The 54037-nt window shown below is 44.9% G+C and carries 63 protein-coding genes (1 of these 63 cut by a window edge); 37 read left to right on the forward strand and 26 right to left on the reverse strand.

What is annotated here, in order from left to right; genetic code table 11:
• The first annotated feature begins 123 nt into the window (after window positions 1–123).
• The 5 genes from H0Z19_RS04315 to H0Z19_RS04335 all read left to right on the forward strand — a co-directional run bounded on the left by H0Z19_RS04315 (window position 124) and on the right by H0Z19_RS04335 (window position 4054).
• Complete coding sequence (locus tag H0Z19_RS04315) at window positions 124–579, forward strand: MaoC family dehydratase (protein WP_290724180.1); 456 nt, start codon at window positions 124–126, stop codon at window positions 577–579.
• 46 nt (window positions 580–625) lie between these two features.
• A complete protein-coding gene (locus H0Z19_RS04320; RefSeq protein ID WP_290724182.1) occupies window positions 626–2029 on the forward strand; it encodes a radical SAM protein in 1404 nt (467 codons plus the stop codon).
• 21 nt (window positions 2030–2050) lie between these two features.
• Window positions 2051–2797 (forward strand): P-loop NTPase, encoded by a 747-nt coding sequence (locus H0Z19_RS04325; protein ID WP_290724183.1) that lies wholly within the window; start codon window positions 2051–2053, stop codon window positions 2795–2797.
• Window positions 2794–3453 carry a DUF166 family protein gene (locus tag H0Z19_RS04330; RefSeq protein ID WP_290724184.1) on the forward strand — a complete coding sequence of 220 codons (660 nt, stop codon included), beginning with the start codon at window positions 2794–2796 and terminating at the stop codon, window positions 3451–3453. Before H0Z19_RS04325 ends, H0Z19_RS04330 begins: the two co-directional genes overlap by 4 nt.
• Before the next feature lie 85 nt (window positions 3454–3538).
• Window positions 3539–4054: a hydrolase gene (locus H0Z19_RS04335; protein WP_290724187.1), complete on the forward strand. Its 516-nt coding sequence runs from the start codon at window positions 3539–3541 to the stop codon at window positions 4052–4054.
• A gap of 5 nt (window positions 4055–4059) precedes the next feature.
• Here H0Z19_RS04335 and H0Z19_RS04340 read toward each other — a convergent pair whose 3' ends face one another.
• The 3 genes from H0Z19_RS04340 to nth are packed head-to-tail and all read right to left on the reverse strand — an operon-like array spanning window position 4060 to window position 6338.
• Complete coding sequence (locus tag H0Z19_RS04340; RefSeq protein ID WP_290724189.1) at window positions 4060–4869, reverse strand: sulfite exporter TauE/SafE family protein; 810 nt, start codon at window positions 4867–4869, stop codon at window positions 4060–4062.
• A 39-nt stretch (window positions 4870–4908) separates the two neighbouring features.
• Complete coding sequence (locus H0Z19_RS04345; RefSeq protein WP_290724191.1) at window positions 4909–5712, reverse strand: DMT family transporter; 804 nt, start codon at window positions 5710–5712, stop codon at window positions 4909–4911.
• On the reverse strand, window positions 5709–6338 hold the full coding sequence (gene nth / locus H0Z19_RS04350; protein WP_290724193.1) for an endonuclease III: 630 nt from the start codon (window positions 6336–6338) through the stop codon (window positions 5709–5711). Before nth ends, H0Z19_RS04345 begins: the two co-directional genes overlap by 4 nt.
• 45 nt (window positions 6339–6383) lie before the next feature.
• Here nth and purM point away from each other — a divergent pair, with 45 nt between their 5' ends.
• Window positions 6384–7373, forward strand: coding sequence for a phosphoribosylformylglycinamidine cyclo-ligase (gene purM, locus H0Z19_RS04355; protein WP_290724195.1), 990 nt, complete (start codon window positions 6384–6386; stop codon window positions 7371–7373).
• Here the strand turns inward: purM and H0Z19_RS04360 are convergent.
• Window positions 7370–8632, reverse strand: a complete 1263-nt coding sequence (locus tag H0Z19_RS04360; RefSeq protein WP_290724197.1) for a tryptophan--tRNA ligase — start codon at window positions 8630–8632, stop codon at window positions 7370–7372. The genes purM and H0Z19_RS04360 overlap by 4 nt on opposite strands.
• Before the next feature lie 50 nt (window positions 8633–8682).
• On the opposite strand from H0Z19_RS04360, the gene H0Z19_RS04365 reads away from it, so the two are divergent.
• The 9 genes from H0Z19_RS04365 to H0Z19_RS04405 all read left to right on the forward strand — a co-directional run bounded on the left by H0Z19_RS04365 (window position 8683) and on the right by H0Z19_RS04405 (window position 14706).
• Window positions 8683–9558, forward strand: a complete 876-nt coding sequence (locus H0Z19_RS04365; protein WP_290724199.1) for a ketopantoate reductase family protein — start codon at window positions 8683–8685, stop codon at window positions 9556–9558.
• Entirely contained in the window at window positions 9548–10000 is a 453-nt protein-coding gene (locus H0Z19_RS04370; RefSeq protein ID WP_290724201.1) for a COG2426 family protein, read from the forward strand. Before H0Z19_RS04365 ends, H0Z19_RS04370 begins: the two co-directional genes overlap by 11 nt.
• A 49-nt stretch (window positions 10001–10049) precedes the next feature.
• Window positions 10050–10517 (forward strand): metalloregulator ArsR/SmtB family transcription factor, encoded by a 468-nt coding sequence (locus tag H0Z19_RS04375; RefSeq protein ID WP_290724202.1) that lies wholly within the window; start codon window positions 10050–10052, stop codon window positions 10515–10517.
• Window positions 10518–10587: 70 nt separating this feature from the next.
• On the forward strand, window positions 10588–11082 hold the full coding sequence (locus tag H0Z19_RS04380) for a YbhB/YbcL family Raf kinase inhibitor-like protein (RefSeq protein ID WP_290724203.1): 495 nt from the start codon (window positions 10588–10590) through the stop codon (window positions 11080–11082).
• 88 nt (window positions 11083–11170) lie between these two features.
• Window positions 11171–11743 (forward strand): pyruvate ferredoxin oxidoreductase subunit gamma, encoded by a 573-nt coding sequence (locus H0Z19_RS04385; RefSeq protein WP_365892374.1) that lies wholly within the window; start codon window positions 11171–11173, stop codon window positions 11741–11743.
• Window positions 11733–12017, forward strand: a complete 285-nt coding sequence (locus H0Z19_RS04390; protein WP_290724206.1) for a 4Fe-4S binding protein — start codon at window positions 11733–11735, stop codon at window positions 12015–12017. Before H0Z19_RS04385 ends, H0Z19_RS04390 begins: the two co-directional genes overlap by 11 nt.
• A gap of 9 nt (window positions 12018–12026) precedes the next feature.
• The gene (locus H0Z19_RS04395; protein WP_290724208.1) at window positions 12027–13202 is read left to right on the forward strand and encodes a transketolase C-terminal domain-containing protein; all 1176 of its coding nucleotides are present in this window, start codon (window positions 12027–12029) and stop codon (window positions 13200–13202) included.
• Window positions 13199–14083, forward strand: a complete 885-nt coding sequence (locus tag H0Z19_RS04400) for a thiamine pyrophosphate-dependent enzyme (RefSeq protein ID WP_290724211.1) — start codon at window positions 13199–13201, stop codon at window positions 14081–14083. The genes H0Z19_RS04395 and H0Z19_RS04400 overlap by 4 nt, the downstream gene beginning before the upstream one ends.
• Window positions 14080–14706, forward strand: a complete 627-nt coding sequence (locus tag H0Z19_RS04405) for a LysE family transporter (protein WP_290724213.1) — start codon at window positions 14080–14082, stop codon at window positions 14704–14706. The genes H0Z19_RS04400 and H0Z19_RS04405 overlap by 4 nt, the downstream gene beginning before the upstream one ends.
• Here H0Z19_RS04405 and H0Z19_RS04410 read toward each other — a convergent pair.
• Window positions 14703–15518 carry an MqnA/MqnD/SBP family protein gene (locus H0Z19_RS04410; RefSeq protein ID WP_290724214.1) on the reverse strand — a complete coding sequence of 272 codons (816 nt, stop codon included), beginning with the start codon at window positions 15516–15518 and terminating at the stop codon, window positions 14703–14705. The two genes, H0Z19_RS04405 and H0Z19_RS04410, sit on opposite strands and share 4 nt — an antisense overlap.
• Window positions 15519–15756: 238 nt before the next feature.
• Here H0Z19_RS04410 and H0Z19_RS04415 point away from each other — a divergent pair, with 238 nt between their 5' ends.
• The 9 genes from H0Z19_RS04415 to H0Z19_RS04455 all read left to right on the forward strand — a co-directional run bounded on the left by H0Z19_RS04415 (window position 15757) and on the right by H0Z19_RS04455 (window position 25222).
• Entirely contained in the window at window positions 15757–16221 is a 465-nt protein-coding gene (locus H0Z19_RS04415; protein ID WP_290724216.1) for a PUA domain-containing protein, read from the forward strand.
• Window positions 16222–16250: 29 nt separating this feature from the next.
• Window positions 16251–16484 (forward strand): Lrp/AsnC ligand binding domain-containing protein, encoded by a 234-nt coding sequence (locus H0Z19_RS04420; protein ID WP_290724217.1) that lies wholly within the window; start codon window positions 16251–16253, stop codon window positions 16482–16484.
• Entirely contained in the window at window positions 16484–17143 is a 660-nt protein-coding gene (locus H0Z19_RS04425) for a DUF5612 domain-containing protein (protein WP_290724220.1), read from the forward strand. Before H0Z19_RS04420 ends, H0Z19_RS04425 begins: the two co-directional genes overlap by 1 nt.
• A 40-nt stretch (window positions 17144–17183) precedes the next feature.
• The gene (locus H0Z19_RS04430) at window positions 17184–18152 is read left to right on the forward strand and encodes an iron chelate uptake ABC transporter family permease subunit (protein WP_290724222.1); all 969 of its coding nucleotides are present in this window, start codon (window positions 17184–17186) and stop codon (window positions 18150–18152) included.
• Entirely contained in the window at window positions 18149–19366 is a 1218-nt protein-coding gene (locus H0Z19_RS04435; RefSeq protein WP_290724223.1) for an ABC transporter ATP-binding protein, read from the forward strand. Before H0Z19_RS04430 ends, H0Z19_RS04435 begins: the two co-directional genes overlap by 4 nt.
• Window positions 19341–19907: an adenosylcobinamide amidohydrolase gene (locus H0Z19_RS04440; RefSeq protein ID WP_290724225.1), complete on the forward strand. Its 567-nt coding sequence runs from the start codon at window positions 19341–19343 to the stop codon at window positions 19905–19907. The genes H0Z19_RS04435 and H0Z19_RS04440 overlap by 26 nt, the downstream gene beginning before the upstream one ends.
• 85 nt (window positions 19908–19992) lie before the next feature.
• Window positions 19993–21837 (forward strand): PQQ-binding-like beta-propeller repeat protein, encoded by a 1845-nt coding sequence (locus H0Z19_RS04445; protein WP_290724227.1) that lies wholly within the window; start codon window positions 19993–19995, stop codon window positions 21835–21837.
• Window positions 21837–24266 (forward strand): PKD domain-containing protein, encoded by a 2430-nt coding sequence (locus H0Z19_RS04450; protein WP_290724228.1) that lies wholly within the window; start codon window positions 21837–21839, stop codon window positions 24264–24266. Before H0Z19_RS04445 ends, H0Z19_RS04450 begins: the two co-directional genes overlap by 1 nt.
• Window positions 24263–25222, forward strand: coding sequence for an ABC transporter substrate-binding protein (locus tag H0Z19_RS04455; RefSeq protein ID WP_290724230.1), 960 nt, complete (start codon window positions 24263–24265; stop codon window positions 25220–25222). Before H0Z19_RS04450 ends, H0Z19_RS04455 begins: the two co-directional genes overlap by 4 nt.
• 109 nt (window positions 25223–25331) lie before the next feature.
• On the opposite strand, the gene H0Z19_RS04460 is transcribed toward H0Z19_RS04455, so the two are convergent.
• From H0Z19_RS04460 to H0Z19_RS04490, 7 genes are all read right to left on the reverse strand, one after another.
• A complete protein-coding gene (locus H0Z19_RS04460) occupies window positions 25332–26243 on the reverse strand; it encodes a glycyl-radical enzyme activating protein (RefSeq protein WP_290724232.1) in 912 nt (303 codons plus the stop codon).
• On the reverse strand, window positions 26240–28567 hold the full coding sequence (locus H0Z19_RS04465; RefSeq protein WP_290724234.1) for a formate C-acetyltransferase/glycerol dehydratase family glycyl radical enzyme: 2328 nt from the start codon (window positions 28565–28567) through the stop codon (window positions 26240–26242). The genes H0Z19_RS04460 and H0Z19_RS04465 overlap by 4 nt, the downstream gene beginning before the upstream one ends.
• Window positions 28568–28706: 139 nt before the next feature.
• Entirely contained in the window at window positions 28707–29189 is a 483-nt protein-coding gene (locus H0Z19_RS04470; protein WP_290724236.1) for a chorismate pyruvate-lyase family protein, read from the reverse strand.
• Window positions 29186–30145 (reverse strand): AAA family ATPase, encoded by a 960-nt coding sequence (locus tag H0Z19_RS04475; protein WP_290724238.1) that lies wholly within the window; start codon window positions 30143–30145, stop codon window positions 29186–29188. The genes H0Z19_RS04470 and H0Z19_RS04475 overlap by 4 nt, the downstream gene beginning before the upstream one ends.
• A complete protein-coding gene (locus H0Z19_RS04480; protein ID WP_290724240.1) occupies window positions 30105–30500 on the reverse strand; it encodes a hypothetical protein in 396 nt (131 codons plus the stop codon). The genes H0Z19_RS04475 and H0Z19_RS04480 overlap by 41 nt, the downstream gene beginning before the upstream one ends.
• A complete protein-coding gene (locus H0Z19_RS04485) occupies window positions 30497–31528 on the reverse strand; it encodes a branched-chain amino acid ABC transporter permease (RefSeq protein WP_290724243.1) in 1032 nt (343 codons plus the stop codon). The genes H0Z19_RS04480 and H0Z19_RS04485 overlap by 4 nt, the downstream gene beginning before the upstream one ends.
• Window positions 31516–32454 (reverse strand): branched-chain amino acid ABC transporter permease, encoded by a 939-nt coding sequence (locus H0Z19_RS04490; RefSeq protein ID WP_290724246.1) that lies wholly within the window; start codon window positions 32452–32454, stop codon window positions 31516–31518. Before H0Z19_RS04490 ends, H0Z19_RS04485 begins: the two co-directional genes overlap by 13 nt.
• A gap of 51 nt (window positions 32455–32505) precedes the next feature.
• On the opposite strand from H0Z19_RS04490, the gene H0Z19_RS04495 reads away from it, so the two are divergent.
• Genes H0Z19_RS04495 through H0Z19_RS04505 form a run of 3 tightly spaced genes read left to right on the forward strand, consistent with a single transcriptional unit; the run spans window position 32506 to window position 35223 of the window.
• Window positions 32506–33777: an ABC transporter substrate-binding protein gene (locus H0Z19_RS04495; RefSeq protein WP_290724248.1), complete on the forward strand. Its 1272-nt coding sequence runs from the start codon at window positions 32506–32508 to the stop codon at window positions 33775–33777.
• A complete protein-coding gene (locus H0Z19_RS04500; protein WP_290724251.1) occupies window positions 33774–34547 on the forward strand; it encodes an ABC transporter ATP-binding protein in 774 nt (257 codons plus the stop codon). Before H0Z19_RS04495 ends, H0Z19_RS04500 begins: the two co-directional genes overlap by 4 nt.
• The gene (locus tag H0Z19_RS04505) at window positions 34513–35223 is read left to right on the forward strand and encodes an ABC transporter ATP-binding protein (protein WP_290724254.1); all 711 of its coding nucleotides are present in this window, start codon (window positions 34513–34515) and stop codon (window positions 35221–35223) included. Before H0Z19_RS04500 ends, H0Z19_RS04505 begins: the two co-directional genes overlap by 35 nt.
• Before the next feature lie 7 nt (window positions 35224–35230).
• Here H0Z19_RS04505 and H0Z19_RS04510 read toward each other — a convergent pair whose 3' ends face one another.
• The 3 genes from H0Z19_RS04510 to H0Z19_RS04520 form a co-directional block, all read right to left on the reverse strand.
• Window positions 35231–37177 carry an IGHMBP2 family helicase gene (locus H0Z19_RS04510; RefSeq protein ID WP_290724256.1) on the reverse strand — a complete coding sequence of 649 codons (1947 nt, stop codon included), beginning with the start codon at window positions 37175–37177 and terminating at the stop codon, window positions 35231–35233.
• 71 nt (window positions 37178–37248) lie between these two features.
• Window positions 37249–37620 carry a response regulator gene (locus tag H0Z19_RS04515; RefSeq protein ID WP_290724258.1) on the reverse strand — a complete coding sequence of 124 codons (372 nt, stop codon included), beginning with the start codon at window positions 37618–37620 and terminating at the stop codon, window positions 37249–37251.
• A 33-nt stretch (window positions 37621–37653) separates the two neighbouring features.
• Window positions 37654–38433 (reverse strand): alpha/beta fold hydrolase, encoded by a 780-nt coding sequence (locus H0Z19_RS04520; RefSeq protein WP_290724260.1) that lies wholly within the window; start codon window positions 38431–38433, stop codon window positions 37654–37656.
• Window positions 38434–38803: 370 nt separating this feature from the next.
• Between H0Z19_RS04520 and H0Z19_RS04525 the strand changes: the two genes are divergently transcribed.
• Window positions 38804–39898: a hypothetical protein gene (locus tag H0Z19_RS04525; RefSeq protein ID WP_290724262.1), complete on the forward strand. Its 1095-nt coding sequence runs from the start codon at window positions 38804–38806 to the stop codon at window positions 39896–39898.
• A gap of 220 nt (window positions 39899–40118) precedes the next feature.
• On the opposite strand, the gene H0Z19_RS12015 is transcribed toward H0Z19_RS04525, so the two are convergent.
• Window positions 40119–40283 (reverse strand): nucleotidyltransferase domain-containing protein, encoded by a 165-nt coding sequence (locus H0Z19_RS12015; RefSeq protein ID WP_365892364.1) that lies wholly within the window; start codon window positions 40281–40283, stop codon window positions 40119–40121.
• A 44-nt stretch (window positions 40284–40327) separates the two neighbouring features.
• Here H0Z19_RS12015 and H0Z19_RS04530 point away from each other — a divergent pair, with 44 nt between their 5' ends.
• Window positions 40328–40459, forward strand: a complete 132-nt coding sequence (locus H0Z19_RS04530; protein WP_290724265.1) for a hypothetical protein — start codon at window positions 40328–40330, stop codon at window positions 40457–40459.
• A gap of 122 nt (window positions 40460–40581) precedes the next feature.
• Here H0Z19_RS04530 and H0Z19_RS04535 read toward each other — a convergent pair whose 3' ends face one another.
• The 3 genes from H0Z19_RS04535 to H0Z19_RS04545 form a co-directional block, all read right to left on the reverse strand.
• Window positions 40582–40974, reverse strand: a complete 393-nt coding sequence (locus H0Z19_RS04535) for a HepT-like ribonuclease domain-containing protein (RefSeq protein WP_290724267.1) — start codon at window positions 40972–40974, stop codon at window positions 40582–40584.
• Entirely contained in the window at window positions 40971–41342 is a 372-nt protein-coding gene (locus H0Z19_RS04540) for a nucleotidyltransferase domain-containing protein (protein ID WP_290724269.1), read from the reverse strand. The genes H0Z19_RS04535 and H0Z19_RS04540 overlap by 4 nt, the downstream gene beginning before the upstream one ends.
• A 207-nt stretch (window positions 41343–41549) precedes the next feature.
• A complete protein-coding gene (locus tag H0Z19_RS04545) occupies window positions 41550–41987 on the reverse strand; it encodes an EVE domain-containing protein (RefSeq protein WP_290724271.1) in 438 nt (145 codons plus the stop codon).
• A 90-nt stretch (window positions 41988–42077) separates the two neighbouring features.
• Between H0Z19_RS04545 and H0Z19_RS04550 the strand changes: the two genes are divergently transcribed.
• Window positions 42078–42482, forward strand: coding sequence for a nucleotidyltransferase domain-containing protein (locus H0Z19_RS04550; RefSeq protein WP_290724272.1), 405 nt, complete (start codon window positions 42078–42080; stop codon window positions 42480–42482).
• Window positions 42472–42897 carry a DUF86 domain-containing protein gene (locus tag H0Z19_RS04555; RefSeq protein ID WP_290724274.1) on the forward strand — a complete coding sequence of 142 codons (426 nt, stop codon included), beginning with the start codon at window positions 42472–42474 and terminating at the stop codon, window positions 42895–42897. The genes H0Z19_RS04550 and H0Z19_RS04555 overlap by 11 nt, the downstream gene beginning before the upstream one ends.
• Before the next feature lie 184 nt (window positions 42898–43081).
• On the opposite strand, the gene H0Z19_RS04560 is transcribed toward H0Z19_RS04555, so the two are convergent.
• Window positions 43082–43441, reverse strand: coding sequence for a YgjP-like metallopeptidase domain-containing protein (locus tag H0Z19_RS04560; RefSeq protein ID WP_290724276.1), 360 nt, complete (start codon window positions 43439–43441; stop codon window positions 43082–43084).
• A 107-nt stretch (window positions 43442–43548) separates the two neighbouring features.
• On the opposite strand from H0Z19_RS04560, the gene H0Z19_RS04565 reads away from it, so the two are divergent.
• The 3 genes from H0Z19_RS04565 to H0Z19_RS04575 are packed head-to-tail and all read left to right on the forward strand — an operon-like array spanning window position 43549 to window position 45563.
• Window positions 43549–43857 (forward strand): restriction endonuclease, encoded by a 309-nt coding sequence (locus H0Z19_RS04565; RefSeq protein ID WP_290724278.1) that lies wholly within the window; start codon window positions 43549–43551, stop codon window positions 43855–43857.
• Between the two features lie 4 nt (window positions 43858–43861).
• Entirely contained in the window at window positions 43862–44335 is a 474-nt protein-coding gene (locus H0Z19_RS04570; RefSeq protein ID WP_290724280.1) for a hypothetical protein, read from the forward strand.
• Window positions 44336–44360: 25 nt separating this feature from the next.
• Window positions 44361–45563, forward strand: a complete 1203-nt coding sequence (locus H0Z19_RS04575) for a hypothetical protein (RefSeq protein ID WP_290724282.1) — start codon at window positions 44361–44363, stop codon at window positions 45561–45563.
• On the opposite strand, the gene H0Z19_RS04580 is transcribed toward H0Z19_RS04575, so the two are convergent.
• The 6 genes from H0Z19_RS04580 to hsdR all read right to left on the reverse strand — a co-directional run bounded on the left by H0Z19_RS04580 (window position 45547) and on the right by hsdR (window position 53064).
• Window positions 45547–46797, reverse strand: coding sequence for a restriction endonuclease subunit S (locus tag H0Z19_RS04580; protein WP_290724284.1), 1251 nt, complete (start codon window positions 46795–46797; stop codon window positions 45547–45549). The genes H0Z19_RS04575 and H0Z19_RS04580 overlap by 17 nt on opposite strands.
• 4 nt (window positions 46798–46801) lie before the next feature.
• Window positions 46802–47995, reverse strand: a complete 1194-nt coding sequence (locus H0Z19_RS04585) for a hypothetical protein (protein WP_290724286.1) — start codon at window positions 47993–47995, stop codon at window positions 46802–46804.
• Window positions 47992–48567: a hypothetical protein gene (locus H0Z19_RS04590; RefSeq protein WP_290724287.1), complete on the reverse strand. Its 576-nt coding sequence runs from the start codon at window positions 48565–48567 to the stop codon at window positions 47992–47994. Before H0Z19_RS04590 ends, H0Z19_RS04585 begins: the two co-directional genes overlap by 4 nt.
• The gene (locus tag H0Z19_RS04595; protein ID WP_290724289.1) at window positions 48564–48845 is read right to left on the reverse strand and encodes a hypothetical protein; all 282 of its coding nucleotides are present in this window, start codon (window positions 48843–48845) and stop codon (window positions 48564–48566) included. Before H0Z19_RS04595 ends, H0Z19_RS04590 begins: the two co-directional genes overlap by 4 nt.
• Before the next feature lie 191 nt (window positions 48846–49036).
• Window positions 49037–50563 carry a class I SAM-dependent DNA methyltransferase gene (locus H0Z19_RS04600; RefSeq protein WP_290724291.1) on the reverse strand — a complete coding sequence of 509 codons (1527 nt, stop codon included), beginning with the start codon at window positions 50561–50563 and terminating at the stop codon, window positions 49037–49039.
• Entirely contained in the window at window positions 50560–53064 is a 2505-nt protein-coding gene (gene hsdR / locus H0Z19_RS04605; RefSeq protein WP_290724292.1) for an EcoAI/FtnUII family type I restriction enzme subunit R, read from the reverse strand. Before hsdR ends, H0Z19_RS04600 begins: the two co-directional genes overlap by 4 nt.
• A gap of 392 nt (window positions 53065–53456) precedes the next feature.
• Here hsdR and H0Z19_RS04610 point away from each other — a divergent pair, with 392 nt between their 5' ends.
• The 3 genes in view from H0Z19_RS04610 to H0Z19_RS04620 are tightly spaced (at most 26 nt apart) and all read left to right on the forward strand, a layout consistent with a single transcriptional unit that may run on beyond the window.
• Window positions 53457–53597, forward strand: a complete 141-nt coding sequence (locus tag H0Z19_RS04610) for a hypothetical protein (protein ID WP_290724294.1) — start codon at window positions 53457–53459, stop codon at window positions 53595–53597.
• Entirely contained in the window at window positions 53594–53755 is a 162-nt protein-coding gene (locus tag H0Z19_RS04615; protein WP_290724295.1) for a hypothetical protein, read from the forward strand. Before H0Z19_RS04610 ends, H0Z19_RS04615 begins: the two co-directional genes overlap by 4 nt.
• 26 nt (window positions 53756–53781) lie before the next feature.
• Window positions 53782–54037 carry the 5' portion of a nucleotidyltransferase domain-containing protein gene (locus H0Z19_RS04620; RefSeq protein WP_290724296.1) on the forward strand. 143 nt of this gene lie beyond the right edge of the window, so 256 of the gene's 399 nt are visible here — the first part of the coding sequence; the start codon lies at window positions 53782–53784; the stop codon falls past the right edge of the window.

Raw genomic sequence — 54037 nt, forward strand, 5'->3', positions numbered from 1 at the left:
CTGGATTGAGAAGTTCTTGGGTGATAAGTTTAAGATGTTATGCACTTAACTATAATTTCTTCCTCTTTTTTCACTACCAACATCAACAGAAGCTATAAAATAGAGCAGGAAGAGGTCTGATTAATGACAATGCTGGAAGAGCTAAAGGGAATTTACTGCAAGAAGGGTGGAGAGCTAAAGCCCTTCGAGAAGTTTGAGGGTGAAGTTAGGAAGGGATACAGGATAGAATACGAGAAAAAGCTCAATGAAATTGATGTAGCGTTCTTCGGTCTTGCTTCCGGTGATTTGAACCCGGTGCATTTTGATGAGGATTTTGCGAGCAAAACGAAATTTGGTGGGAAAGTGGTGCATGGAATGCTCACCACAAGTCTTGTTTCTGCGGCAGTTGCGAGGATGCCAGGGACAATTGTTCTGCTTGAGCAGGGCTTTCGATACGTTTCTCCGGTGAGAATCGGAGATACGGTGAGGGTAGAGGGTGTTGTCACAGAGGTGGTCAAGAACCGGTGTAAAGTAGACGTGAAGTGTTTTGTTGACGACAAAGTTGTTGCAGAGGGGTGGGTGAGAGTTCTTATTTGGTGATTTTTAAGCCAGTAAAGACTACATACAGAAACCCCGATAGAGGGAAGTGGAGCACAACCCATTCGCCAAGCGTTACCGGAAGGGGATGAGAAGGGTTGCCCTAGTTTATCCGAACAGGTATGTGGGGGGGATAGCCAACACCGGCCTGCAGTACATCTACGCTAAAATCAATGAAAGCGATGCTATCTGCGAGCGTTTTTACGCTGACGTCTTCGATGGTTTGAGGAGTGTTGAATCAGCCACACCCCTTTCGGAATTCGATGTTGCATTTTTCAGCTTACAGTATGAGACAGATTACTTTAAGGCCGTTGAAATTTTGAAGAAAAGCGGGTTTAAGGGGCTTAAGATCGCAGGTGGACCATGTGCTATGGAAAACCCTTCGCCACTGATGGACTACTTTGACGCATTTTTCATTGGCGAGGCAGAAGGTTACGTGGAGGACTTGATAGCGGCAAAAACACCTGAGGAGCTATCTGGAATTCCAGGCATTTATACCGGGAAGGAGGAAAAAGTCAGGAGAGTTTATGCTGAACTAGGCAAGCACATGGACAGACAAATAATTGGGGAGGGAGCTTACGGAAGGTGCTTTCTGCTTGAAATCGGCAGAGGATGCATCAGAAGATGCAGATTCTGCATTGTCAGACAGATATACTTCCCTCCAAGGTGGAGGAGACGTGACCTCCTTCCTGAGGTGGGGGAGAAAAAGGTTGCAATCATCGCTCCCTCGCCCTCAGACCATCCCCAATTCAAGGAAATCGTGCAGCAGTACGTTGAGGAAGGTAAGGAAGTCTCTCCATCTTCTGTGAGAGCGGACACGCTTGACGAGGAGCTTGCGGATTTGCTGGAATTGGCTGGAGTTAGAACGCTCACAGTTGCCCCTGAAACCGCTTCCGAGGAGCTGCAGGAGGTAATAAACAAAGGGATTGAGGAGGAAGATGTGATTGGGGCTGCAGAGCTTGCTTCAACGCGATTCGAGAAAGTCAAGCTTTACTACATGGTCGGTTTGCCCGGAGAAGAAATGGAAGACGTTAAAGCAATTATGGAGCAGAGCCTGAAGGTTAGAAATCTTGTTAGAAGGGTGGAGATCTCAGTTAACCCGCTCGTTCCAAAGCCCCACACCCCGCTCCAGTGGATTGGATTCGGTGGAAAGGCGAATCTTAAGGAGGGGCTGAGGGAACTCAAGAAAAAGCTCGATTACCTGAGAAAGGAGACAAAAAAGGCCGGAATAGAAGCGGACATATCGGGCTTCAGGGAGTTTGCCGTTCAGACCATACTATCGAGAGGAGACAGAAAAGTTGCGGCAATGCTTGAAGGTGCCAGCTACAGAAAGTTTGAGGAATACCTGCGACCCATCGACCCAGAATTGGAATTACCATGGGATTTCATCGACCACGGATACAGGAAGAGCACGCTTTTGAAGGAGTACGACAAAATAAAGAAAATTCTTTAATCGCCATCTCTACTTCAGCCAATGAAGATTGCTATATCGGGCAAGGGAGGCGTTGGAAAGACAACTCTTGCAGCAGTCCTTGCTCACCTCTTTGCGAGGGACGGTTACAGAGTCACCGCAATAGACTGTGATGCGGACATCAACCTTCCTTCTGCGCTCGGCTTGAAGGAGAAACCAAAACCGCTCTCTGAACTGCATGAAATCATAGAGCAGAGAGTTGTGGGCCCAATGGGGATGTACAAACTCAATCCGAAGGTTGACGACGTTTTTGAGGAGTATTCCGTCTACAACGAGGATGGTGTTAGAGTTCTCGTTCTCGGAACGATTGAAAAGGGTGGAGAGGGTTGCTTCTGCCCCGAAAACGCCTTTTTGAGGGCGATACTTAGGCATGCTATATTTAAGAGAGAGGACGTGCTGATTCTGGACATGGAAGCCGGGATTGAGCACCTCGGAAGGGGAACGGCAAGAGGTGTGGATTTACTTATTGCAGTAATAGAGCCGGGAACGAGGGCCGTTGAGACGCTTGACAGAATCAGGAAGCTCGGAATGGACATCGGAATAGAAAGAATTGCAGTTGTGGTAAACAAGTTCATCGAATCGGAGAGGGCGAGAGAGCTGATTTCCGGTATAGATTATCCAATTCTGGGTGTCATTCCATACAACCAGTGCTTTGTGACGGCGGACCTTGAAAACGTTCCACCATATAAAGTATGTGATCTGAAGCCTTTTGAAGAGATAAAAAGAGAGATTGAGGAGCTCGTTCAATGAAGCTCGGTGTGGTGACGAGAAAGGGAAAAAGGTGGGAAGATATCAGGATGTTCTCCCAGTTCTTCGAAGTTAAAGTGTATGAAATACCCGAGAACCTTCCTGAGCTGATAGATGAACCCGATAAAGTTCTGAGGCTACCGGAAGACTTTGACGTGGACATGATTGTATCCTTTGCCGCACATCCCGATATAAACCTTGAGCTGATAAAGCAGGCTGCTGAGAGGGGAATTGGGCTCATCGTTGTGTCTGGAGGAGCAAAGAGCGGGGCTTACAAGCAGCTTAAGGAGGAGGGCAAGAAGAGAGGAGTCAGGGTAGTGTGGGAGGAGATCTGCTGCGCCACACCAAAGGTGGAGGATGAGAGGGTCAGGGAGTTCTTTGAGCACTTCGGCTCTCCAAAGATGGAAGTTTCGGTTGAGAATGGCAGGATAAAGGACGCGAGGGTTAAGAGGAGTGCCTTCTGCGGAGCCACGTACTTTGTGGCGGAGAAAATTAAAGGGTTGAATGTCGAAGAAGCGCCGACAAAGGCGGGATATTACACCCAGATTTTTCCCTGCTTGGCCCCAAGAGGGCATGAGGGTGGAATACACAAGGCCGCAAGGGCGCACAAGAGGGCGGTTGAGAAGGCAATTGAAAAGGCTTTGAAAGATGATTGTTGATTTTTACCTGTTCAAGTATATCTCATCCTTGCAATATCAACAAAGCAATCCATAAGCTAATTAAGGGGTTGTGAATCTTAAAAATATGGCTCTGGTGGTTGTTGACTTCCAGGAAAAACTCTCTCCACACATTGAAGGGATTGATTGCATACTGAAAAATGCAGTTAAGCTAATAAAAGCTTCTAAAGCACTAAAAATCCCCATTCTGGTCACAGAACAGATAAAACTTGGAAAAACTGTTGACGCGGTGGCAGATGTGGTAGATGGCAAGGCAATCAAGAAGACCACCTTCAGTTGCTTCAAAAACAAGGAGTTTAAAAAGAAACTGGAAGATACCAACGCCGACAGAGTAATTCTTATTGGAATAGAAGCGCACATATGCATTCTCCAGACGGCAATTGATTTGAAGAAAGCAGGATACAAGGTTTACGTTGCGGCAGATTGCACAGGATCGAGGAAAAGCTACGACAAGGAGATAGCTATTATGCGGATGCAGAGTGAAGGAATAAAGCTCACAACGTCTGAGAGCATGATATACGAGCTCATTGAGAGCGCCGAGCATCCAGCTTTCAAAGAAATCTTGGAGATTGTAAAAAGTTAAATTTCCTAACCGAAAGAAGCAAACTCCAGCAAGTATTTGGCAGAGATTCCGATAATCAGAACGGAAAGCAGAATTCTCAGCTTTCTTTCTTCGATTCTTCCCTGCAGCTTTGAACCTATAAATATCCCTAATGCCCCGCCAGCACCCATCGCAACCCCGTTCTCCAAGTTAGGAGGATAGCCGAGAGCTGTGTAGCTAGCTATCCCGAAAGCTGAGGCTGCAAATGTGCCAACGAGGTTCGCTCCTGCAATGGCCTTAATTGGCAGGCCGAAAAGCGAGACGAGGATCGGAGCCGTCAGTGCTCCCCCACCAACACCATAAGCTGAAGCCACAATCCCGATAAGGAATGAGATCAGAGCAACAGCAAGGGGATTGAAGGAAAACCGGCTATCGGCAAAGCTGAACTCAACTCTAAAGGGGGAAGCTTTCAGGACAGTTAGTTCCCCCTCTATGCGTCTGGATTTTGAAACAATCAGCCTGATGCCGAGGTAAAGCAGAACCAGTGCAACGAAAGCCTTGAAAACTCTCACATCCCCCAAGAAGTTAATCCTGACGAGGGATCCAAGGTACATTCCAGGCAGATAGCCGAGAACGAGGGCGATGGCAAGCTGATGTAAAAATCTCCGCTCCCTCCAGAAATTGTAGGCTCCACCCGGAATGGACAGAATGTTGTAAAGCAGGTTGGTCGAGTTCGCAACTGGAGAGGTTACTCCGAGAACGCTAAGCTGAAATGGCAGGAGAAGGAACGCTCCCGTCACTCCGGCTGGGGAGCAGATAAGGCCAATGATGAACGCTGCCAGGAATGGGAGGAGCATTGAAATTCTCCGGAATGCATCCTTTTAAGGATTTTGATTTCAGGCGTAGTAAATGTAAATCCCGGCCAGGATTAGCATCGTCCCGGCTATTGACCTTGCCGTGAATATCTCGCTTTCTCTCAGAAAAACAGCTGATAGAAGTAAGGTGAAAAGCGGGTATGAGCTTGTAATTGGCTCGACAACGGTGACCGGAACCTCTTTCAGCGCCACGTATCTTATGAGGTGCGCCACGCCCACAACCACTCCAGCGGCAAAGTACCACTTGGTGTTGTGCAAGTCTCTCCTTATGGCTATAGGAGTCATCAGAATCGATGATAGGGCAAATCCGAGGAATATTGCGAAAAGGGGGTTGTAGTCGATAGTGTTGCCAAACTTAACGAAATACGAGGAGATTGCAGAGAAGAATCCAGTTAGAATGCCTAAGGTTACGCCGAGAGTATCTGCCTTTCCCTTCGGCCTCGAAATCAGCAGTATTCCGGTGAATATGAGCAGAGACATTATCACAATCTTGATCGTCAGATACTCTCCAACAAAGATTCCGATTAATGCGGCAAAGAATACTCTGGTTGCGGATAAGGGGGCGGATAGATTCGCTCCTATTCTGCTGATGGCGTGGTAGAAGCAGATTCTTGCAATAAAGAAGTGCAAAACTCCAGCGGTGGACATCAGGATTATGAAGTCTCTGTCGAGGGTTGGATGCTGTACTGAGGGAATGAAGATTAGCGTTGAAGCAATGAGACTCACGTATATTCCGCTTATGGTTTCCGCTTCGCTGCTCCCTTTCCTCACGAGAATCTGATGGATGCTGAAAAGTATCGGAATCAGCAGAACCAAGTAGTTCATTTTACCCCGATTTTTGGACAGTCCCTGATGGGGCACTCGTCACACAAAGGCTTTTGGGGCTTGCAAACTGTCTGTCCAAATCCAACCATCGCCCTGTTGACTTTTCCCCAGAGCTCAACCGGAAAGAGCTTCTTCAGCTCCTCCTCTGTCTCTTCTGGCTTGGACGTTTTAACCCACCCCAGTCTGTTGGCTATCCTGTGAACGTGGGTGTCGACGGGAATTGCCGGAATTCCTGAATAAGCTAATACAACGTTTGCGGACTTCCTGCCTATGCCGGGAAGCTTCACAAGCTCCTCGAACTTGAGTGGAACTTCCGAGTTGTACTCTTTCACCAGCTTTTCGGCAAGCTCTTTCAGCCTCTTTGCCTTAACTCTGTAAAAGCCAACGCCCTTTATCAGCTCCGCTATCTCGTCCTCGCTCATCTGCAGCAAATCTTCGGGGCCTTTAACCCTCGAAAACAGATTCTGCGCTGCCCTGACTGTAGCCTCATCTCTCGTCCTTGAGCTGAGGAGTGCTGCAACAAGGTGCTGGAACGGAGTTTTTATTTCCGCCTTAAGGTGGTAAACGGGAGCTTTCCTTTTCTTCGCCTCCTTTTCCATGAGTTCCACAACCCTGACAGGATCCACAGTTCAGATGGGCAACCTTTTAAAAAGACTTTTCCGACATGAATCATGCCAAAGTTCGACTACGCAAAGGCGGGAGTTGACATCAGGCAGGAGGAGAGGGCGATAAAATCTCTTGCAAGTGTGATAAAGCACGTCAGGAGCGGTTTTGGGAAGCCTATTTTGACCTCACACTATGCAGGGGTTATAGATTGTGGTGATTTCGGCATAACAATTACCACTGATGGAGTTGGGAGCAAAATTCTGGTTGCTGATGCCATAAAGAAGTTCGACACGGTCGGCATTGATTGTGTTGCAATGAACGTAAACGATTTGCTGGCTATCGGCTCTGAACCGCTGGCGATGGTTGACTACATAGCCATAGAAAAGCCAGATGAGTGGGTTATGGCTGAGATAGCAAAGGGCTTAGAGGAGGGGTGCAGGATTGCCAACATAACACTTCTCGGCGGTGAGACTGCCACACTGCCGGAAATTGTGAGGGGCTTTGATCTGGCAGGCACAGCCATCGGATGGGTTAAGAAAGATGGCATAATCACCGGAGATAAAATAGAGGACGGAGATGTCATATTTGCCATTCCGAGCAGCGGAATCCACAGCAATGGCCTGACTTTAGCCAGAAAAGTTGTTGAGGCCGCAGGGCTGAGTTACCACGACAAGTTTGGGGATAAAACAATCGGAGAGGAGCTGCTAACTCCAACAAGGATTTACATGGAAATTCTTGATGTGGTGAAAGAATGTGAGGTTCACGGACTTGCCCACATTACGGGAAGCGGAGTGATGAAGCTCAAGAGGCTGAAGAACATGAAGTATGTCATTGACAAACCGCTCAAACCGCAGGAGATTTTCAGGTTCATTCAGAAGCTAGGAGAGGTGGATGAGGCGGAGATGTACAGAACCTTCAACATGGGGATGGGGTTCATGGTCATTCTCCCGGAGAGCGAGGTTGAAAAGCTGAAAAGGCTTTGTGAAGGTAGAGTTGTTGGTCACGTGGAAGAGGGAGAGGGCGTTTACGTTAAAGATTTGAGAATCGACGCTTAGCCGATGATGGTGTACTTGCTCAAATCTACTGCCTCCATTTTTTCCTGGTGCTCCTTCAGGAAGTTTCTGATCAGTTCAGCAGCCATTTTCTTGCATTTCCCGCAGAGCATCCTCCCCTCCCTGCAGTCTGCCTCAATCTGCCTCAACTCTTCATCTTTTTCAATTAAGTGGTAGCTGTAAAGCTCGAACACGACGCATTTCTCAGGCTCTCCTCCAAGTCTTCTCTGCTCCTCGGCAGTGGCCCTTCCTCCCGTAAAAGCTCTCATGACCTTCTTCGCTCCCTCTTCTGGAGAGTCGAGCAGGGAGATATAGCTCTCAGGCTTGCTTGAGCTCATCTTCCCTCCTGTAAGGCCGGTGGTGAATCTGTGGTATGTTGACGATGGAGGAATGAAGGCAAAGCCTCCAATATTAACCTCAATTTCTCTCACAGCCCTCTCAATCTCCTCCACATCGCCAAAAATGTCGATGTGTTCCTCGTAAACTTTCTTTTCAAAATCAAGCTTTTTGATGTTGTCTAAATAATCACCCCCCTTTCTGCTCCTGATCCTCAAACCTTTCTCTATCGGTTCGAAGCTGAAAATGCTCACTCTCGCTGCGAGGTCTCTGGTCAACCGCATGTGAGGATCCTGATCCGCCCCGACGGGCACAACGACTGGCTTTGGCCCCCCAAAATCCGAAAGCTGGGGATGGAGGATGTCAGCAGCCTGAACAGCGGTAACGAACATCTTTGCAAGGCTTGTGTCCGAGTTAAAGCCGTATATAGCTCTCAACTCGCTGAAGTTTACCTCTGCTGAAAGTTCGAAGGCGAGATCCTTTACGTGGGGACTTTTTGACTGGAAGTAAATTACAGCATCCTCGTTCAGGCCAAGGGCTATGATGGATTTGATGTAGAACAAACCGAGCTCCCTTGTCTTCTCCCAGCTCAGCCCCCTTACCGAGTGTGCCTCCATGTCTGCTATCGCAACGAATGCCGTACCACCAGACCTCTGATGCCAGACGATTTCATCCATCGTCATTTTGTGACCGAAATGCGGTAAGCCGGAGGGCATGAAGCCCGACATCACCGCCCACGGTTCTCCGCGCTTCATCGCTTTAACAATTCTCCAATAGTCCCTGTGACCGAAAATTGCCCCTCTCCTCATCAGGATGTGCGGATTCTCAATTTCAGGAAGCACTTCGCTGAATGGCTGCATCCCGAACTCCTCGATGAGCTTGCTGTAGTCAATGACTCCCTCGACCTCCCATGGTGTGACGTTCATGCCAACCAGTAAACGGCAGGTTAATATTCTTTGTGCAGAAATTCTTCTGAATGAGGGTTCAGATAATGGGTGCAGGAGCACTCGGATCTCTAATAGGAGCATTGATTCAGCTTGCAGGCTATGAGGTAATTTTCGTTGCGAGGGGGAAGCAGCTTTCTGCTTTGAAAAATGGATTGAGGGTTTCAGGGCTGAAGGAGTTCGAGTTAAAGGTTTACTGCACCGCAGAACCTGAGGATGCGGACATAACCTTCGTGACTGTAAAGGCCTACGACACCGAAAATGCGGCGAAAAAATTGGCTGAAGTTGATGCAGGGGTTGTTTGCAGCCTTCAGAACGGTGTTGGGAATGAGGAGATTCTTGCCAAATACTGCAGGAGGGTTTTGGGGGGTGTAACCACATACGGCGCGAATCTGAAGGATTACGGACATGTCGTTTATGCGGGTGAGGGCTATACATACATAGGGGAGATGGATGGGAGTATTAGCAAAGAGGCTGAGATGGTTGTAGATGTTTTGAGGAGTTCAGGGATAAGGGCTGATGTGGTGGAGGATATCGAGTTCAGGATATGGGTGAAGGCAGTCATCAACGCGGCAATAAACCCCATCACGGCCATCTGCAGGGTCAGGAATGGCGAGGTTGTGAGGAATCCCTACCTTTGGGAGGTGGCGAAGACCATTGCCGAGGAGGGCAGAGAGGTGATGGCGAAAATGGGCTACGAATTCGATGCGGTGGCAGAAGTCAGAAGGGTGGCAGAGATGACGGCTGAAAACAGGTCATCGATGCTGCAGGATCTGGAGAGGGGAAAAAGGACGGAGGTTGAGTTCATCAATGGTGCAATAGTGAAAAAGGGGGAGGAGTTTGGAATTGATTGTGCGACCAACAGAACACTTCTGAATCTTGTGAGGGGTGTGGAGATTGGACGTTAGCATGCTTAGCGTGCTCATTCTCTCTGCCATGCCATTTTCCGAGCTGAGAGGGGCGATTCCCCTTGCCCTCTACCTCGGCTTCAGCCCAGTAGAGTCCTATATCATCTCCGTTGCGGGGAATATTTTGCCAGTCCCCTTTCTACTTCTGTTCCTCGACTATCTCGTGAGAATTGCCACAAAAGTCGATTTGCTTGCCAGACTCTACGGAAAAATAGTAAGGAGGGTGGAGAGAAGGAAAGAGATTGTTGAGAAGTACGGCTATCTCGGCCTCACACTCTTTGTGGCCATTCCTCTTCCAGTCACAGGAGCATGGACGGGGACGCTTTTGGCCTTCCTTCTCCAGCTCAACCGCTTGAAAGCTTTACTTTTCATCTCCGCTGGAGTTTGCATTGCAGGCATAGTTGTTCTTTTAGCATCTCTTGGGATAATAAGACTTCTATAATTTATTACAAAACCAAAACTTTATTGGGGAAAATGTGCTATCTTAGAGTGTGATTGACTTATTCACCTCAACGAGGGTTCGGATTCTCTCAAAGCTGATTAAGAGGCCCTACACAGCATCAGAAATAGCAAAAATTACGGGTTACTCCAAGACAACAGTCAGCTACCACCTCAGCAAGCTGAGCGAGGCTGGCCTTGTTGAGAGGCTTGAGAGGGGCAAGTGGGTTTACTACAGGATAACGCCTAAGGGGGAGATGAGGGTGAAGGTTGAAGCTGCAGTCTCTCTCGCGTCTCTTGCCGGAGCGGTGATTTCTACAGTGGTTTTTGCAGCATTGAAGTTGTGGAGTGCAGCTGAGAAGCCACTTATGGTTGCGGATAAATCCATTACTCCCCACGCCATTACTCCCTACGCTCCAACTACAGAAGCGGCTGGAGGTGCTTTTGACCTGCAACTTCTCTTTCTGATTGTAGCAGTTGTGCTGGCGGGTGTTTTTGTTTACCTGAGGTTCGGAAAATAGTTAATATTTTTGTGTTCGACTAATATTATGAAACTTGACAAAATGTTGATCCTCTTGATCCATTTTTGCAGTGTCCTTCTCTGCCTGTTCTGAGGAGAGGAAAACTGGAGAAACGCAGAGTCTGACAGTTAAATCGGTTTTTGAAGAAGGAGGTAGAATTCCCGAGAAATACACATGTGATGGTGCAGATATTTCGCCACCTCTCTACATCGAGGGTTTGAAGGAAGGCGTAAAAAGTCTTGTTATAATCTGCGAAGACCCTGATGCGCCAAAAGGTGTTTTCACACACTGGATTGCGTGGAACGTTGAACCAGCTTCAGAGATTCCTAAAAACGTGCCCAAAACCAGAGTTGTTGATCATCCAAAAATGATTCAGGGAATAAACGATTTTGGCAAAATCGGTTACAACGGACCCTGCCCTCCAGGTGGTGAGCACAGATATTACTTCAAGGTTTATGCCCTTGACACTCTTCTGCAGGGGGATTACAACAGGCAGGATTTACTTCGTTCCATTGAAGGGCACGTTTTGCAGTACGGCGAAATTTACGGCGTTTACAGCAGATAGGGGCGGTAAGACCTCCGTTGAGGCTAAAAATCATTCCGTTAATTTTTTATTCTTTTGAGGATGGCGAGTAAGAGAGGTGGTCAAAATTCTGATTGAGGTGAGATTTCACGGTAGAGGAGGACAGGGAGCGGTAACAGCAGCTGATCTGCTTGCCGTTGCAGGATTTAAGGAGGGATACTACACCCTCTCCTTCCCAATGTTTGGAGCGGAGAAAAGAGGCACTCCAGTTGTTTCATTTCTCAGGATTTCCGATGAACCAATAGTTGCAAGGGATGAAGTTTACAATCCAGATTACGTCGTTGTCCTCGATCCAACCGTGATGGAGACTGTAAACGTCGTTTCTGGGTTAAAGAAGGGTGGAATGCTGATCGCAAATTATCCAAAGAGTTCTGAGGATCTTAAGAAGAAAGTCAAGGCTGATGAGATGGGAATAAAGGTCGCAACAATCAACGCAACGAAGATGGCGATGGAAGTTCTTGGAAGGCCGATAACCAACACCGCTATGGTTGGGGCTTTTGGCGGAGCTACACGGCTCATATCTCTCGAAACGCTTGTAGAGGTAGTAAAAGAGTGGTTCAAAGGGGAGCTGGCGGAGAAAAACGCAAAGCTGGTTGAGGAGGCTTATCGTTACATGATGGAGGTGTGCAGGAATGAAGATTAAGCTCAATCTCGGAGCAATTTCGGAACCTTTGCAGTCAGAGAAGCTCAAAACGGGTGACTGGGGAACGCATTATCCGGTCGTTGATAAAGAGAAGTGTAATGGCTGTAAAACCTGCGAGCAGTATTGCCCCGATTTATGCATTGAGGTTAAAGAGGTTGGAGAGGAGAAGTATGCTGTCGTTGACTACAACTACTGCAAGGGATGCGGCATTTGTGCTTCAGTCTGCCCGTTCGAGGCAATTAAGATGGAACTTAAGGATATATTCAAGGTTTGAGGTGGTATAATGAAGAAAGTCGTGAGAGGTTTTTACTCGGTTGCATATTCAGTAAAACTATGCCGTCCTAACGTCATTTGCGCTTATCCCATCACCCCCCAAACCGAAATTGTAGAAAATCTCGCTGCAATGTATGCCAACGGAGAACTGGGAGAAGCTGAGTACATCACTGCCGAGTCAGAGTTTGGGGCTGCAAGTATGCTTGTAGGAGCATCAGCTGCTGGTGCGAGGGTTTTCACAGCAACATGCAGCCAGGGTTTGATTTTAATGAGTGAAGTGCTGTTTAATGCAGCAGGAATGAGGTTGCCAATAGTACTTGTAAACACCAACAGAGCTCTGTCAGCCCCGCTAAGCATCTGGAACGACCATCAGGACAGCATGGCAATGAGGGATGCAGGAATCATGCAGGTTTACGTTGAGAACAATCAGGAAGCTCACGACATGATTCCGCAGGCCTACAAAGTTGCGGAGAACAAGAAAGTTCTCCTTCCGTTCATGGTCTGTATGGATGGCTACAAGCTCACCCATGCCTACGAGCCAGTAGATTTGCTCGAACAGGAGATGGTTGACAGCTTTCTCCCTCCATACGAGCCCGCTGCCTACATGACGACAAAGAAGCCGCTTGCCTTCGGCTGCTATGCTCCACCGCACATCTACATGGAGTTCAGGGTTGCGATGCAGCAGGCGATGGAGAGGGCAAAAGACGTTATGCTTGATGTCTTCAAGGAATGGGCAGAGGTCAGTGGAAGGGACTGGGGAGGACACATCACTGTGGATTTCCCGGATTCAAAGATTTTCGTTGTTGCGATGGGATCCGTTGTGGGCTTGCTCAGAAAGGTGGTTGAGGAACTGAGAAATGAAGGCTTGAGTGTTGGATTGATCAAAATCAGAACTTTCAGACCATTTCCGGTTGAAGAGCTAAGGGAAGCTTTGAAAGATGCTGAGAAAGTTATAGTGCTCGACCGCTCGGTTAGCTTTGGCTACGAGGGGCCGGTTTCAATTGAACTGAAATCTGCAATCTACGGTTACAGCAGTGCTGAAATCTACTCCTTCGCTGTGGGACTTGGTGGGAGAGATATGCCTAAGGACTTCCTTGCGAAGATTATCAGGGATGTTGCTGAGGGTAAGGAGAGGCCGGGATTTGCCTTTAAAGGCTACCAGGAGTTCGAGGAGGTGATACCATGAAGTACTTCGGCAGTGGTCATGGAGCATGTCCGGGATGCGGATTGCCGATAGCAGTTAAAACCGTCCTGAACGCTCTTGATGGGAAAGTATTTGCCGTCAACTCCACAGGCTGTCTTGAAATCATAAGCTCCCAGTACGGTAAGAACGCCTGGGGCGTTCCTTACATACACTCACTCTTCGAGAACGCTGCAGGAGTTGCTGCAGGAGTTGAGGCTGCTCTCAGAGCAATGAAGAGGAAAGATGAAGGATACGTTGTGGTCTTTGCGGGAGACGGAGCTACTGCAGACATAGGAATCGGAACGCTCAGCGGGGCATTTGACAGAAACCACGACATACTGTACATCTGCCTCGATAACGAGGCTTACCAGAACACCGGACACCAGCAGAGCGGCTTAACTCCTCCGGGAGAGTCGACAACAACAACACCGGCAGGAAAAGTCCTCCCCGGCAAGGTCGGGAGGAAGAAGGACATGATTTCAATTGCCGTAGCTCATGGCGTTCCCTATGTGGCCTCTTCATCTGTTGGATACGTCTCAGACATCAGGAGAAAGGTTAAGAAGGCGGTAAAGTTCGAGGGGGCAAAGTACATCCAGATTCACTCCCCCTGCGTTACGGGCTGGGGCATTGATGGCAGCATAGCCATAAAGGTTGCAAGACTTGCAGTAGAGACAGGCCTATATCCGCTCGTCGAGTTTGAACACGGAAAACTGACATCTGTGAGAAAGATAAAGGACAGAAAGCCTGTTGAGGAGTACCTGAAGCTGCAGAGGAGGTTCAGACACCTCTTTACCCACGAAAAAGGCAAGGAGATGATTAAGCTTCTCCAGAGGTTTGCTGACGAGAATGCCGAGAGGTATGGGCTTGACTTGAAGAAGGAATGATTCTTCCCTTCATTTTTAAAGTTGTCGTAATAAGCAGCTCCGGCGCTCTTGCTCCTGGCCCTTTAACGGCAGCAACTGCTGCAATAGGCCTGAAGCGTGGGTGGAAGGGCGGTTTCTGGGTGAGTGTTGGACACGCTACGGTTGAGTTACCTCTTGTTCTTCTGATTGCAACAGGTGTGGCAGTAGCTTTAACTCAACCTGCTGCAGTATCTTTCCTAAGCATAGCAGGAGGAGCGATGCTGATTTTCTTCGCATTTATGACAGCAAAAAGTGCATTTTCCAAGGCAGAGGAGAGGTCTGAAAGCTCCGCCAATCCCTTTTCAACGGGTGTTGCTCTCTCGGCATTGAATCCGTTCTTCATTGCGTGGTGGGCAGGAGTAGGAGCTATACTTGTAAGCGAGGCCATATCGCTCTGGGGCTATGCCGGAATAGCCGTGCTCTACCTGAGCCACGTCTGGCTTGACTTTGTGTGGCTGATTCTGCTTGCTCACATCACTTCACTTGCCATTTTCAGCACAAGAGCCTACAGAATTCTGCTTATCTCTCTGTCAGCGCTCGTTTTCCTCTTCGGAGTTGATTTCATCAGCTTTGGGGTATCAGGCAGGCACGTCTTGCCTATCTAAAGCCTCAGAATGTCCAGCTTCGGCATCCTTACTATGCCTTTTTCCTCTGCCATCTCGTAGAGCTTTTTCAGAGCAGCCTCAACACTTTCCGGCATGTTGTAGGTGTAGTCGTTGACGTACATCATTGCAAACCTCTTGGCCCTCTCCTTGTCCAGCCCTCTCGAGTACTTCATCGCGTACTCTATTGCCTCATCCGGATTCTGGAGAGCAAAGGCTATGCTCTCCCTCATGGCTCTGAGAAACTCTTTCTGCACTTCCTCGCTCAAATCCCTCCTGATGGCATTTAGACCCAGGGGAAGGGGGAGTTTTACACGCTGGCTCCACCAGTCCCAAAGGTCGAGAACGCATTTGAGTCCGTATTCAGAGTATGTGATTTGCCCCTCGTGAATAAGCAGACCCGCATCGCATTCATCATTCAGCACAGCATCGATAATTCGATCGAAGGGCATTTCAACTGGTTCAAAATCATCTACAGCAAGCTTCAGCAAAAGGTTGGCCGTCGTATATCTTCCAGGAACGGCTATCCTCTTACCTTCAAGCTCGACCTCTTCTTTGGAAACAACAACCGGGCCGTAACCGTCACCCACACTCGCCCCTGAAGAGAGGATGCGGTATTGGTCTTCGAGGAGGGCATAGGCGTGAGCTGAGATTGCAGTCACCTCATATTCTGCGTTGAAAGCCTTCCTGTTGAGCGTCTCTATGTCCTCAATAACGTGCTCAATCTCAAGCCATGTATCAATCTTGCCGTGGGTCATTGCGTAGAACATGAACGCATCATCGGCATCCGGAGTGTGAGCTACCTTTATTTTCATGGTTTTTTGCTTTTTACTGGTTTTAAATGGGTTTTGGCTTGGATATGAGGAATGCAAATAAAATGTAGAGCAAAATTCAGCAAATTGCCAGGATCTTTAAAGTCCAGCTTCGCATCAATTCTTCAATGCTGCGGTTTCGATATCCCCGGCGAAACAGTCTTTCAACTTTTGCGATTGTTGGTTTCAGTGTTGATTGCAGGTGGAGGTATTATTTATAACTTTGTACAGTTAATGAAGCATGCGACGGAAAAGGCTGAGGAAAAAGGAAGCAAAGAAAGTCAGTGCGGAGGTTAAAGAAACTGCAGGTGTAGATGTTGAGGGAAATATGGATGAAGTTGATTTTGGCAATATTAAGGTAATTTTAGTTGACAACGAGCCTCTGCTGATTAACTACGAGGGAAGATACTACCTCTCAGTCTATGGCGTGATGAGGCTCAGGCCCGAGAAGTACAGGGTCACGGTTGACGAGGGGGCGCTGAAGTTTATTATGAACGGTGCAGATGTGATGAAACCCGGCATCGTTTATGCGGATGAGAGGATAAAGGAAGGAGATTTTGTATTCGTCACCGTTGAGGGCAAAGACAGCCCGATTGCGGTTGGTTTAGCTCTTTGCGATGGAAGTGAAATGATTGGGGAAAAAGGAAAGGCTGTGAAAAACATTCATCATCTGAAGGATAAAATCTGGAAGCAGTTCTTTGGATAAAGTTAAAATTGTCAGAGGTTACTCAATTTATGGCCCTTGGGTTCGTGCTGATAAAGGTCTCACCCGGCAAGGAGAGGAAAGTTTACGATACTCTTGCATCCCTTGAGGAAGTTGAGGAACTCTATCCCCTCTTCGGAGAATACGACCTGATCGCCAAGGTTGTTGTGAGAAACTTCGAGGAGCTTAGCGATGTTGTTGTCAACAAGATAAGGGCAATCGATGGTGTGATCGAGACTAAAACGCTGACAGGGGCGAAGTTCTGATGCTGAAGGGTCTCAGAATTATTGCGGAAAACAAGATAGGAGTGCTGAGAGATCTGACGACGATAATAGCGGAGGAAGGAGGAAACATCACCTTCGCCCAGACCTTTCTGATAAAACACGGGGAGCATGAGGGAAAAGCTCTGATATACTTTGAGATTGAAGGGGGAGACTTCCAGAAAATCCTTGAAAGGGTTAAAGCATTTGATTATATAACAGAAGTTGAGGAAGAAGAGCCCTTTGAGAGGGTCTTCGGGAAGAGGGTGATAATTCTGGGCGGTGGAGCTTTAGTTTCGCAGGTTGCCATTGGCGCGATAAGCGAGGCAGACAGGCACAATTTGAGGGGAGAGAGGATAAGCGTTGACACCATGCCCGTTGTGGGTGAAGAGGAGATTGCCGAGGCTGTTAAGGCCGTCTCAAGGCTTCACAGGGCGGAGGTTCTTGTGCTTGCGGGAGGTATAATGGGAGGGAAGATAACGGAGGAGGTAAAGAAGCTGAGGAAGAGCGGTATAAGGGTTATCTCGCTCAGCATGTTTGGCAGCGTGCCCGATGTTGCTGATGTCGTGATAAGCGATCCTGTCATGGCTGGAACTCTTGCCGTGATGCATGTCAGCGAGAAGGCAAAGTTCGACATTGACAGGGTGAGGGGAAGAAGGATTTAGTTCGGAAAAAGTTTATCAAATGACCAATTAATTTGACTTCGTGAGGTTTGGTACTGCTGTAACAGCCCTGCTCGCGCTCAACATTCTGGCCTTGATGCTATCTCTAGGAGTTGGTAGCGGAGGCTACGGATATCTTTTTCAGGTTATTTCCGGAAATGCTGATGATACTGCTATGAAAATCGTTCTCGACTACAGGCTGCCGAGATACCTGATGGCGATAATCGCAGGGGCCTCGCTTTCAGCGTCAGGCTGTGCCATGCAGGCTTTGTTCAGAAATCCTCTTGCCGAACCATACGTTCTCGGCGTGGCGAGCGGGGCGAGTGTAGGTGCTGCATTGTCAGTAGCTCTCTCCATGGAGACTATTTATTCGAGAATCGGACTTGCCTTCTTCTCCGCCCTCCTTACTGCTTATGTTGTTTATCTGATAGGTTCATCATCCAAGTTTCGCGACCAGACGTATGCGATCCTTCTGGCTGGAGTTGCCATAGCGAGCTTCTTTTCCGGCCTGACCTCCGTTCTGATTTACTTCTCAGCTCAGAGCATGCACAAGGTTGTTTTCTGGTTGATGGGAAGCTTCTCAAACCCCTTCATCGAGGAAGTTCTGTTCGCATTGCCCATAACCATCGCTGGGCTTGCTTACCTTCTTTTTACCTCCTGGAACCTCAACGCTCTGCTGCTGGGTGATGAGCATGCTGCGGCTGTGGGCATAAACGTTGAGAGGTTCAGGAAGTCTTTGATAGCCGTTGTGGCCCTCCTAACATCAACAACTGTGGCAATCAGCGGTGTGATAGGCTTTGTGGGGATAATTGTCCCACACACGATGAGGATTCTGGTTGGGGAGGAGCATCAGAAGTTGCTCCCATCCACGATACTCCTCTCCACAGCGTTCATGCCGGTCATAGATGTGGTGGCGAGGATTTCAACGAGCGGGGAGTTGCCGGTTGGAGCGATAACGGCAATGCTCGGTGGGCCATTCTTCCTTTACCTGCTGATGAGGAGGTCGGTATGAGGCTTGTGGTTAAAGGGATAACGGTAACTCTCGGAAGCAGGGATGTGCTGAAGGATGTCACCTTCGAGGTTGAAGAAGGGGAACTGCTGGCTCTGCTTGGCCCGAATGGAAGCGGTAAGACAACGATGCTTAGAACGATATTCGGAATGCTGAAACCTCTGAGAGGAGTGGTTTTGCTCGACGGCAAAGAAATCGGAAATGCCGAAGAGGCTGCAAGAAAGCTCGGTTTTCTTCCTCAGGACACGCCGTTAACGAACCTCAGGGTTATTGATATCGTCATGCTCGGCAGAACTCCATACTTGAGCGGGCTGAAGAGGCCGGGGGATGAGGACTATAGAGCAGCTATGGAGGCGTTGAGAGAGGTCGGGATGGAGGACATGGCCGACAGAATTTTCTCGGAGCTGAGCGGTGGGGAGAGGCAGAAAGTTATGCTTGCGAGGGTATTTGCACAGCAGCCAGAGGTCATGCTCCTCGACGAGCCCACAGCGCACCTCGACATTGCCGCGCAGATTGAGATTATGGAGATTATACAAAACAAAGTTGAAGAGGGGAGGGCAGCATTAGTTGCTATTCACGACATAAACCTCGCATCCTCATTCGCCACCCGCATTTTGATGGTTAAGGATGGAAAGGTCGCTTATGCTGGCAGGCCGGAGGATGTCATAAACGAGGAGAGTATAAGGAACGTTTTTGGGGCTGATGTGGTTGTCAGAAGGTATGGAAGGGGTGTCTACATTGCTCCAAAGCCGAAAGTTCCAAATGGTTTGAAAAGAGTTCACGTCATCTGCGGTGGGGGGAGTGGTAGGGAGATTCTCCACATGCTCAGGGATGCTGGCTACAAAGTCTCAGCAGGTGTTGTCAACGTCCTGGATTCTGACTGGGAGGTTGCTGCTGAGCTCGGTGAAGTTGTTGACGAGGCTCCTTTCTCTCCGATAAGCGATTCATCCCACAGGAAAAACATTGAGACTATCGAGAATAGCGATGCTGTTGTTCTCGCAAACCTCAGCTTTGGAAGAGGGAATTTCAAAAATTTGCAGGCGGCGATGTATGCCGCGAACCTCAACAAGCTGGTTGTGATGGATAAAACCCCCTTCAAAGAAAGGAACTTCGTGGGGAAGGAAGCCGAGGAACTTTACAGGGAAATTCTGGAAAGAGCCGTGGTTGTGAAAAGGGAAGAGGAGGTTCTGGATGCAGTACGAAAACTACTGGGTTGATGACAATACTTTGGTTGTTTCAGGAGACTTTTTCGGTGTAAGCACAGGCCTGCTGGGAGGGTGGGGGAGAGTCAAGTATGCCTTCAACCATACCGTTTCAGACGAGTTTTACTCAATGGAGCCTGCTGAATACCTCAGGAAGGTCGCGAGATCCTATGGCTTGAGGTCGTATTTTGGCCTGCTAACCTCCGTGCCGATGGACAAGCTGAGCGTGAGAAGCTGGGGAGAGGTGACGGTATTTACCACAGCAGGTGTGCTGAACCCCAACGAGAAAGTGGGGACGATAAATACCATAGCGATTTTTGAATGCAGGATGAGCAGGGCAGCAATGCTCAACGCAATCATAACCGCAACTGAAGCAAAGGCTAAAGCCCTGCTCGAATCTGGACACAACTTCACCGGCACGAACACCGATGCCGTTATTGTGCTCTGCACTCAGAAAGGCAAATACCACCGATACTCCGGTCCTGCGAGTGAAGTAGGGCGGAAGCTGTGGAAATGTGTCGGAGAAGCTGTTAAAGAGAGTCTGGCAAAGTGGTAGGCGGTATGGTAGCAAATCAAATACGTTTTACATTACATCAAATAATCTGGAAAACTTTATAAACTGAAATTCGGATTGCTGGAGTATGAGGAAAGTTGTTTTGATTTCCTTCCTGCTGGTCATGGTTACTGCAACAGCTAACGCCACCACGTTTCACGGAGATGAGCAGAGAACGGGGAATTTCAGTGTAAGCAGCGAAATTTTGCCGATTCTGGCATGGAAGAAGGAACTGACAGGACTGGTAGGTGCTTCACCCGTTTACAGTGACGGACATATCTTCGTCACCAACTGGTACGGGTGGGGAAGCTGGAGTCCCGGTTTATACTCGCTGAATGCTGACACTGGAGAGGTGGAGTGGAGGAACGACAGGATTACTGGAGCTTCAAGTGTGGCAGTTTATGGGGATACGGTTATTGTTGGAAACATCTCAGGACATCTCCACTATGTAAACGCCACCACCGGGGCAATAGAGAAATCAGTTCTGCTCGAATCCTCTCCATCGTGGTGGGGAATTGCATCTTCGCCTTTAATCTACAACGGCTCGGTCTATGTCACAACATTCTCCAACGGAACGCTTTGGAGTCTGGATCTCAGCGGAAATGTTCGGTGGAGGTTCACCACTGGAGGAGAGATTGCCCACTACACCTCACCCACTGCCTACAACGGTCTTATCTTCTTTGCTGGCAACGAGAGTGGAAGTAACGCGCTGTTTGCTGTTGATGAGACCGGAAATCTGGTGTGGAGGTTCCCCGTTGAGGGGAAGATAACAAACACTCCATCCGTGGGTTATGGCAAAGTCTTCGTTGCTACCGACGAAAAGCTCTATGCCGTCAATTTAGACGGTAGCGAAGCTTGGAGCGTGAACTTCAACGGAACCATGTCAACTGCAGCTATTGCCTACGATAAAATCTATGTGGGCTCCTCTGAGGGCAAGCTCTACTGTTTCAATGCAACTACTGGGGAGAAGCTGTGGGAGTTCACCGCTAACGGAAAAATAGATTCTTCACCTGCAGTAGCCGGCAACGTCGTTTACTTCGCAACCAACACACCTCAGGGAACGATTTATGCGGTTAACGCCGATACTGGCAAACTTTTGTGGTATTACAGGCTCATTCCACCCTCAGGAAGCTATTACAACATCATGTCCTCCCCCTTTATAGCCAACGACAGGCTGTATATTGGGGCAGACAGCGGCTTTGTATACTGCTTTAACGTTTCAGGCAGCTTGGCGTATGACGTTTCTTTAATTCCCGGCAAGTTTGATGTTGAAGTAAATGGAAAAACTTACAGTGTAAACAGGGCAACAGCAATGGGTGCACTTTATGCTGCCCAGCAACATGCGGAGGTCTTCTTTGAGATAACTCTGGACGATAGCCGGTATGATGAACAAACGGGAACGGGTCTCTTCATATCCTCTATAATGGGCCTTGAAACTAGACAGGTTAACGGAAATTCAATAAACTGGTCAATATGGAACGAGAGCAAGGAATTGATTTCCGTTACTGCCGACGCTTACCGGATTTCGGGATGTGAAACCATTTACTACTGCTACGGTGATGGGAGCAGCCTCGACACCTGTTCAGTGCTTCTCATGATAAACTCGGAGGTAAAGCCGGTAGGTATCTCATCTCTGACGGTCTCGGATGGAAGGAGGGGAGGAAATGCAACAGCATGGGTAAACGTCACCTCTGCCGAAAACGGGTGGTATGTCGTGGTCGTGAGTGGTGTAAATGGCGAGGGTGAAGCGATAGCAGGAATTTCAACCTTCCACCTCAACGCTGGAGATGAGTTGAGAGTTCCGGTGCTGGTTCATATTCCGCAGCTCGCCGATACTGGAAGATATAACCTCTACGCAGGAGTTTACAGGTTTAGCGATTATCCCGGGAATCTCATCCACATCTATGGCCCTGAAACCTGTGAGGTGAGCTGATGCTTCGCGGCGTATTTGCAGTTCTTACTTTAATTTTCCTGCTTCCCTTGGCATCAGCCTTAACCCTCTCGGTCAGCGGGGAATGTGTTGGGGAGAAAGTCACTGTGACTACAGACGAGAAAGCAGTGGTAATCTTTAGAATGAACTTTGGAACTCCGATTTTTTCCGAATCTTCGCCATCCTCTCCTGCATACTTCAAGCCGAGAGTTGAGGGAGAGCTTCTCATAACTGCCATTGCTGATGATGAAGAGGTTAGCAAAACCATCCAGATCAAAACATGCAGCAGTGGTGGAGGAGGTGGCGGTGGAGGGAGCAATCAGCAATATCTTCCCTACGGAACCTTCGAAGTTCTCGGCAGAGAGGTGGAGTGGAGAACAGCATACGGAGCGCTGAAGAAGGCTGGCGATATACTGCACTTCACAGTCACTCCCGAACTCACGGACTGGGGGATTTTCGTCAAATGTGTGAAGGATTTGTGCAAAGGTGATATTGGCGATACTTCGGGCTGGATGTACTGGGTCAACTATCCAGATGAACCTATGCCAGGAGTTGCAGCAACCGATTACAGAGTAAGTCCCGGAGACAGGATAGTCTGGTACTTTTCCCGCAGCATGAGCGACACTCCCGAAAATTCGCCTTACAAAATATACATAAGCATAAGAGATGATTACAAAATCTCCGTTAGCATGGTCTGGCCGTCGAAAGTTCCGCCTGTTGCCGACTTCACGTTCTCTCCGAGCAATCCAACTGCTGGAGAAGAGATTGTGTTCAACGCGTCCAAATCGGTCGATGATGGACAGATAACCGACTACATCTGGAACTTCGGAGACGGAAAAAGCGGAAGGGGTATGACTGTAACCCACACTTACACATCTCCGGGCACATATGAGGTCTCTCTCACAGTCTTCGACAATGACGGGCTGTCTGATACCGTTACAAAGACTGTAAACGTCAGTGAGGCTGGGATTAAGCTGAACTCCACAGAGCAGGTTATACCAATCCATCCCGGGGAGACCAAGGTAATACCATCCGAAGAGATTGTGGCGAACCTTTCTATCACCGCTTTAACCTTTCAATCGGAAAAACCTGCGGAGGTTGTCATTTCCAAGTGTAATATACCTCCAGGGGTGGTTTACGGAACTTTTTACAGGTGGTTCGAGATTACAGCAAATGATTCGGTAAGGGCAAAGATAGATTTCAGAGTCCCGAAGGGTATTGCAGAGGGCAAAGAAGTAGTCCTGATGAAGTACAACGGGAGCTGGTTTGAGCTTCCAGCTGAGAAAACGGGAGAGGACGAGAATTACCTGTACTTCTCCGCCGAGATTAATTCATTCAGCGTTTTTGCCATCACCATCAAGTGGGACGACTTCCCTCTCAATGCGACGGATGAGAGAATACAGAGAGCCCTTGAATGGCTCAAAACCATTCAAAATGGGGATGGGGGATTTGCAAATCCGGGGGAGAACAGCAGCATTTCCGCTACGGCATGGGCAATCATGGCCATAGTTGCTGCAGGTGAAGACCCTCACGGGTGGGTTAAGGACGGTAAAAGCCCAATTGACTTCATAAAGGAGAGGCTGAGAGATGAGATGGACACGATGGGGGCTGAAGATTACGCGAGAATTATACTGGCTCTGGTTTACGCAGGTGAAAATCCTAAGAACTTTGCGGGTGTTGATCTCGTTAGCAGGCTGAAGTCCTACGTAAAAGAGAACGGCCAGATCGGTGACTTCACGTACAAGACCATCTGGGGGATTATCGCCTTGGCATCTGTAGGTGAAAATGTGTCCATGTCGGCGGAATGGTTAAAATCGCACCAAAATGCTGACGGGGGATTTTCGTGGAGCGTGGGGGAGGAGAGTGACTTTGACGACACTGCCGCTGCGATACAGGCATTGATAGCTGCCGGAGAACCAAAAGACTCGGCTGTAATCAAAAAAGCACTGGATTACCTCAAAACAGGCCAGAACGATGATGGGGGAATGAGGTACTTTGGAAATTCAGCAAGCAATGCTGGCAGCGATTCCTGGACCATACAGGCCCTCGTTGCAGCGGGCATAACTCCCACTGAATGGATGAGAAACAATACGAGTGTTGTCGACCACCTCCTAAGCCTACAGGCAGAAGAGGGATACTTCAAGTATACAAAGTTTCAGACTTCCAATCCGGGCTACATGACAGTTTCCGCCATCATGGCACTGCTCGGAAAGCCGCATCCCATCAAGGTGAACGCCTCTCTCGCTACAGTTAGCGTTACTCCATCTGCAACTGCAACCACAACCGTTACAGCAAGCACAACTGTTACAGCAACTACCTCCATAGCAAACGTAACGACTGTAACCGAAAGCACAACCACTCCGGGATTTTCCACGATCGCAGTTATTGTAGCATTAGCTTTAACTGCAGCTCTTTTAAGAGGGAGAGTATGAAGAAGCTTGTTATATTTCTTTTAATCGCTATCCTTCTACCCCTCTGCGCATCCAAGACTGCAGAGGAAGAAGTATCATTTAATATGACAGAAATCTTCAACGCTACACCCATCGACGACACCGGCTACAATATTTCAGAAGGGAATCCCCAGAGAATAGTCTCTCTCGCTCCCAGCAACACGGAGATACTCTTTGCAATAGGTGTGGGAGACAGGGTTGTGGGAGTGACGGATTACTGCAATTACCCTCCAGAAGTCGTCGAGAAGAGGGAGAGAGGGGAGCTTGTAAGTATTGGCGGTTACACCACAATAAACATAGAGAAGATAGTTTCCCTTAACCCGGACCTCGTCGTGGCATCCTATGGAAACGGTATTGAGAATATAGAAACCCTCAGAAGGATGGGGTTGAATGTTATAGCCTTTGACCCAAAAACGGTTGAAGAGGTGATGAGAGACATTGTCCTGATTGGAATAGCAACCGGAGAAAAGGAGAATGCCACGAAGCTTGTTAACTGGATGGTTGAGAAGATTGAAGGAGTCAGGGAGAAGGTGAGGGATAAAGCGAGGGTGAGTGTTGCTCACATCCTGTGGTACGATCCGATATGGGTTAGCGGCAAAAATACGTTCATTGATGAGGTCATAAGGCTTGCAGGAGGTGAAAATGTCTTTAAATTTGAGGGATGGAGAACTGTGAGCGTTGAAGATTTGATTGCAGCAAATCCTGACGTGATACTGGTCAGCAGCGGATCCGGGATGGGTGGAGGCAGAGATGTGGTTTACGAATGGATCATGAGTGACGAAAGACTGAGCGGAATTAAGGCTGTTAAAGGGGGCAGGGTTTACGTTGTCGATGCGGACATCATAAGCCGTCCGTCATACAGGCTTGCTGAGGCCGTCGAAATAGTTGCCGAGTATTTGCATCCTGAGGTTGGGTCAAAATCGAAAATTGGCGAGTAACCGAATGTGTATCCTCTTTTTCAACCACCTTTTTCATATTTTGCTGATTGCAAAGCAGGAGAGTAGCTACGAGGTCGTTTAAGGATAATACAAAAAATGTTAATCTAAACTAAAAATATCCTCCAACAGATACTTTCATACCACTCTTTTCGAGGAAAGCAGCGAATTCGGTGGCAATCTTCCTAGCGTTCTCGACCATTTCTGTCGTTTCCAGGATGTATTCTCTACCCAGCAGCCTGTATTTGTCTCTCGCTAAGGAATGGTATGGCAGGACATCAACCCTTTCGACTCCAACACTCTCCAGCACTCCCAAATATCCCTCAAAATCCTCATGTTCAAAGTTGTAACCGGGAATCACGGGGATTCTGACTATAACCTCCGCTCCACTGTCAACAAGCTTCCTGAGGTTCAAAAGGATGGTCTCATTTCCAGCTCCACACGTTCTTCTGTGCCTGTCATCTCTGTAATCCTTCAAATCGTAAAGGAAGAAATCAACAAAAGGCAAGGTTCTCTCAATAACCTCCCATCTCGCATAACCGGAGGTGTCAACTGCCGTGTTTATCCTCCTGCTCTTACAGGCTCTCAGCAGTGCAAGGAGAAACTCAGGCTGAAAGTAAGGCTCACCACCTGAAAACGTCACTCCCCCACCGGAGTTTTCGTAGAACACTCTGTCCTTTTCAACAATAGCGATAACTTCCTCAACCGAAACGTCCTTTCCAAAAATCTCCAGAGCCCTACCGCTACACACCTCGACGCATTTACCACATCTGTCGCACATCTCTCTGTTTATTTCTATCCCTTTCTCTGCTGCAACAATTGCACCTTTATCGCAGACTTCAGCGCATTTATAGCATGACAGACATTTCTCAGCTTTATATCCGACCTCTGGCTCGAAACTCTGCGACTCTGGATTATGGCACCAAACGCAATGGAGGGGGCACCCTTTCAGAAATACTGTCGTCCTTATTCCGTAACCGTCGTGGATCGAGAACCTCTGTATCCTGAATATTCTGCCCTTCATAGCTTGCATGAAACCCTGCGAATTATCTCATCCTGCACGGGTTTTGAGAGTTCCACAAAGTAAGCACTCCACCCGGCAACTCTCACAAGGAGCCATCTGTACTTTTCTGGCTCTTCCTGAGCCTTTTTCAGAACGTCTGCCTTTAAAATGTTGAACTGAGCGTGCATGCAGCCCAAATCCAACGCACTTTTGATCAGGGCTTTTATGATCTCGACACCTTTTGACCCAAGCACATCTTCGCTCAGATTCAAGGTCAGTGATGCTCCGTTAGGTATCTTTGCGTAGTTTATCTTTGAAGCGGACTTGATTACACCAGTAGTACCCTCCCTGTCCATCCCGGTTGATGGGCTGACACCCGGATTTAGGGGCTCACCACTTCTTCTACCAGATGGCAGTGCTGAGGTAAGGAACCCGAATCCGACATTTGTGGTCATGGGATAGCAGCCAGCAGCAAAATATCCTCCCCTGAAGTTTCTATGCCTGTTGACTTCATCGCAGTAGAATTCAAGAACCATCCTTGTGTATTTGTCCGCCCTATCATCATCGTTGCCATACTTCGGGCTCTCAATCAGGATTCTGTGGAGCTCTTCATTGTCAACAAAGTTTGTCTTGCATGCTTCAATTATCTCATCCATCGTGTATCCTGCCTCTAAAGCTCTTTCAATAGCTGCAAGTGAATCCCCAACGTCAGCAACACCAACAGCCTGTATTCCTGTGAAGTTGTATCTCGCACCACCCCTTGTCACATCTCTGCCCTCTTCAAAGCAGTCTTCAATGCAGAGCGACAAAAGCGGTGTTGGTTTGATTTCAGCATTTGCATATCCGAGAATATTGCATCCTTTTACAACGAGCTTTATTATGTGTGCAAGCTGCTTTCTGAAGTTTTCAATCAGTTCTTCCAGCGTTTTTGGCTTTTCCGTCTTTACACCAAATTCATGACCAAACTGAACGTCTTTTCCTTCGTTCATTGCGTATTCCAGAGCTTTGGCAACATTTATCAGGGCAGCATCGCTGGAGGTGAAGCTGTTACCAAAAGGTGCAATTTCTACACAGCCGACAGTGGTGTAATTCCAAGCATCCTCGTCTCTCACACCCATAGCCCTTAGAGCTTCAACCGCAACCTCGTCATTAAACAAAGCTATGGCATTACAGCCTGAAGCTATAACTTCGGCTAGTTTAACCAGAAAATCCTCAGGAGTTCCTTTGCTCACTCTCACATGGACGTTCGGCTGCCTAAGCCTTAGCCTGTTCGTAACTTCAAGCATGAGATACGTCAGCTCATTCGTAGCGTCTCTTCCGTAGATGTCGCATCCTCCAATTGTTAGAGCCTGATTTGTTGTCTGACCGCTGAAGAACTGTTCAAGCAGTGAGTCAAATGGGGGAACTATCTCGTTTGTCTTAATCCACAGATTCGCGAGAATTTCAAACGCTTTATGCTTGTCAATTCTACCCTCCTTCAAGTCTCTGTAGTAGTAGGGATAGAGATACTGGTCAATTCTTCCCATCGAAATGGCTTGCTCGTAATTCTCCTGATGAAGAGCGGATTGAACAAGCCATAGAAACTGAACAGCTTCCCAGAAGCTCTCTGGCTTCTCTGCTGGAACTTTTCTGCAGATTTCTGCGATTTTCAAGAGCTCATCTTTCCTCGTTTCATTCTCAGTCTCTTCTGCAATCCTCTCTGCGAGTTCAGCGTATCTCAGACCGTAATTTATTATTGCCTCAGAAACTATTCTTGCTGCATGATAAAATACATACTCCTCTCCCTCATAAACGCCGTTCTCCTCAAGCTCTTTAATCCTCCTTTCACTCTCCTCCAGAAACCATCTGAAACCTCTTCTCATCAGATATGGATAATTTATTGCTACATGAGATATTCCAGCAAGCTCGGTCAGAACGAAGACCGAGCCAGTGTAAAGAACGCTCATGATATCGGGCATTAATGGAAACGAAAAGGCCTCAATAGTTCTTTTCTGCCAGTAAGGAGCTATTTCTTCTCTGAGAACTCCTGCATCTTCTTCGTCAACAAGCAACCTGTTTGTCTCTCTTTTGGGCAAGGTGTCAAGCTCATTTATCAATCTGAGACCCACACCCTCTGGAAAAAGAATTGCTCCCGGAGGATTGGGGAGCATGGTTCCAACAATTAATTCGTCGTCAAGTATCTGAATAGGTATGTTCTCAAGAATATTCTTCAGGGCTTTTGCCTGCCTTAATATCATTGGTTCTCCTTCACTATTCCTCATTGAATCTGTATACAGCTTTGCCCTCTCGATACTGAGTCTTGGAGGTTTTGCCAGATTTCTAACAAGAGTTTCAATCCTGTCCATGAAAATGGTTTTAATGATAAATTATTAAAACTATCGCCTGTACGAGTTTAGAAAGTTTCATTCTGTCTTATTAAAAATCTTAGAACTTACCACTATCCGAAATCAAATTATTGGCGTTTAATCTAAAAATAACTACACTTTAAAACCTTTCCATCGGAAAGAACTCCGTAATGTTTATGAGAACCTTTCCACGATGTATGATGTTGTAGTTTCTTGAAATCACCCTTTTATCATTTATTCCAAGCTCCTCTGCAAGTTTTGAATCTGCATCCTCAACCCTGCTCCATCTTATCTCTCTCCTCGCCTCTATGTTGTGCTTTTTCATTATCCTGCCGATCGGGATGTCTGCCCTCATCAGGTCTTCCTTAAAGCTGTTCTCAAGCCTTTTTAGAGGTGTAAAAGAAATGGCCTTTGCGTAAATCTCTCCATCAGCCTTGAGATATACAACCCGGTAGTTCACCTCGTCCCCTTCATTGACTTCAAGAAGTTCTGCGAGCTCTTTATCTGCCCTGATTACTCTCTGCTCCAGAGTTTCAACCTCAACTTTTTTCTGAGTTACTGCCTCAATTATGGCCGTAATCGAGCCGTCTGTTGACATCAAAATGCGGTGAATTGCGTTCATAGCCTCTCAATCTCTTTAACAGGTCTCCCGTCCTTGGTCTCAGGTGCAATGTAGTCCAGAAATCTCGAAAAAGGAATGTTGTTCAGCCTGAAGGTAACCTTTATCGGAGAGAGAACAGCATCCTCATCGCAGAAGTTTATCCTTGAAACTGTCGCAGTTTGCTTGTTCAGATAAAGCGTAACCTCATTCCCATCTCTCCTTTTCAGAATTTCACTCCTCGCAGTGTCGAGGATTCTCTGCCTCCTGAGGAGTTCTCTGAACCTCTCAAGGCTGTAAGCTCTGCCGTATACCTCCCCATCCTCCCGAATCTCGATTTCCGCATCGGGGAAAATGTTTTTGATTGCCTTCACAACCTTTTCCTCACCTTCAGTGGGATGAACTTTCGTCCTGATTTCAATTTCAACGTTTCTTGCCAGCTTAATCAGAATTTGCCTTATCTTCTCCACGAAGTCCTCATAACTGCCTATGTTCTCAACAGTGAAGTCTGCTATCTCCATGGCTTCTTTCAGGCCCCAGCTTTCCTCCCTTCTGTCCCTCTCCTTCAGGTCTTCAATGCTTGAAACATCATCGCTCCTATTTCTCATCTTCGCCCTCTCGAATCTCACTTCCAGCGGAGACTCGATGGCTATGAGGATAAAATCGTCACCAAAAGCCTTTTTGAACCTCTCAATCTCAGCCACACCTCTTATCCCATCAACAACAACCACTCCATGCTCCTTTAAGAGCTCCCTGATTTTCGGAATGCATCTCTTAGCTATTGCATCCATCCCCTCTTTCTCCCTAAGTTCTCTTGCCACTTTTCCTAGATTCTCATCCGTAAGCTCCAAACCCCTTCTCAAGGCCTCTTCTCTGACAACGTCACCCATCACAACTACCGGCAGTCCAAGCTCCCTTGCAACATGGGATGCTGTACTCTTACCGCTCAGAGGGTAGCCCACAAACGCGATTACCTTCATCTGCATCACCACACTCGCAGTGAATTAAGGCGTAGAAGGCTGCGGCAATCCTGTAGTCTTTCTCATCAGCCTTAATCTCCACCGCTTTTTCCTCAATCTCGTCAACTTCTCGCATTAAATGGTTATCGTAAATCCACCTGCTATCTCCGCTAACCAAAACCGCATATCTCGCTCCCCTGATTTTAGAGTAGCTTTTTAAAAAGGTCTTGACAGGCTCGGAGGCGGTGGGAGAGGAAAAGTCGAGGCAGAGCAAAACCTTCCTGCCTTTAAACCCGAGATAGGACGCTCTTACGTAATGGCTCCTACCATCAAGCTCTACCGCCACCCCCTCATCCCTGACAAACTCAATTTTCATGCCCTCTTCTTTACCTTCTCCAAGATGACTTTTGAGAATATCGGTCTCTCCTTGATCAACCCCTCAGGCCTGTAAAGCAGGACGAAATACATCAGCAGGCCGAAGAGGATATACTCAAGCCAGACTGCCTCGAAGGGAAGCATGAGGGCACTCTTTATCTCGTACTTGTACATAGTCAGCATTATTTTCACGAGAACAAAAGTGAACGTTCCGACCACAACTCCTCTGTTGTTCCCGGCCCCTCCGAGCAGAACCATTAAGAAGGGATAGAATGTCCACTCAACTCTCGAAAAGCTTGTTGCAATGACGTTTGCTGAGTATAGGGAGAACAGAGCTCCAGCAATAGCGGCTATGGAAGAGCCTATGGCGGCTGTTTTTATTCTCAAAATCATTACGCTCTTTCCCATTGCCTCAACAACACTCTCGTTCTCTCTCATCGCCCTCAAAAGTCTGCCGTAAGGAGAGTTGAGCAATCTTTCAACAAAAATGTAAACGAGAAGGGCAAATAAAATGGCTATCGCAGCAAAAGCGTGTGACCTGTACTGCCCAGGAAGAAATGCAAAAACATCGGGAACGGTAACACCGTAGTAACCTCCGATTATTCCTGTATGGTAGTAGAAAACCATGAAAGCGACTTCACTTATCGCAAGAAGCGTGATTGCAAGATAGTCTTCAGACAGCTTCGCACTGGGGAGTATAAAGAGAGCACCAGTAACCGCCCCTATAACCATTGCGAGAGCCACCGACAGAATAATCAGCCCAATTCCGAAGGCAGGATTGCTTGCTATTATGTCGTTAACTATAGAGGCCGTTTTCCCGCTAACTTCCGTAAGCGCTCCTCCCTGAACTCCAAAGTGGAAAATCAAAATTCTGTTCACTATAGCTCCAACCGTAAAGGCTCCCATCAGCACCGCTAAGGCTCTTCCGAAGTTTGGAATGCCTGCAAATCCATACTCGATGTTCAGGCTGAGGCTGACGATTGTGTAGAGACCGAACCAGATTGCTATATTCAAGATTATTTCTTCCATAATACTCTCCTCCAGTTAACCCCTGTTAACCCTCTTGGAGCGATAACCAGAGTTATCACGAGCACTATAAGCGATACTACACGACCGTAAAGCAGTATTCCGGTGCCGAAAATAGTTGAGAGGCCATAAGTAACGCTTGTTTCAGAGAAACCGATTATGTATCCTCCAATTAGAGCACCATAAATGCTGGAAAGTCCTCCCACAATGCTTGAAGCGAAAATTGAAACAATTATTATTGCCCCTGTGCTTGGTACAATTTCATATTTGAATGGAAGAAGGCAGCCAGCCATAGCTGCCAGGGCTCCGGACAGGAACCACGAAAAAAGTCTCGTGTACTCGACATTAACACCCATGACCTCTGCAAGGGAAGGGTTCTCCATTGAAGCTCTCAGAGCGATTCCAAACTTGGTTTTGTAAAGCAGGACTATCAGAGATATCAGCACAAGAATAATTACAAGAGAGGAAACAAAGAGAGAAGCAGAGACGGAAAGAATAGTGAAGTCCTTCGGGATGAAAGTGAATTTTGAGGCTGATTTTCTCGTAATTACTGCGAGTGTGTCAGAATACGATCCAATAATCCCAAGGAGGATCAGGTCAAAGGCAAGAGTGGCAATCATCAGTATAACAACCGTTGCACCTCTCCGGATCAGAGGGCGAAGAATCAAAAGGTAGGTCGTAATACCAAGCAATCCACCCAAGATAAAAGTGACGGGAAGGGATGCGTAGGGATGAATGTTGAAGAGTCTGAGCATTGTTAGTGCAACGTATGAGCCGAACACCGCAAAAGAACCCTGTGCAAAGTTGGGAACCGCTGTTGTTATATAAGTAATTGTTAGCCCGATACTGAGCAGGACAAGAAGATTAGAATATATTAGCGACCCTTCCACAATATTTTTTACTATTACCCATGCCGGAGTTATATCCATAGACCGCAAACTTCAGTAAAGTTTTAAAATTTTAACGTTAGTATAATCACTATGCGAGTGGGAGGCAAAATCGTTCTGGCTGCCGTATTGCTGGCAGTAGTGTTTGCTCTTTGTGCACAACCAGCAGAAGAACAGAAGCCTGCAGAAAAAACGCCCATTAAAATAGGAGTGATGATCGACCTCTCAGGGCCACTGACAACCTACGGAAACAGCATTAAGAATACGCTTGAAATTGCGAAGGATGATATAAACAGTTACCTCGAAGAGAAAGGGATGCCATACACTGTGGAGTTCTACGTGGAGGACACGAAGGTTGACCCCAAGGTGAGTCTGGAGAAAGTTCAAAGCCTGCATTCGAAAGGTATAAACCTGATCATCGGTCCGATGGGAAGTGGTGAAGTGAAGAACATTAGGGGTTACGTGCAGTCGAACAAGATCATTATAATCTCGCCATCCTCCACAGCCTTGCCATCTTTGCTTGGATTTACGAAGCCGGAGGACAAGAAATACATATTCAGATTCGTTGGAACCGACGATCTTCAGACCGATGCGATTACAGCGGAGCTTAAGGATCTCGGCATAAAGGCAGTTCTGATAACCTACATTGGAAACGCCTGGGGCAAGGGGCTTTATGAGACAATTGAGCCCAAGCTTGAGGCAGCAGGTATCGAAATTAAAGGCTATGTCGAATATCCTGAACCACCACCGGCTGACTTCTCGCCATTCATCGCAGAGCTTGAGGGACAGCTTAATGACCTTCTCCAGACCTACGATGCTTCTGAGGTTGCAGTTGTGGCCTTCAGCTACGAAGAAGTGGCAACCATGCTTGCTCAGGCAAAGGATGACAGCCCACTTCTCAATGTAGTTTGGCTTGGTTGCGATGGAACTGCTTTGAGCGATAAAGCACTTGAAGTGTGTGACAAGACAAGCAAGGTTAGACTGCTCAGCACACTCTTCGAGTCCAAGGGTGATGCATACGATGAACTTGCAAAGAAGTACAAAGAGAGAGGATTAGGAGATAGTCCGTATCAGTATGCGCTCAACTCTTATGATGCCGCGTGGGTGTTAGTGCTCAGTTACATTGAAGTGGTTAAAGAAAAGGGAAGCTATGATGCAGACGCAATGAACGCAAAGATTCCAGAGGTGACGGAAAAGTACAGTAAGGGAGAGTATGGTGTGAAGCCAGTGTCAGGATACATTGAGCTCAATGAGTGGAACGACAGAGCAAGTGGAGACTATGCCATCTATGAGGTCACAGAAGAGTGTAATTGGAAGACTGCCGGCGTTTGGAAGTTCTCAGAAAATAAGATCGAGTGGTTATGAAGATACTCCAAACTCAAAATCTTTCCAAATTTTTTGAGGGTCTTAAGGCCTTAAACAGAGTTAACATAGGAGTGGAGAAGGGAAGTATAACTCTCGTCATAGGTCCAAACGGGAGCGGTAAAACTACTTTCATCAACACAGTCTCAGGCTTCTACAGGGCAGATGAGGGAAAGGTGCTTTTTGAGGGCAAAGACATAACCAACAAACCACCTCACGAAATCAGCAAACTCGGTATAGTAAGAACCTTCCAGATACCTCAGCCACTGAAAAAGATGACAGTCCTTGAAAACCTGCTTATAGCACCTGAGGGGTATGGAGAGCGCATTTTTCACTCCGTAAGTGGAAGATGGTTAAAAGAGGAGGAAGACATAGTTGAGAAGGCCTTTAAAATCCTCGAATTCCTAAAGCTCGACCATCTCTGGGATTCAGAGGCTCAGAACCTAAGCGGAGGGCAGCTAAAACTTTTGGAAGTGGCGAGAGCGATGATGAAGGACGCAAAGCTAATAATAATGGACGAACCAATTGCGGGAGTCAATCCTGTTCTGTCACACAGCATGCTTGAAAGGTTCGTTGAGCTTAAGGAGATGGGTATCAGCTTTCTCATCGTTGAGCACAGGCTGGACATAGTTCTTAAATACACGGACCACATATACGTTATGGCCAATGGTAGTGTGATTGCAGAGGGCAGGGAAGAGGATATCCTGAACAATCCGAAAGTGGTGGAGGTGTATCTGGGTGCTCAGGACAGTGAAATTGAATGCGGGGTATAAGGAGCTCCACATCCTTTTCGATGTGGATGCGGAGATAAGGAAGAACTCTATCACTGCTGTAGTCGGGCCTAATGGATCTGGCAAGTCAACACTGCTTAAGTCGATATTTGGACTTGCAACCGTGCATTCAGGGCAGGTTTTCCTCAATGGTGGAGAGATAACGAGTTTCCCTCCCCACAAGAGGACGAAACTGGGGATCGCTTATCTTCCGCAGACTGATAATGTCTTTTCCAATCTTACAGTGGATGAGAACCTCAGAATTGCGGCCTATACTGTCGATAAGGAGGAAGCGAAGGACAGGATTGACTCAGCGCTCGATGTATTTCCTGAGCTAAGAGAGTTCATGAAGAGGAAGGCGGGGACGTTGAGTGGTGGAGAGAGACAGATGCTGGCAATGGCAACAGCTTTGGTTAGAAAGGCAAATGTTCTCATGCTGGACGAGCCCACAGCACAGCTCTCACCGAAGTTTGCGGAGATGATATTTGACAGAATTTTGAAGCTGAGGGATGATTTAAAGCTGACAATCCTCCTGGTGGAGCAGAACGTTCAGAGGGCCTTGGAGATAAGCGATGATGCTTACCTGCTTGTAAGTGGAAGGGTTGCATTCAGCGGAGCTTCAAGTGAGCTTTTGGAACATGAAAAGTTCGAAAAGCTCTGCATGGGTATTGTTGATTAGATAGAGATTAAGGTTTTGAGTCGCAGTCGAATTGGTTCAAGGCTGGAACATAGATTCCATTCTCTTTTACAAATTCAATCAATTTCCGGTAAGATCTGTTTGTGCTTAGTGTAGAGCTATCCCCTATAATAATTAGCTTTCTTCTCGCCCTCGTCAGTGAGACGTTAAGTCTCCTAAGATCATCAAGAAAGCCAATCTCTCCTGTTCTGTTGCTTCTGACGAGTGAGATTATTATCACTTCTTTCTCCCTTCCCTGAAAGCCATCAACGCTGCTTACCTCCACATCAACTTTCTGTCTCAGTAGATCAACCTGATCGTCATAGGGCGTTATCACCCCAACCCATTCCTTTTTTAAACCCATTCTGAGCAACTCTGAAACGATTTCCGCAACTATTTCCGCTTCAAGCCTGTTAAATCTCGATGGTGAATCTGCAAGCTTTCCTTCCCACCTGTTGCTGCAAAAAGAAGTGTCAATAAAAACCAAGGGCTCTTTTCCAAGTATTTTCCTGAACTTTCGGTTTTCAGGTCCTCTGCTGGCTATCTGGCTCAAAACTATACCTGCACAACTTTCGTGGGCTCTTATTTTTCCCCCGTAAAATTCTCTGCTGGGGAACTCCATCAGCTTTTCGTTCATCCTGTATTGCACATCAAGTAGCTGTGATTTTTCAGGGAATTTTTCTATTAAAATCTCAAATAGTGTTTTTGAGAGTTTTTCCGCCTTTATAACGGTTGGTGGAAGCTGTCTGTGATCTCCTGCAAGAACAAATCTTTTTGCCCTGTTAATTGGAATGAGCACACTTGGGATTGTTGCCTGACTTGCTTCATCTATAACAGCAACATCGAAAACATCTTCTAGCAAAAAGGAAGAGGAGTTGGTTGATAGGACAACATCACTCTCTTCAATTACCTCTTTTACGATTCTCTCTTCCTCCTTTCTTACCCTGTCATAAAGTTGATCAAGGGCTTTTCTGTCCTCAATCCACTCAGCCATCGAACTCATTTTTTCAGCAGAAATCCCCCTTGCCCCTCTGTTTGCTCTGGCAAGCTTCATTATTTCTTCATCACTTAGACCACGCCTCATCTGCGGAGTGGGCTTCGTCAGCTTTTCCATTCTTCTCTCGATCTTCTCAATCTCCCTTTTCATCTCTTCAATTATTCTGTAGCCGCTATGTTTAAAGACAAGAGAGGCGAGGGTGCGATCCTTGAGCTTCTTCTCCACCCTTGAAGGATGGCCGAGTCTCACAATATTTATGTCGGAGAGAAGCTCAACGAGGTTGTCAACTGCTGTGTTGCTTTCGGCAATGACAAGAACCTTTTCATCCTTTTTAACAAGCTGCCTGACAACCTCTGCTATTGTTCTGGTCTTTCCAGTTCCGAAAGGGCCATGAATAAGGAAGAAATCGTCAGCGGAGATTGCACAGCCAACAGCCCTGAGTTGGGCTTTGTTGAGGGAAGAGTCGAAGGGTGTGAAATCAACACACTTTTGCTCAGAAGGCTCTTCAAGTCCGAAGGCGAATTTCAGAGCCCTTTTACCTTTTTCCGTCAAATTCCTTAGGTTCTCAATCCACCTCCGGTATGTAAGGTCACTCGCGTAAAGGTCAATTCTAACGTCTCTCAGAGCCCATTCAGGAACAGACTCAAGGGCAACAACTAGGTATCTTCTGCCCTTTTCAGCCACCACTCCCCTTAAATCACTTTTTAACGGCTCACCTCTGCTGATCAACACCTCATCCCCTACTGAAATTTCGGTATCTATTGTCCTTCTTCTGCCGTACCTGACGAGCTTGAATCCGAGCTCCTCTCCAACTATTTTCCCTCTCAGCCCCAGAACAGCACGCCCTTTCTTTTCCCTCTTCTCTCCACTCAACCGCTTTATCTCATCTACCATTGTAGAAATCTGGGCATCCCTCTCTACCTTCGTTAGCTCTATTAGCTCCTCGATAATCTTTTTCACATCTTAAGTTGGGAGAGGGTTAATAAGTTAAATTGTCTCCGAAAAATGGTAAAGACCGATTGAATGAAAAATTAAGCCTTATCGGATGACATGTATTTCTCAATAGTTTCTAGAAGTTTTTTCCTTGTAAAAGGCTTTTCGATAATCTCCAGAGCACCTGCGTCGAGAAGCTCTTGCCCCCTTCTTTTTGCGTAGGCTGTGATACCGATAATCCTTGCGTTGGGGTCGATCTTCTTTATTTCTTTCGTAGCCTCAACACCGTCCATGACGGGCATGGCAATGTCCATTAACACAACTTCGGGCTTGAACATCTTGTACATCCTCACAGCCTCCTCTCCGTTTGTTGCTGTGAGTAATGTGTATCTGTCCGAAATCATAAGCTGAATTGCCTCGAGAATTGCCGCGTCATCTTCAACAACAAGAACTCTACCTTTCTGCTTCATTTGTCCCACTTTTATCCTCAATCTTTAAAAATTTTACTTTCTCTTGAGAAATTCTATAATGTAGAGGTTGAACTCCTCGGGATTCTCCAGCTTTGCCAGGTGGGCAGCATTCTTAACCTCCTTAATTTCGGCGTTTGGAATTAGAGAGACCATCTCTCTTCCCAGAGAGGGCGGAGTTGTGACATCGAACTCGGCGGTTATCACGAGTGTGGGCACATGAATTGTGGGAAGTAAATCCTCGTAGTTGGCGTTTCCTATTTCGGCTGTGACCTTTGTGTAGAACTCCTTATTGTTTTTCCTTATTATCGTTTTCACCATTTCCTTCAAATCTGGTCTGTCCTGATGAATGGACATTTCCGCTATGAACTCAGCTATCTGAGTCATGTCGGGGGAGCTCTCCAGCACCTTTAATCTCTGCTCAAACATCGCTCTCCCCGCCTCCGGAAGCTTGTGGAGTGTGTTTGCTAGAATTAGAGTTTTAACTCTCTCAGGATATTGTTTGTAAAATTCCATGCACACCATCCCTCCCATTGACAAGCCCAGAAGGCTGGCCTTTTCAATACCGAGATAGTCCATCAGATTTCTCACGTCTCTTGCAAAATCCTCAATGGTTATGTCTTTGGGCACATCAGACATTCCGAAACCTCTCAGATCAAGGGCAACAACTCTGAAGTGCTTGGAAAAATCTTCGTACTGGAATGTCCACCCCTCTATGCAGTCTCCGAGGCCATGAATTAGGATTAAAGGCTCTCCTTCACCACACTCAAAGTAGCGAAGCTTTAAACCGTCCGAGTCGAAGAAACCGAACCTCATACCATGAGTTTTTCAAGCACTATTTAAAACTATTTAAAAAAGTCATTGAAAATTTGTGGAGAATGAGGAAAAGCTTTGCAGGAAAAATTAAAGAAAGGCTATAATCATAACTATGAATTTAGATGACAAGAAGCTCAAAATGCTATTCAAAAAATAAGAGAAAATTGAAGATTTTTTAACTTTAATTCATGAGAACAGAAACAATAGAACAAGAATTCTCAATGAAAACTTCAGAAATCGCTTTTCAGAGACTATCGATAAATTACTGGGCTATCTCAGAACCGAACAGGCCTTTGAAATCTGGATTTTTGGAAAAAATGGGCTCGGCCGGATTCGAACCGGCAATCTCCGCCTTGTAAGGGCGACGATTTTGGAGGAAGGAGAACAGTCCATTAAGGATATAACAGAATTACAACAAATATCTAACAATAGTATAGTAAAATTACAACAAAAACAGTCTTCGCCCTCAAACAGTCTCATGGATCTTGAACTTGATTACGCAAAAGAGGAGCTTGAAGCCTATACAAAGCAGAGATTAAAGGGAGTGGCAAAGAAAACTCAGGATTGGATCAAAAGGGCAAGCCGAACCCTGTGGGAGCAAACTGAGGGGGTTATCAGCTACGAAACAATGAGCAATCTGAGAGAATATACTTTAAACAAGTGGAAATCTGAGGATTCATGGGGGAAAGTTCTAAACTTTGCAAAGAGTTTTCTGGAGCATCTTGCAAAGCTGAGATTAGATAGCCGATACCTCAACTTCAGCATATTCCTCGATAAGCCTAAAGCCCGCAAAGAAGAAAAGATGGTTACTAATAGAGTTATCACGGAAAAGGATGTTCAGAACGTTATCAAGTTTTTCATTAAGAAGTGGAAAGCTGGAAAGATGGATAGAGAAACAGCTCTTGCCAATGTTGTAATGGTGATTTTTGGAGCATATTCAGGGCAAAGACCATATACCCTCAAAAGGCTGAGAACTGAGCAATTTGAGAAGGCTTTAAGCTCCAAATCTCCCGTTCTGATTGTTGAAGCATCTCAGGATAAGATCAGAATGAAGCATTACGTTCCCTTACATCCTGATGTCGTTCCATTCCTCAAAGAACTATTGAAGATCAGGAAAAAGCAAGGTAAGGAAAGGATGTTTGAATATGGCAGCATGGAAAATCAGCTCAAAAGAGCAAAGATTGAACTTGAACATTCTGATCTAATTGATAATCCAAAAGAGCGGCATTTCGTGATTGGAGATCTCAGGAAGTTCGCAGAACAGATGGCTGATAAGATCAAGTGGGATGTGAGCAACAAGAATTACATTCTAACCCATGGAGTTGCAAGCGTTGACTGGAGCAGATATAAGCATCCCCTTCCAGAGTTTGTTTACAAGATTTACATCGAGAGCTGGAAGGATGTTCATTTAGTTCCAAAGGAGGCTTATGAGCTTCTGGGGACTATAGAACAAGAGAATTCTTAATTTTTAAGAAGAAGCTATTTTATTACATTTTATTCTCTCACTGAAAGTGCATCTTATCTAACTACCACTACTCCTCAAAATCACCCAATTTAAGAGTATCGTAAGCTCTCTCCATGTATTTTTCATGTTCTGGCATAGACTGTAACTCCCTCTCTCAAAACATTTTTTACAAAACTCGTTCCTTCAGCCTTCAGCATCTCGAAGTAATCCCTACTCATAATTATTGGCGAGATGTATATTCCATGTTTAAGTGAAAGAGGATAGGAAACATGATAACCTCATCAAGTTTGACATTGCCAATTACCAATACGTCCAGATCACTCTCTTCCCCAAACTTCTTTCTTGCATACGAGCCGAAGGGTAACCCGCTCCACCCGATCTCCAAATTTTTCTCTGAGTTTTTGTGCGAATTCTTCGACTATTTTACCAATGCAGACAGTTAAATTTGTGAAGGAGATAACGATCAAAGTTCCTGAGTGGATGAATGAAGATGAAGTAAAAAATAGTAGAGGAATACGTGACCAAGAAAAAGCTTGTGGAAAAATATTATTCTCTGATTGAATGAGTAGATTTCAATAAGATTGAGGGAGAAAGCAGAGAGTTTAGAGAATCCCTTTAAACTCAGGAATACTCGTTGATACTTCAATTTTAGTAGAATATTCGAAGCTGAATTCAGATTATGTTCATATATTATCAGCCTCCGCCTTTATTCTGCTAACAAAACCGGAGCATTTCTCAAGCAGGTTCACCATTTCGAGCAGCTCACTCTCAGATATTCTGTAGTACTCGTGAGCTATAAGGTTTCGGAGAAATATCAGGCGTTTGAAGATTTTGAGTTCATCTTCACTTATGTATCCCTCACTTTCAAGGACCTCAAAAAGTTCTCTGTAGGTCGAGGGAAATCCCAGTTTCTTCTTCGCAACTATGTACTGGGCTAAATCTATGGGGTTGGCACCCTGAGAACATTCCATTGCCAGAGTGTTGTAAATGAAGTAATCCTTCACGACTTTGGATTTGAGGTTTACCGCACCTTTTAGATGCCTCTCGAAACGCAGTATGTACTCTGCAAGCCTCATCCAAGCACCTCTGAAGAGATTTGCCTGTACATTCGATGTGTATCGAGGTACTCTCTCATGACTTCAAGTTTGATCTCCAGTAGCTTTTCCTCGTTCCGGACGAAGATTTCCCTGCCGTACTTGAAGACCTCATGTTTTATGTGCAACGGTAAGCGGTGAAAAAGGACTACATCGATTTGTGATGATGCCAAGCTCCCGATTTCTGCCTCACTTTCGGGAGTGGAATTTTCCATTATAACCGCAATGTCAATATCCGATAGAGGAGTTGCCTCTCCTTTGGCGTGAGAACCAAAGAGGTAGGTTGCAATAACGTCTGGGTGGGCTTTGATGGTTTCGATGATTTTCGAGAGTTTGTGGTTTAATTCCATAGCGTTTTTATTGCGGTGAAAGTTAATATCTTTTTGCTTATGAATTACTTTCGAATATTCACAGCCTTTTTAATCGCAGTTTTTATGTTAAAATCTTGGTAATGTTAGTATTTCTTCTATCGATCGAAATTTTGACAACTATCCTGTTAATTTCCTTTCTTTTGCTCAACAATCAGGGCTAAGTCTAGTATCCAATCCTATTTATCATCACTTACCTACAATCAACCTGTAATCCTCCTCGGGTATTTCCCTCATCGCCTTGCCCATCAGATGTCCTGACCACTTCCGTTTGTTTGTGATGAACTTCAGCTTAGGAATGAGTGGTTTGAACTCTACGGGTTTTTCAAAAACCTTAACTGGTTTCAGTTTTATTCTCAGTGGGAAAGTTTCATTGCTCATTCCCTTTGGCATTTTGAATATTCTGGAGGAATCCTTGAACACTTCCGATGCTGCCTCGTAAACAGCCATTATCCTTGAAAGTTTAATTTCATCCCCCACCTTCTCCTGTTTAACGTAAATCAGGAGCTTGTCTCCCGGCTTTACCTTTGCTATGGCGTTTTTATGTCTCTCAGGAACTCCCCACACGTTCTTCTCTTTTATCACTTTCCAGTTATCCTCGGTTGTAATGCAGAGCCAGTAAGCCATAAAATCACCACTAAATAATCAATTTGAATAGATTTAAGGATTTTCATTCAGCAAAGAAAACTATAAAAGAGATCAGATATGACTACAGATGTGAGGGCTCACACAGTTGACGAGAGTGAGAGAGAAAAAATCGTAAAAAAGTTAACTGAAGTTCTGAGAGGGAAAGAAGAAGTTATTTTCGCTTATCTTCACGGATCGTTTTTAACGGGTAATTTCAGGGACGTTGATGTGGCAGTATACCTTACAGAAAGTAAGGACGTCTCCTATGAGCTTAATCTTGAAGTTGAACTGAAAGAAATCCTCAAACTACCTGTGGATGTCAGAATCCTGAACTCTGCCCCACTTTCATTCAGATTCAATGTTATAAAGAATGGTTTAATCCTTTTCAGCAGAGATGAGCGAGCAAGATCGGAATTTGAGAGCAAAACGATTTCCGAATACCACGACTTTGCTTACTTCAGAAAGAGATACAGGAGGGAAGCTCTTGGAATATGATGAGGAAAAGATAACAAAGCTTTCATCAGAACTGTTCAATGCTCTAAGAATGCTCAGGGAGCTGTCAGAGCTACCGAAAGATGAGTTTCTCTCTAATCCACATTACGTGGCGAGTGCGAAGTACTTCCTCATCGTGGCCATTGAGGCTGCTACAGATATCTGCAACCACATCATTTCAAGGAACAAGCTGAGAGTTCCAGAAGACTATGCAGATACTTTCAGAGTAATGAAAGAAGCAGGATTTTTTGATGATGAATTCGCTGAAAGATTGATGAGAATGGCGAGGTTTAGGAACAGACTTGTACATATTTACTGGAATGTTGATGATGAACTGATTTACGAGATACTGCAAGGAGATATTGAGGATCTGGAAGAGTTCATTGATAGGTTGATGGGAAATTTGAGAAAACTGTAAAATAGAGCTTACCAGTTTTAAAAACCACCAACGAGTCTTTACCGCTTTTTTCCGGCTTAATGGCTCCCAGCATCGAAAACAACTCTCGATGTTAGTACTAAACCTCTTCCTAAACTTGCAAGTTCTTCAAAATTCGGGAAGTTCGATAAACCAACCTGTCGCCCCAATTAACTCCTAACTTTCCTTAACCTTTTCCAGACTTCATTCCTCTCAACGAAAATCCAGTATCTCTTGAGTTCTTTTTCAGCCTCCTCGTACTCGGGATAGTAGAATCCCACAGTCTCCCAGAAGGCAGAATTTCAAAGGTATTATCCATAACCAGATGGTAGAACCTACCGTTCAGCAGGAGCATGTTTTCCCTTCCTTCAACTTCCTTAGCTATGCTCTCTATCTCAGCCCTCTTTTTTCTTATCCACTCCAAATGCTCTTTTATGAGCGAGTTAACGTCAAATCCCGGAGGAGCTACAACTCTAACACTCCCATCCGCCAGAACGTGAATTCTTGCGTGCTTTACGGGTTTCCTTTCAATGATGACGTTTCTCATTCTTTCACCTCAGCTTTGATTCTCTTTTTAAATTTGGAAATTTTTGGAATATCCAATGGATAACAAGGACAGCAAAATATTTATACTATCATGGTTTACAATTGATCATGGTGAATACATACAGGAGAGGTAGGATTTCAGAAAAGAAAGTCAAAAATAGGTTAGAACAGCTCGGATGGAAAAACCTCGTGAGGAGTAAAGGCAGTAGAGGTGCTTGGGATTTAAGGGGGCGAACTCCAAGAGGTACTAAAGCCTACATCCAAGTTAAAAGCTACTCTTCAAGAGCATCGAAGAAAGAGATAGAAAGGCTAAAGGAGTATGCAAGAAAGCACAAAGGATTGGCAGTTTTAGCGCATTACTACGGGAAGGGAAAGATAAAATTTAGGTTCCTGGGTAACTGGGGATTGAAAAGGTGAATCTATGGAAGCAATACTAAACCCAACAGAGGAAGTTGTACTCAACTTAATCAAAAATACCTGGGAAAAGAGGAGAAAGAAAATCAGTATCGCGGATTTGAGAGAACTCTTAGAAAGAAAAGGGATTAAATTGTCCCATGAGAAAGTTAGGCTGATTGTAGAATCTCTATGGAGAAAAGGCGAGATATTGATAGATGTTCATGGAAGGGAAAGAATCGTAAGGCCAAACCACGTGATCGTCAATTCAAAATCTAAACCACTTGATTTTAGAAATTTCACGATACTAGACAAAGATGGGAAACCAATCCAGAGAATATGGGTTTCTGTCTATAAGGACAAGAAGGGTCAAGTGTATTTTACGATTTCAGAATCCAAATGGAATGGTTCGTGGAAAACTACAAACAACATAATAATCCCGCCAGAAGCAAAAGAAGAGCTAAGGGAGGTTGTAAAATTCATCGAGAAATGGATAGAGTAAACAAGGTAGGATGTTAGGCGATTTATTGAAGTTTTATGTTCTTGAGAGGACAGACAAACAATTGCTTCAAAAAATTCCATATAGCCTTTTTGGTTTCTTAATTTTATACTGGTTTGGGATTAGCATTTCTATTCCGGTGATTATTTCTTTAATCGTATTGTTTCTTTCACTATTTGTGCTCTTCACATACCTTTTTAATTCAATGATTTCTTCCGCTCTCGAAAATGCTTTTCTTGATATTAACCTGACTGAACTCAGAGATAAAATAATTGCAATCTTTGAGCGCAGATTATCGTTTCTCGATGATAGGAAAGACATAGAACGGAAACTTGTTGCCTTCTATGCTATTGGTGGTCTTTCACTAACCGCATTGATGGTCTTGATGGTTTATATGTTTTCCAAAAATTATAAATTTAATGGAAATTTAACTTTACTACTGGCAGTTTCTGTTGTTCTATATATCTTTTACGATGTGGTGAAATACAACCTCTCTTATGAATACACTGGAAAAGATAGCAAGTCCCCATTTTTAGAAGATATTGCCGAGAAATATTTCATAGAAAATTCTTTACGCAAACTACCTGGCAGTAAGTCCTTTTATTCAATCTTTATGACTTTTCTGGCAAGAGTTCTCGGCACTATTACGTTTTTCGAAATACCACCAATTAAGTTTGATGTTCTGTTGGTTTATGCGAATGAGAACATTAGAAAATTTATCAAAGAATTAACTGTCGATGAGAATACGCAAACTTATGGCAAAAATAATAAAAGAGAAATAGTCCTCAAGTACGCAAATGGTCTTAAACCAAGCGAGTTCTTCGAAGATAAACTTTTCAAACCACCCAGGATAACAGTGCTAAGTGAAAAATCCCCTATTGAAAATTTTCCTTACCTATTTGATTCTGAATACAATCTAGGAGATAAGAACAAGAATTGCGGCAAGTGGATCATGTATACTCTTAAAGAGGGGATAAATGGTAGAGTTGTGGGTTACGTAATCATCCAGGCTTTCAAGGGGCTAAAAATAAAAAGGAAATTTAGGAACATTAACAGGCATCCAATTAAGTTTGAGGGAAAAGCAGAGACCGTATATATGTTCATTTTCATTGGACGGAGAGGTGAAATAGAATATTTCAAAAATGAGGTTGCCCTTAGAACCGCAAAATTTGATCCTTCACTGATAGATGTCGAGCCTGACAGTACAAGATATTTTACAACTCACCTCTAAACGCCTTACTCAATATTGCCTGCTTCACCAATTCCAGCTCTTTTTCTGTTTGCTCGTACAATTCTAAAAGTTTTCTCTGCTTCTCTGCGATTTTGTCGAGGTAAGCTGCTATGCGTTTTTGTTCTTCGAGGTCTGGTTTAGGGACGGGAATTCTTAACATCGGTTTTTGTGATAATTTAGGTCTCGTTGCACCGGTTAAGTATGGTGTAAGATCTGCTAAATTTAAATAATACATTAGAAATCTAATATTCATTCCGTTGGTGACCTTTAAAACATGTACGTGATTATTTGCCCAAAATTTTCCATTCATAATGTAAGCAGTCGACTCACCAGGTCCAAAAAATCCCCCATCCTCAGCAACCAATAGAAATTCACCCTCGTGGGTATACCCATTTACATGGTCAATGATACCATTAGCTCCACAATAAGGATACGGTCCTTTTTTACGATCCTCTTTTTTTACAGGTATTCTGTAATTGTCCCATACCTCTACTACATCTCTCAACCTAACCCATTTCCAGCCTCTCTCATCCGCCCTCGAAAACACATGATGCAAAGCTGCTTTAAGCAAGTTCTCCGCTTCCTCTCTTGCCTGCCTTCTCAATTCTTTTATCCTGTCAATTTTGCTGAAAAGCTCCTGGATTTTTGCGACGATGCGTTTTTGTTCTTCGAGGTCTGGTTTGTTGTTTTTGAAAGGAATAGGGACAGGCAATTTAAAGAACGCATTTAAATCAACTCTCGGTTGCCTCGCACCAGTTAAATTCTTCATTGCGTAATTAACCACATATTGCGTTCTTAAATAGATAGCAAGAAAGTCTCTATAAATCCCATGATCGGGCAATAGCGGTATAAATTCTGTTGTACAAATACCTTCTCCGTCTGGAGCGTACACTTTGTTTAGGTAAGGTCTAAGTTTTCCATATAGGATATGTTTTGAATTAAATCTAAATTTTACACTCTTAATTTCTTTTCCTCGAACAACAACTCTCTGAAGAAGCTTACCAGTGTTTGGCTCCACACAATCCATTGTAACTAACCAAAATTCTTGGTCAGGAAAGTCTTGAGGGCTAATCTGGTCCCGGTCTTCGGTGACTATATCTTTTAACTTAGTCCATTTCCAACCTTCTGGCAACTCATAAGGTCCTTTAACTCTCTTTACTATTGCTTTATCCATTTTCTCATTTATTTCCATTCTTTCAAGCTCGTCAAAAGTTAATTGCTTCGCTCCGCCCATCCTATCACAACCCGAGATGACCTTGACCTTTAACACTCCTCAGAGCTCTAAGGAGAGTCGCTTTCTCCCTAATGTAGTCTTCTGTCTCACTATGTAAGATAAACTCTCTCGAAGCTTCAAATTCCCTTTCACTGGCTAAAAACTCGTGGACTCGTGAGATTGCATTCAAAACTTTAATTTTTTCCTTATCACCTTGTGCTTCCCTGTAGTTTTCAAGAATTTCTCTGATTTCTTTACTTCTGTCGAAATATCTTGATATTTCGTCTATCCAATTGCTTGAACGCATGAATTCACGAAGAGTGGGTACTCTTAACTCTTCTTGATCAAAAATTCTCAGCTTTTCTTCTATCGGTTTTTTACGCTTCGTGGTCTTTTTTGTGGATGTTTCTGAATCTTTTTTCTTTTTCCTCCCAAAAATCCTAATAGTCTCTAAAGAGGTTACATCCCCCAATACAAATTCGTTGAGATGGATATTTGAGACGTCGTTAAGATCTTCTTCATATCTCTTTACATCCAGCATAATAATACACAAATCTGCCTCCTTTAGAATCTCCCAAGCTAAATCGTAGCTCGCCAGAGCTTCTCTAACAGGTCGATGAATGATTCCAAAGAAGTTTAATTCGCCAGTCGTGCTAACTTCTTTCACGTATCTAAAGATGGGTTCAAGTTCCTTAGGTTCCTCCTTAATGTCTATAACAGGAATGATTTCGTAACCCTCACCCAAATCGTTTTTGTGTTTCTCGATTATAGTCAGAAATTCTCGTGCTGGCAACTTTAACCATGGGATAGATACGTGTCTAAACCCTGCCTCAATTTGTGCCCGTACGATTAATCTGATGTATTTCTCTTTATTAAAATCTGCAATTAATGCAGACTCATAAGGCTGAAGGAATGGCAAGACGAATTCAGAATGTTGCATCCTGATCCTATATTCTTCAAGAAACTTAATTAAACTTGAAAGATATTTATTACTTCCCAAAACCTTCTCCCTGATTTCTTTAAGCGTAAACTTCCTGTGGATGACAGAAAAATCTGAATGTAACAAGACATCTTCAGGAATGTTGTTTTTAGCGTTTAGTTCTTGGTGGGTTATAGCTCTGTATGGCGTTTTAATGGTCTTACCTTTCACTTTAATCCTTAACGTTCTGGTTGAGTAAAGGCCAGCTTTTTCGTCTACGTTCTCAACTGATACTTTCATCCTTTACCCCTTCCCCACTTTATATCCTTATATTTGTCTTTTATCTTTGATTTTTCTTTAAATTCAGGATAATAAGTATACACGTATTTCAAAATGCCATCTGTTCCCATCTGATCCCAAGCAATTCTATGGTTCTCTATCTCCTTCTTTAAGTTCTCATTAAGTTTTTTCCATTTCTCTTCAATTTCACGGATTCCTTGCTCTGTTATTATGAATCTCTCTTTCCTTGTGTTTTTCTTTCCTTCAATCTTTATATAGCCTGCAAATGCGAGGTCCTCTGCTACTTTAGCCACAGTAAAGCTATAAGGTCCGTAATGGTAAGGCACAAACTTTGGATTCTGAATTTTTAGGTTGTATTTCTTCAAAATTTCTTCAAACAGTAAAAACACTTGTTTCATAAGCATAGTTCTGCCGTATATCGGTTTAGTCTTCCTTGCATAAAGTAATAGTAGTATCAAATCTCTCACAAGCAAATCAGGACTTTCTCTTTTTTCGGCTATGGCAATTGCCTCTTTGTATGGTAGTATTTCCGTTCCGTCGCTTAATTTCAAAACTTTTTGCTTCTCGATCATTCTATCACCACTTTATCAGCATTCAAAGCTAAATATTTTCCTCTATAATCTGGATCTGAACCGGTATATTTTTCACACGAAATGAAATATCTCTTATTTGAATATAAAATAACAATATATATTAAATTTCTGGAATTTTCCGGCTGAGCAATCCCTATAACATAGTCAGTCAACTCATTTGGAGGTAAGCCAAATGCTACAATAGAATCTATGACGTCAGTAGTTAAAAGAACGTGATTATTGAGAAAATAATCAACAAACGCCTTATCTGTCTCCATTGCAAATAAGTAATACCTTCGATTACAAAGTAAACAATTAACCAAGGGTGTAGGACTGACTACCTGGAATCTTTGTCGGTTTCGAGAGATTAATCCTCTCAATGAAAATCCGGTTTGGGCACTTTCTTGCAATTCTCTCAAAATGCTTGGTCTAGGATTTCCACAGAATATGCAGCTTATATTCTGTTCATTCAAGGTTTGCCACCACCGAGAGCGTGTTTTAATTCCTCAAGCAAAACATTAATCTCCTTCTCTTTCTCCGCTATACTCTCCACAATCTCAATCGGTTCTGGGTAACTTATCTCCTCCTTTCTATTTGGATTCCTCGCCGTCATGTCGTAGTCATTTTCAATTATCTCTTCAACTGGTACAACCCAAGACCATTCACCGATCTCCCTCTTCTTCCAAGCTTCGTAAACAACAGCCAAATCTTCGTCCGTTACGGGATTAGCTTTGGTGTACTTCTTTTTCAAAACAACTTCAGAGTAACCGGCAAAATCGAAGTACCAGATTTCCTTTGTTGGTCCATCTCTTGTGAAAAAGACGAGATTCGTTTTGGGTCCTTGACCTGAAGCTGTAACATTTGCAAAAACTCCTGAAGGGAGACTTATTATTGTGTGAACGTTGTAATTTTCAAGAAGATCTCTTTTGGTGTTAACGAAAGCTTTCTCGCTTGTGTTAAACAGAATACCTTCCGGAACAACTATTCCGCATCTACCACCTTTCTTAAGCTTCCTCATCACGTACTGCAAAGCCAAAATTTCTGTTTTGCTCGAAGGGTAGGGAAAGTTTTGCCTTATATGCTTCCCCTCCTTCCCTCCAAATGGAGGATTCGTCAAGATCACTTCAAATCTCTCAGCTTCGGGAACGCTTCTTATGTTCTCCTCAAGCGTATTCTTCCTTACAATGTTCGGATGGAGCAATCCATGGACAATACAGTTCATTACCCCGAAAAGATACGGCAAAGGTTTCTTTTCCTGTCCGTAGAATGTCTTGTACTGCAAAAGCTCGTAATCTTCTATGGTCAGCTCTTTTGATTCTAACATACGCTTGTACGATTCAACTAAGAACCCGCCAGAACCGCAGAAGGGATCGAAAACTCTCTCACCAATAGCAGGATCTACAATTTTAACCATAAGTCTTACAACTGGACGAGGAGTGTAGAACTCTCCAGCAACTCCGCCTTCTTTTCCAAGCCTCAAAAGTAGTTCCTCGTAAACCTGAGACAAGACATGAGAGTCTTCAGCTTTGTTGAAATCAATCTCATCGAGAATAGATATAACATCTCTCAAGTTGTAAGGTGATTTCATTCTATTTCCAGTTATTTCCTGAAATATCGATGCTATTCTTTCTTTTTCTGGTGTGCCTTTTAAAGATCTCAGATAGGGAAAGAGTTTTCTGTTAATAAAAGCTATAAGAATGTGCTCGTTACTCGCTCTCAACTCATTAAGCTCCTCTTCGGAAAAATATTCTTCAAGCTCTTTGTCTGACTTATTAGCCCATGCCGACCATCTAAACTTTGGATCTATTATCGGCTCGTAATCCCTTCCTTCGAATTTAGCTTCGTCCTCAAACCTCTTCTCAAGATCCTCGAAAACTTTCAGGAAAATCATCCATGAGAGTTGCTCCATGTATTCAAGAACGCCCGTTGTGCCATCATCTCTCCTCATAATATCGCATGCATGCCAGATTTTGTTTGCCAGATCCCTTCTATTCATGGGTTCACCTCTGTACTTTCATACAAACCATGCTCAAGGAGGCTTATAGCTTCTTTTAATTTACCAATTCCGCCAAATATCTCGGCAACGCCTCTCAAATAACCCATCTTGTCGAAAGGTGGTAATCTAAATACTTCAGCTCTGCTTATCTGATCAACTCCGCCCACTCTGTATTTGTCAAGCAAAGCAAGTATAACCTCTCTCGCTTTATCTCCCAAAGCATCAAGCAACTGCCTTTTCTTATTAAGGAAAGCTCTTGCTCTCTCATCTCTCGTTAGAAGGGGTGCACCGAAGGCTACATGTGCCAAAACGTCAAAAGTGTCTGCATCAGGAGTTTTTAGTATTCCCGCAAGGAGTTCGGGTATTATAGATTCCTTTCTTAGCTCCTCCAAAAACTTCTCTCTCCTTTCCCTGTCCATCCATACCTTGTATAAATCTCCGAGAGTAGCTACTCTTTTTGTAACTCCTTCTCTGCTGTATTCTATGTATTCTGCATCTGTTAACGTTTTTCCGGTTGCAGAAATGAAAATACTCGTTTCTTCAGCTATGTAAACTTCAACACCCTCAACTACTATTTTTTCCCTTTTTGGTCTTTCAGGTTTCAGCTCTATTATAATCGGTTCCATCTCCTCGGACGGTGTGATGGTCATTTGCCTCGATCTAAACTTTCCTTTTGAAATGTAAATTGTTATAGGAGAATGGGGGAGTTTTTCGAGAATGAAATATCCCCTTTCATCAGTTCTGGTAATTCTTTGCATATTTACTCCGATTTGAGCAACTATTCTTGCTCCACCTATCGGCTCATTCGTTTCAGCATGGACAACATATCCCGAAAGTTTCAGGTCGTACGGTCCCTCTGGAATTACTGGCCCCGTACCAGAAGGATAATCCCACTCATCAAGCAATCTCGTGGCGTTAACGTAGTCAATTATCCTGAAAAAGTACTTTCCAGTCGTTTCATCGATTCTACACCCTCTACCAATATGCTGTTTGAAATAAACCTTTGAGCTAATGGGCTTAAGAAACACAAGGTTTCTTACGGATGGAATGTCAACACCTGTGGTAAGCAAATCTACTGTCGTTGCAATCACTGGAGTTTTACTTTCAGAATCTCTAAATTTCTCATACAACGCTTGAGCTTCGTATTCTTCAGCAACAATCCTGATAGCATAGTCATCGTAGCCCAAATGAGAAAAGAGATTTTGCAGTTCCTTGGCCACCTGCGCAGCATGCTCCATATTCACGCAAAAAACTATGGTTTTCTGCATGGGACCAAATCTCTCCAGTAACGATGCTAAATGCTCGCATATTTTCCTCGTTCTGTCCGGAATTACAACCTCCCTTTCAAAATCTTCGAGAGTATAAATGTCCTTCAGATCTGACTCCTCAGGGATATAAACCTGCGCCCCCTGGTGAATTGCTTCTTCCAAATGCAGACCTTCTCTATCGATGTTTGTGAATATCCTGTAAATCTGGAAAGGGGCAAGAAAGCCATCTTCAATTCCCTGCCCCATGCTGTAAGCATATACTGGGTCGCCGAAGTAAGCGTAAGTATCTATGTTATCGCTTCTTTTTGGTGTTGCAGTCATACCTAAATGTACGGCAGAACCGAAGTAATCCAGAATCTCTTTCCAAGTTCCGTAACCTGAACGGTGGCACTCATCTATTATAATTAAATCAAAAAAGTCAGGTGGATATTGTCTGTAAACTTTATTTTCATCTTCGCCACTATAAAGGGATTGGTATATGCTGAAATAGATTTGCCTGTTTCTCAGTGTGTTACCACTTTCAATAATTGCCCTTGCATCTTCAAATGGCGCAAATTCATTGTAAGCTTGGTCCCTCAAGAATATCCTATCTGCTACGTACAGAACTCGCTGGAAATAGCCTGACTTTATCAGCTTCCATACTATTTGGAACGCTACAAACGTTTTGCCTGTTCCAGTAGCCATTGTTAAAAGTATTCTCTTTTTACCATTGAGTATTGCTTCGATTACACTTTTTATTGCGGCCTCTTGGTAGTATCTTGGCCTTTTTCCTCCAGGTGTTGTGAAATACGGATAATTCAGTGGATCAGGTTTAATTGTCTTGTCTTTAAAAATATAGCGCGTATATCGCTCATAAAGCTCATCAGGAGTGGGAAATTCTTTCAATGTCCTTTGCTGGTTTGTTGTGAAATCAAATTCTTCTATTTCATGCCCATTAGTAGAAAAAGCAAAAAACACACCAAGCATTTTGGCATAAGCTTTTGCCTGCCCCAACCCATCCAGAGCTGATTTTGCCTCTTCTTTAGCTTCAACGACAGCAATTGGAAAACCGGGAGAATAGTACAAAACATAATCTGCAAACTTTCCTCGTTCTCTCTTTCCCTCCTCAGTAAGAAGTTTACCAGGTGTTAAGTGAACCTCTCTTCTTATTCTATCTTCAGTCCACCCACTTTTTCTTAGTTTTGGATCAATCAATTTTGCTTTCGTATCACTCTCAGATAAGGTGGCTTTCATATTGCAGTTGATTTTATTTTGAAAAAACATAAGAAGTTTTCTTTTCAACTTAGAATCTACAATTTGCTTGTGCGCTACTTAGGGTTACTAACTAATCCTCTAAGAGATCGACATCTGATTTACAGTTGAGTTAATCTGATTTTGTGTTGATTTTTGAGTTAATTCCATGCTGATCCACTCAGCTAACTGTTGATCAAACTGATCAACATGTTGAGTCGGCAAAAATCAACGTTGGTCTGACTCTGATTCAATGTTGATTTCCTGTTGATGTTGATCAATTCAACGTTGATTCCGATCAACATTGAGTTGGTTCTAATCAACAATTTGGTTGATTGCTTAGACCTGCATGCTGATTTTAGGGTTGAATCAAACCCACGTTTATATTGATCAACTTGACCAGAACGAGAGTTGAAATTGAAACTGAGGACTTCTCCAAGGTGATTGAGTTGCCTGCAGCGTTGTTAAAGCTTGTAAGATCGATGCCTGGTAATGATAAAGTGCAGGTTCTTCAGACTGTGAAGAACGGGATGTGAAGTCGATTTCCAGAGCTGTTGGAAGAGATGAAAGTACTGTCAGAAAGCATCTTTTCAGCTTTAGAGGAGATGGGGCTTGTAAAGGCGAGAAGAGAAAACCCCTCATTGTTAGAGCTACAAAGCTTGCGGATATTGCAACCGAAACACATAAACCTTAGAACCATAAAAATTCTTTATGACTAAAATGCAGGAGCTCATCAAAGCCTCCAGAAACATCCTGAGCAAGAGAAATGAAGTAATAGCAGCCTACCTTTATGGTTCTTTCCTGAAAAGCGATAGCTACAACGATATAGACATAGGGCTGCTCTTGGATGAGAATTTCAAACCTCCCGCTCTATACGAGGCACGGATTGCTGGAGAGTTCGAGAGGGAATTCAAACGCCAAAACTTCGACGTTCGTATCTTGAACGGAAGACCAGTAAGGTTCCTTTTCTCAATTC

Origin of the sequence: Archaeoglobus sp. (assembly GCF_017656475.1) — an archaeon.
GTDB lineage: Archaea > Halobacteriota > Archaeoglobi > Archaeoglobales > Archaeoglobaceae > Archaeoglobus.

Excerpts from the sequence above, each read along its gene's own strand:
- H0Z19_RS04315 (WP_290724180.1), top strand. The coding sequence starts at position 124 with ATGACAATGCTGGAAGAGCTAAAGGGAATTTACTGCAAGAAGGGTGGA.
- H0Z19_RS04325 (WP_290724183.1), top strand. The coding sequence starts at position 2,051 with ATGAAGATTGCTATATCGGGCAAGGGAGGCGTTGGAAAGACAACTCTT.
- H0Z19_RS04330 (WP_290724184.1), top strand. The coding sequence starts at position 2,794 with ATGAAGCTCGGTGTGGTGACGAGAAAGGGAAAAAGGTGGGAAGATATC.
- H0Z19_RS04335 (WP_290724187.1), top strand. The coding sequence starts at position 3,539 with ATGGCTCTGGTGGTTGTTGACTTCCAGGAAAAACTCTCTCCACACATT.
- H0Z19_RS04340 (WP_290724189.1), bottom strand. The coding sequence starts at position 4,869 with ATGCTCCTCCCATTCCTGGCAGCGTTCATCATTGGCCTTATCTGCTCC.
- H0Z19_RS04345 (WP_290724191.1), bottom strand. The coding sequence starts at position 5,712 with ATGAACTACTTGGTTCTGCTGATTCCGATACTTTTCAGCATCCATCAG.
- purM (WP_290724195.1), top strand. The coding sequence starts at position 6,384 with ATGCCAAAGTTCGACTACGCAAAGGCGGGAGTTGACATCAGGCAGGAG.
- H0Z19_RS04360 (WP_290724197.1), bottom strand. The coding sequence starts at position 8,632 with ATGAACGTCACACCATGGGAGGTCGAGGGAGTCATTGACTACAGCAAG.
- H0Z19_RS04365 (WP_290724199.1), top strand. The coding sequence starts at position 8,683 with ATGAGGGTTCAGATAATGGGTGCAGGAGCACTCGGATCTCTAATAGGA.
- H0Z19_RS04390 (WP_290724206.1), top strand. The coding sequence starts at position 11,733 with ATGAAGATTAAGCTCAATCTCGGAGCAATTTCGGAACCTTTGCAGTCA.
- H0Z19_RS04395 (WP_290724208.1), top strand. The coding sequence starts at position 12,027 with ATGAAGAAAGTCGTGAGAGGTTTTTACTCGGTTGCATATTCAGTAAAA.
- H0Z19_RS04400 (WP_290724211.1), top strand. The coding sequence starts at position 13,199 with ATGAAGTACTTCGGCAGTGGTCATGGAGCATGTCCGGGATGCGGATTG.
- H0Z19_RS04405 (WP_290724213.1), top strand. The coding sequence starts at position 14,080 with ATGATTCTTCCCTTCATTTTTAAAGTTGTCGTAATAAGCAGCTCCGGC.
- H0Z19_RS04410 (WP_290724214.1), bottom strand. The coding sequence starts at position 15,518 with ATGAAAATAAAGGTAGCTCACACTCCGGATGCCGATGATGCGTTCATG.
- H0Z19_RS04415 (WP_290724216.1), top strand. The coding sequence starts at position 15,757 with ATGCGACGGAAAAGGCTGAGGAAAAAGGAAGCAAAGAAAGTCAGTGCG.
- H0Z19_RS04420 (WP_290724217.1), top strand. The coding sequence starts at position 16,251 with ATGGCCCTTGGGTTCGTGCTGATAAAGGTCTCACCCGGCAAGGAGAGG.
- H0Z19_RS04425 (WP_290724220.1), top strand. The coding sequence starts at position 16,484 with ATGCTGAAGGGTCTCAGAATTATTGCGGAAAACAAGATAGGAGTGCTG.
- H0Z19_RS04435 (WP_290724223.1), top strand. The coding sequence starts at position 18,149 with ATGAGGCTTGTGGTTAAAGGGATAACGGTAACTCTCGGAAGCAGGGAT.
- H0Z19_RS04440 (WP_290724225.1), top strand. The coding sequence starts at position 19,341 with ATGCAGTACGAAAACTACTGGGTTGATGACAATACTTTGGTTGTTTCA.
- H0Z19_RS04445 (WP_290724227.1), top strand. The coding sequence starts at position 19,993 with ATGAGGAAAGTTGTTTTGATTTCCTTCCTGCTGGTCATGGTTACTGCA.
- H0Z19_RS04450 (WP_290724228.1), top strand. The coding sequence starts at position 21,837 with ATGCTTCGCGGCGTATTTGCAGTTCTTACTTTAATTTTCCTGCTTCCC.
- H0Z19_RS04455 (WP_290724230.1), top strand. The coding sequence starts at position 24,263 with ATGAAGAAGCTTGTTATATTTCTTTTAATCGCTATCCTTCTACCCCTC.
- H0Z19_RS04460 (WP_290724232.1), bottom strand. The coding sequence starts at position 26,243 with ATGAAGGGCAGAATATTCAGGATACAGAGGTTCTCGATCCACGACGGT.
- H0Z19_RS04465 (WP_290724234.1), bottom strand. The coding sequence starts at position 28,567 with ATGGACAGGATTGAAACTCTTGTTAGAAATCTGGCAAAACCTCCAAGA.
- H0Z19_RS04470 (WP_290724236.1), bottom strand. The coding sequence starts at position 29,189 with ATGAACGCAATTCACCGCATTTTGATGTCAACAGACGGCTCGATTACG.
- H0Z19_RS04475 (WP_290724238.1), bottom strand. The coding sequence starts at position 30,145 with ATGAAGGTAATCGCGTTTGTGGGCTACCCTCTGAGCGGTAAGAGTACA.
- H0Z19_RS04480 (WP_290724240.1), bottom strand. The coding sequence starts at position 30,500 with ATGAAAATTGAGTTTGTCAGGGATGAGGGGGTGGCGGTAGAGCTTGAT.
- H0Z19_RS04485 (WP_290724243.1), bottom strand. The coding sequence starts at position 31,528 with ATGGAAGAAATAATCTTGAATATAGCAATCTGGTTCGGTCTCTACACA.
- H0Z19_RS04490 (WP_290724246.1), bottom strand. The coding sequence starts at position 32,454 with ATGGATATAACTCCGGCATGGGTAATAGTAAAAAATATTGTGGAAGGG.
- H0Z19_RS04495 (WP_290724248.1), top strand. The coding sequence starts at position 32,506 with ATGCGAGTGGGAGGCAAAATCGTTCTGGCTGCCGTATTGCTGGCAGTA.
- H0Z19_RS04500 (WP_290724251.1), top strand. The coding sequence starts at position 33,774 with ATGAAGATACTCCAAACTCAAAATCTTTCCAAATTTTTTGAGGGTCTT.
- H0Z19_RS04515 (WP_290724258.1), bottom strand. The coding sequence starts at position 37,620 with ATGAAGCAGAAAGGTAGAGTTCTTGTTGTTGAAGATGACGCGGCAATT.
- H0Z19_RS04520 (WP_290724260.1), bottom strand. The coding sequence starts at position 38,433 with ATGAGGTTCGGTTTCTTCGACTCGGACGGTTTAAAGCTTCGCTACTTT.
- H0Z19_RS04530 (WP_290724265.1), top strand. The coding sequence starts at position 40,328 with ATGCAGACAGTTAAATTTGTGAAGGAGATAACGATCAAAGTTCCTGAG.
- H0Z19_RS04535 (WP_290724267.1), bottom strand. The coding sequence starts at position 40,974 with ATGAGGCTTGCAGAGTACATACTGCGTTTCGAGAGGCATCTAAAAGGT.
- H0Z19_RS04540 (WP_290724269.1), bottom strand. The coding sequence starts at position 41,342 with ATGGAATTAAACCACAAACTCTCGAAAATCATCGAAACCATCAAAGCC.
- H0Z19_RS04545 (WP_290724271.1), bottom strand. The coding sequence starts at position 41,987 with ATGGCTTACTGGCTCTGCATTACAACCGAGGATAACTGGAAAGTGATA.
- H0Z19_RS04560 (WP_290724276.1), bottom strand. The coding sequence starts at position 43,441 with ATGAGAAACGTCATCATTGAAAGGAAACCCGTAAAGCACGCAAGAATT.
- H0Z19_RS04565 (WP_290724278.1), top strand. The coding sequence starts at position 43,549 with ATGGTGAATACATACAGGAGAGGTAGGATTTCAGAAAAGAAAGTCAAA.
- H0Z19_RS04570 (WP_290724280.1), top strand. The coding sequence starts at position 43,862 with ATGGAAGCAATACTAAACCCAACAGAGGAAGTTGTACTCAACTTAATC.
- H0Z19_RS04580 (WP_290724284.1), bottom strand. The coding sequence starts at position 46,797 with ATGGGCGGAGCGAAGCAATTAACTTTTGACGAGCTTGAAAGAATGGAA.
- H0Z19_RS04585 (WP_290724286.1), bottom strand. The coding sequence starts at position 47,995 with ATGAAAGTATCAGTTGAGAACGTAGACGAAAAAGCTGGCCTTTACTCA.
- H0Z19_RS04590 (WP_290724287.1), bottom strand. The coding sequence starts at position 48,567 with ATGATCGAGAAGCAAAAAGTTTTGAAATTAAGCGACGGAACGGAAATA.
- H0Z19_RS04595 (WP_290724289.1), bottom strand. The coding sequence starts at position 48,845 with ATGGAGACAGATAAGGCGTTTGTTGATTATTTTCTCAATAATCACGTT.
- H0Z19_RS04600 (WP_290724291.1), bottom strand. The coding sequence starts at position 50,563 with ATGAATAGAAGGGATCTGGCAAACAAAATCTGGCATGCATGCGATATT.
- hsdR (WP_290724292.1), bottom strand. The coding sequence starts at position 53,064 with ATGAAAGCCACCTTATCTGAGAGTGATACGAAAGCAAAATTGATTGAT.